Genomic DNA, 57671 nt, shown 5'->3' on the forward strand with positions numbered 1-57671 from the left:
TTAGTTATTACGTACTAACCGGAATTGCGCTTTTAGCTATTCCCGTATATGGATTGATCTTATTATCGGGAATAATTACGTATGGTCTTTTGATCTTTATAGCCGCCTTAATTAGCACGAGAAGTATCAAAATCGCTATACTTTCCATCTTTGCCGCGAATATTCAACTATTTGCCTACGGCAAAGGATTCGCCGAAGAAGGCTTGAAAAAAATACTTAATAATAGAGCTACTTAGCTAAGTAGTTTTGGACATAATCCTTCACCCCTTCTTCTAGGCTCGTGAATTCTTTCGTAAAACCTATAGCACGCAATTTAGCCATATTGGCTTCTGTGAAATACTGGTATTTGTCTCGTATATCAGCAGGAGTATCGATGTAATGGATGCTTGGTACTAATCCCAAAGCTGCGAAAGTAGCTTTCCCCAAATCATTAAATGATCTAGCTTTCCCTGTACCTAAATTATAGATTCCTGAATTCTTACGATGTTCCATTAAGAAAACACACACGTCGATTAAATCTTTCACATAAATGAAATCCCGCATCTGTTCCCCATCTTTAAAATCATCCCGGTGAGATTTGAATAATTTAAGTGCCCCGTTTGCTTGAATTTGACGATAGGCATGCCAAATAACCGACGCCATCCGCCCTTTGTGGTATTCATTAGGTCCATAGACGTTAAAAAACTTCAAACCAGCAAAGAAGAATGGCTTCTTCTCTTGCTGTAAAGCCCAGATATCGAAGTCATTCTTTGAATCTCCATAGGGATTCAAGGGTTTCAAGGCAGGAATTACCGATTCGTTATCGTCATAGCCTAATTCGCCTAAACCATAGGTGGCCGCTGAACTAGCATAGACTAAGGGAATTTGGTAAGCCACGCAGGCATTCCAAACCTTCTTAGAATAATCTAAATTGAGTTCATCAAAAATTTTGGTATCAAACTCTGTGGTATCAGTCCTGGCCCCAATGTGAAATAAGAATTCCACTTCTCGGTTATTTTTCTCTAACCAAGAAAATAGATCCTTGCGATCAACCCGCTCCATGATAGACTTTCCCTCTAAATTTCGATTCTTATCCGCATTCGAAAAATCATCCACCGCAATAATGTAACGAAACTTTAATTCATTTAACTTCTGAATTAAACAACTTCCAATAAAGCCTGCGGCGCCAGTAACAATGATCATATGGGTAGTATTTAAATACAAATTTACACAGATTCCCGGAAGGTTTATTAACTTTGTACAATAATTGGAACTCTGCTATTGTTTTCCCAGGGTCCCTCCATCAAAACTGAAAACAATGGTACACGTCATCCGTAAGGAACATTTTAACGCAGCGCATCGCTTATTCAATCCAGCCTGGACAGAAGAAAAGAATTTCGAAGTATTTGGCCCTTGTGCTAATAACAACTGGCATGGTCACAATTTTGAATTGATCGTAACAGTCAAAGGCATACCTGATCCTGACACCGGATTTGTATATGATCTCAAGCAATTAGGAGATTTAATTAAAGCTGAAATTATCGATAAGGTCGACCATAAAAATCTAAATTTAGATGTGGATTTCATGCTAGGTAAATTAGCGAGTTGTGAGATTCTTGTGATGGAATTTTGGAAGATTCTAGCGCCTAAAATAAAGGAGACATCTACTTCAGCCACTCTACATAAAATTCACTTAATCGAAACGAATAAAAATTCGGTCGAATACTTCGGAGAATAAGTATGAAATACTTCATCCTAGCAGGAGAAAAATCAGGGGATCTACACGGATCAAATCTAATTCAGGAAATCAAAAAACTGGATAATGAAGCCCTGATCCAAGCCTGGGGTGGGGATTCAATGGAAAACCAAGGTGCGCAAATACTGATACACCATAATCAACTTGCGATTATGGGCATTTTAGGTGTTATACAGAATATTCAACGATTAAAAGGACTTTTCAAGACCTTTGGTGAACAAATAGAAGCCTTTCAACCAGATGCCATTATCTTTATTGATTACGGTGGATTCAATTTAAAGGCGGCTAAAATAGCTAAGAAAAAAGGGTTTCAAACCCACTTCTACATTGCGCCTAAAGTTTGGGCTTGGAATAAAGGTCGCGTAGAAGAACTTAAAAAATGGATAGATCACCTCTATGTCATCTTCCCTTTCGAGCTCAAGCTATTTAGTGACGCTGGAATCCCTACTACTTATGTAGGTAACCCGCTTCAAGATGCGATCCAGGCATTTGTTCCTAACGAGCTGTTCAGCCTAAAAGGTCAAAAATACATTGCCTTATTAGCAGGAAGCAGAAAACAAGAAATCAAGACAGCCTTACCCCTATTCGAACAATTAGCGAAAGCTAACCCTGATTTGTCGTTTGTTATCGCAGGAATTTCAGATTGGAAAGAGTTATACCAAACAAAAATCCCAGTTCTATTTGATCAAACCTATGATGTGGTACAACAAGCCGAACTGGCAATTGTCACTTCGGGGACCGCTACATTAGAAACAGCACTATTAAATACACCACAGATTGTGGTGTATAAGACGGATTGGGTATTTTATTCTTTGGCAAAAATCGTGATTCAGATCAAGTACATCTCTCTAGTCAACATCATATTAGATAAACTAGCGGTTCCTGAATTAATTCAAGCCAAATTCTCTGTAGACCACATGACAGCCTGGATGAGAGACTTGTTAACTAAAGGGGCCACTTACTCACAACAAAAGGAAGATTATAAAAAACTCCAATTCTTAGTAGGAAACGCAGGTGCCTCTAAAAAAACAGCGGAATTAATCTATTCAGCAGCTTCAGCTAAATAATTCTTAATCCACGATTTTTGAACACCCGGAATCGATTGATAATAACGCGCGATATCCAATTTGTCTTTTTGGAAATCACCCGTCGTATAATACGGCTCTCTTATTTTAATTTCCTTATTCACAAAGTCAAAACCAATCATGATTAAAGGAACTTTAGCGCCATCTGCGATATAATAAAACCCCGTTTTTAATTCTTGAACATCTTTACGCGTTCCTTCCGGCGCTAATACGGCATAAAAGGAATCCTTGGAATTATAAATATCTACTATCGCATCGACTAAGTTAGATTTCGTTCCCCGATTTACTGGATAACCGCCTAACCACGAAAATATCCCTCCAAAAGGTCCTTCAAAAAGCTCCTTCTTCCCCCAGAATAAAATAGGAATTTTAAGAAGAGAGCGAGCACCTAACCCTATGGGAAAATCCTTCCATGTAGCATGAGGGCAAACAATGACCAAAGCTTTCTTTAGATCACGCGGTACCTCCCCCACTAATTTCCAACCAGCTAACTTGAATAATAAATCAAAAATGGGACTACTAACTAACATAGGTATCTAAAATTTCTTGAATTTGACTGTAGGTACGGCTAGGATCAATTAAAAAGGAATCTATCCCCATTGATTTGGCAGCTTTAATATTAGCGACATTATCATCAAAAAACAATACCTCTTCAGGAGAAAATCCTTGTTCGTCCAAAACCTGTTGATAAATGGTGACATCTGGTTTCACTACACCCATTTCAAAAGAATAATAAACATGGTGAAATAGACTGAACAAGTTTTGGCCTTCGGGTCCTAAGGAAATTTTAGTAAATCGTGCTGCATGAATAGCACTCGTATTACTCAGTAAAATCAGGTGGAATTGTGAACGCAAAGACGCAATCCATTCATATACACCGGCATGGAAATCTAATAACAATGCAGAAAAAGCTTCATCAAACTCCTCATCAGAAATACGTAACTGAAGGCTTTCTCTTAAAAAATTCCTGAATTCCTGATCAGATTGCTTCCCAGACTCATAGGGAACCCATAACTGATGATCGGCTATGGCAGACGCTATTTCTGATGAACTAAAAGAAGAATACGCCGAAAATGCCTCGTAAGTCAAGGACAAATCGATGGGTAATAAGACATTACCTAAATCAAAAATGATCGCTTTAGGAGCAGCCATCTTATTCAATCACTTCTCCCATCGCTCCAAACTTATCAATACGCTGTGAAATACGCGTAGCAGGGTCAATGGCAGATAAAATAGCTAATTCCTTCTTAAGCACTTCTTTCAAAGTAGCAGCAGCTTCTTCCGGATGAAGATGTGCCCCACCTAAAGGCTCAGGAATGATACCATCAATTAATTTGTTTGCTAACATATCGTTAGCCGTTAATTTCAAGGCTTCAGCCGCTTGTTCTTTGTAATTCCAGCTTCTCCACAAAATAGAAGAACAAGACTCAGGGGAAATAACAGAATACCAAGTATTTTCCATCATTAAGACGCGATCACCCACAGCAATTCCTAAAGCACCACCAGAAGCTCCTTCGCCAATAATGACACAAATAACAGGTACTTTCAACATAAACATATCCCGAATATTGCGTGCAATCGCTTCGCCTTGACCTCTCTCTTCAGCCTCTAAACCAGGAAAAGCACCCGGCGTATCAATTAAGCAAACAATAGGCTTGTTAAATTTCTCAGCCATCTTCATCAAACGAAGCGCTTTTCTGTATCCTTCTGGATTAGGCATTCCAAAATTACGGTATTGACGTTCCTTCGTATTACGCCCTTTTTGCTGACCGATAAACATGACAGACATCTCCCCATCAATCGTTCCAAATCCACCTACCATCGCTTTATCATCTCCCACATTTCTATCTCCATGAATTTCGATAAATTCCTCACATAAATGCTCAATATAGTCAAATGTATAAGGACGATCCGGATGACGGGATAATTGTACTCGCTGCCAGCGGGTTAAATTAGAGAAGGTATCCTTTTTCAATTCTAAAATCTTTTCAGTCAATGATGCCACAGCAGCTGTCACATCGACATTATTTTCTAAAGCAAGCTTGCGCATCTCAATCAGTTTATCTTCAAGCTCTGCAATCGGCTTTTCAAATTCCAATAATGTTTTCATAAGGCGTAAATTTTAATACAAAAATAAAATTAAAGCTCGAAAGTGTCTTCCTTTTGAGGCAAAATAACGTCATTAAATCCTAATCCATTTAAGATAGACGCGAATTCAAGCATACTTTCTTCCTCGCCATGTGAGAGAAAAACCTTTTTAAGTTTAGACGGCTTCTGTTGCTTCACAAAATCTAAAAGACCCGTCTGATCCGCATGACCTGAAAACACATCAATTTTACGAATCTGAGCATTGACTTTATATTCGCGATCCTTCACTACGATCACGTCTGTACCTGCCAAAAGCTGTCTACCTAAGGTACCTTCCGCCGTGTAACCAATCAATAAAATGGTAGCGTAGGTATTAGAAATATTATCTGCAATATGTTGTTCCACGCGTCCACCAGAAATCATTCCTGATGAGGAGATAATAATGCAAGGCTCGCGGTAATTACGTACTGCTCTACTTTCTTTTTCTGTTTGAAGGAAAATCAAATTTTCTACATCAAATAACTCATCATTCTCCTTGTGGAACTCACGCGCCTCAGGATTTAAATAAGAAAGATATTTACTATAAATCTTCGTAGAACTACGGCCCATTGGGCTATCTGTAAAAACTCGAACAGCTGGGAAATTGCGTTCTTCAATTAGCTTATTAAGCGTATACAATACAGCTTGTGTTCTACCTACCGAGAAAGCAGGAATAACCAAACGACCTGGACGATCGATACAGGTTTCTTTAATAACTTTTCCCAAAGCATCCATCGGACTATCCTTATCCTCGTGAATTCGATTACCATAGGTCGTTTCACATACTAAATAATCCACTTCAGGGAAAGGCTGTGGATCGATGTGCAACGGATAATTAGCTCGACCGATATCACCGCTAAATCCAATCGTTTTAGTTTCACCTTTTTCTGTTACAGAAATCAATACGTGCGCTGCTCCTAGTAAGTGACCTGCAGGAACAAACGTAATTTCTAGACCAGGAAAAACGACGAACTTGCGATTGAATTGTAAGGTGACAAAATTGTCCATCGCATTCTCTACATCTTTTTGAAGATAGAGATCTCCTTTTCGAAGTAAGCGATCCATTTGTTTGTGTTTCTTACGACTATCCCCTTGCGCGGCGCGTAAACGCCTTAAATGAAGACTCGCGGAATCCATTAATAATAATTCTGCTAAATCTGCAGTGGGAGGTGTACAAAGAATTTGCCCCTCATATCCTTCCCGATAAAGCATCGGAATATTTCCAGAGTGATCAATGTGGGCGTGAGTAAGAATCACTAAATTAATGAGTGAAGCATCGAAAGGGAAAAAAGACTTTTGCTCCACCGGCTCATCGAAGTCGATTTTACGCTCCATGTCCGTTCCACAATCGATTAATATTTGATAGCCATCTTCCAGTTGTAGCAGGAACATACTTCCTGTTACCTGTCTAGCGGCTCCTAAAAAGGATAATTGCATAGAATAAAGAAAATAGGGGCTACAAGAGCCCCCTTTACCTTACAAAAATAAGAGTATTTTCTTAAAAATTACTTGCTATTAGCGAAATCCGATTGAATTTTATCTAATTCCTCCTTCGTATTTAAGCGATCAGAAATTAACGTGCGGTATCTAAACGTAACTGATTCACCTTTTTTCAAGGTTAAATTACGCTCATCCTTCCCATTACTGAATACCTTTGCACCCAATGGATTAACGGCAAATAAGCCATAACCACGAGAATGCCAATAACTTGGGTAAGAAACATTTGAGGGATGATCAAAAATGGTAACTGAAATGGAATGATTATCCATTTCACCATGCAAATTCATCCATTTAGCACGCGTACTCCAAACGGCCTCCCCTTTTACACCCTCAGAGCTCCAATAGTCACCATTCACACCCGTATTATCCATCACAGGTACTTTGGTCTCTATACCGTGCGCATCGGTAAATACATCCGGTTTATTGGAAGGAATTTCTAACTGACGTGCCACGCGAATGGCAAACATGCCATCTTTCACATCTTTAAATAAAACTTGGTCTGCAACAGCGGTTAATGTGGTAATACGATCTACTGTTCTTGAATCAGCCGTACCCGAAAAAACATAGGTTGTCTTTTCCTGCAAAACCTTTTGGCCTTTACCATCATTGTCTATCCAATCTGCTGATACTACTAAGGTTCCTGACTTAGTATCTTGCTTTACAATAGAAGAATGAACAATGGTTCCCATCTTATGATTCTGTAAAGAAGCAATGATATTAGTCGAATTGTTCCAATAGTCAAAACCATTCACATCTTCATAATTCAACCACATTCCGACATGATGCGGATGATCTACCCGTTCTCCAGCTCGTGGAGCCATCGGATATCCACGCGTAATTGTTGTTCCTTGAGCAGAGATCAAAGGGAACAAAACAGCCTTCTTTAAAATATCCTGACCAGGAAAAAAATAGGAAGTAAAGGGTTTTCCTCCAATCAAAACATCGACAGATGATTGACCATTTTTAAAAGTAACTGGAAGATTTTGGGCTATAGATGTGAAGCCTAAAAGACCTAAAAACAAAGTGAATAACTTTTTCATAGTGCTTATTAAATAAAATTCCGAAGGCCAAACGACCTTCGGAATCTAAATTAAGAAATCAAATTAATCTTAGTATCCTGAATTTTGAGGGAAACCTCCGTTTTCAGATAAATCAACTTGCTTTTGTGGAATTGGACGAACGTAGTGTCTGTCAGAAACCCCTACGGCTCCATCTGTGTTATAAAGTTTAACACGCTCCACTAAGTTGTTCCAACGCTTTAAGTCCATCCAGCGAGTTTGCTCTCCAGCTAGCTCACGAGCACGCTCTTCCATGATTAAGTTCATGTCTACTGAAGTAACTTTCATCGCATCTGCCTTACCAGCAGCTGCAGCACGAACACGTACCATATTGATGGCAGCTACTGCTTCCGCCTGCTTACCTAATTTGAATTGAGCTTCCGCTAACATCAAATACGTATCTGCTAAACGATGTACAAAATAGTCACGAGAACCATTTTCATACGTCATATCAGGACGAAGTGGATCGAAGAATTTCTTCAGGGTTGGGAACAAAGCAAAGTTGTATAAACTTGGAACTAATACTTGGTATTTCTTTGCAGCACGTTCTGCTAAAGACATCTCATACCCAGGAATGAAGATTGTCGTATCACCCGCTTTGTATGTTACTGTAGCCTTAGATCCGTCAAACGTGGTATTATAGGTACCAGGTTTATTCGATAACCACGTATCCTTGAACGTTTTATTGTAACGCGTATCATTTACTCGTTCAGCAAAAACTGTATTCAATAGATAAGGCGTAGGCTTCAAACGCTTGAATGGACGACCATTCACTACGTCACGCTGCATTCCAGGTTGAACATCATATTGCATACCAAAGTATAAGTGAAGCTTATTTCCTTGATTGTCAACAAAACCATTCGTTAATGGATCAGACGTATACTGTACAGAGAAAATGACTTCATCATTCACTTGGTTAGCTTGATCGAATACAGAAGCAAAATCAGGTAATAATTTAAACCCATAATTAGCAATTACTCCATTACACAAAGTAGCTGCATTTGCATAATCAGTCGCCTCTGCAAATTTAGAAGAAGCACGTGTTAAATACACTTTAGCTAACAAATTCTCAGCCGCTGGCTTAGTCGCGCGACCAAAATCTCCAGCCGCCTTTACTGCCGGTAAAGCTGGAATAGCCGCTAATAAATCAGCCTCTATTTGCTTGTAAACTGCTTGCTCTGTTGCTCTTGTAGCTGCCTTTGTAGGACCCGTCGTCTCCTTTAAACGAAGATCCAAAGGGCCGAACTGCTGCACTAGGATAAAATAATAGTGAGCGCGCAAATACTTCATTTCTGCTACACGAGTTGCTTTTACTGCATCAGTAACACCTGTAACAGCGGGAGCTCGATCAATAACCGCATTGATGGTATTAATTCCTTTGTACGTCTCATCCCACAATTGAGCTAAGATATCAACAGAAGAAGTTAATTGCGAATCATAAAAGTGAAATCCCTTATATGATCCATCGGCACCAGCACTATAAATATCCGTACCATACTCTGACATGGTTAATCCTCGCTCTGTTGCATAAAATGAACGGAGTGGAGTATAGGCAGCATTCGTAGCAGCTACGAATCCTGGAGTCGTAGCGATGTAATCGTTACTGATAGAAGAAACTACTGTTTCTTTCAGCAAGTCACTACATGAGGCTGTACCCAACATAATCGCTGAAGCAAAACCTACTATTTTTAATGAATTTTTGATATATAAACTTTTCATTATTTCAGGGATTAAAATTTAATATTTAAACCAAACGTAGAAACAGAAGTAGCCGGAGTTACATTGTTATCGACGTTACCATTTGATGTTTCTGGATCCACCCCATTCTCCTTCGAACGGTAGTTCGAGAAAATAAACGGTTGTTGAATACTTGCGAACAAACGTAGAGAAGAAAGACCTAATTTCTGAGCTGTTTTAGCTGGGAAACTATAACCTACGTTGATATTACGAACTTTGATGAAAGAACCATCATAGTACATAATCGCTGTATTGTACGCTGGGAACTCTTGGTTAAAGTTCGGACGAGGGTATCTTGCACCAGGGTTATTAGGTGTCCAGTAATCCACTTTAATTTGGTTGTAACGACCTTGTAGGTAGTTAGAGTTTTGGTGGAATCTGGAAACAATCATTTGTCCTTGACGTGTAAAGATGAAGAATGACAAGTCGAATCCTTTATAAGAGAAACGGTTTGTAATACCACCTGTCCAATTAGGAACATCAGAACCTAATAGAACACGATCATCTGCTGCAATCTTACCATCGTTATTTGTGTCTTTAACTTTAATTTGACCTACTGTAAAGCCCATTGCTTTCGCTTTATCAGCTTCAGCCGTTTGCCAGATACCAGCATATTCGTAATCAAAATAAGAGTTCAAAGGCTTACCAATAAACCAACGGTTACCTACGTCATCTTTTGCTCCATTGTATAGGGAAACAATTTCCTCCGTATTTTTATAAAATACGAAATCGGTGCTCCATTTAAATCCATTAGCCGCATCGATGTTATTCGTCGTTAATGAAAGTTCAATACCCCGGTTCATTGTCTCTCCTACGTTACGCGTAACGGCTGCGAAACCTGTTGAAGTAGGCAATTGATCAGATAATAATAAATCAGTTGTATTCGTCTGGTAGTATTCAGCAGAACCAGATACACGACCTCTCCATACAGAAAAATCAACACCAATGTTTTGAGAAGTTGAAGTTTCCCACTTCAAATCCGCATTACCAATGGTATTAGGACGGTATCCATAGGCAGCCGTGTTGTTCCAAGCATAAGAAGTACGACCTTCTAAACCTACCGTTTGGTACGGAGAAAGACCTTGGTTACCTACTTGCGCATAAGAAGCACGAACCTTTAATTCATCTAACCAAGTCAAATCCTTCATAAAGTTCTCTTGATGAACATTCCAACCTAGAGCCACCCCTGGGAAGTTACCCCACTTAGAGTTTTCACCAAAACGAGATGAACCATCACGACGAGCAGTCACTGTCAATAAATACTTGCCTTTGTAATCGTAGTTAATACGAGCCATATAAGAAGCAATCGTCCATTGAATTAGGTTAGAACCTACTCCTTGAATAGAAGAAGCATTACCTACGTTGTAGAATTGCTGCGTTTCTACTGGAACACCTAACACACTTTGCGTATACTGCTCAAAATTATCACGTTGCATAGATTGTAATAAAGTTACTCCTAAGTTGTGATCCTTGAATTGCTTGTTATACGTTAAGATATTTTCAATCGTATAGTTAAATCCAAAACGATTATCTGTCGTAGCCGTAGGGTTACCACCTTTAATATTATTTGTTAAAGCACCATAGAAACGACCATTACGAGAAATAGTAAAGTCTGGGCCAAAATTTACACGGTATTTCAAGCCTTTCGCTAATTCTAATTCAGCGTAAATACTATTGAACATTCGGTATTTCTTCGTCTCATCAACAACAGCACCTGGAACAATTTCATTCAAAGGGTTAGTTAATAAGGCATCATCTGTTTGTTGGAAGATCAAGTTACCGCTATCATCATACGCTTTCGCTAATGGATTTTGAGACATTAAGAAACCATATGGATTAATATTTGCACCATTCGTTTCAGCATACATTAAATATGATGACGCTCCTACTTTCAAACGCTTGTTCACTTGGTGATCCACGCTAGCACGGAAAGAATAACGCGTAAAATCTAATCCCTGAATGATACCCTTATCTTGGAAATAACCCGCATTAATAGAGAATTGCGTTTTATCATTACCACCTTGAACACCAATAGCATGGTTTTGCTGAACACCTTTTCTAACCATCATATCTTGGTAATCAAGTGAACGGCCTTTAGCAATACCATCTAATTCTACAGCTGTAAATAACTTAGAATCAGCAAAAGCATCCACAACACCAGTAGGAACAAGGTTCCCATTTGCATCTTTGTATGTACCAATCGTACGACGAGACTCACGCTTCATTTCAGCATATTCAGCACCCGTAAATAATTTGATTTTATCTAAGGATTGAGTAACCCCCACATAGGAGTCATAAGAAATAACCGTTTTACCATCCTTAGAACCACGTTTTGTCGTAATCAAGACAACTCCATTGGCACCACGCGCACCATAGATAGCTGTAGCTGTTGCATCTTTCAAGATTTCCATTGATGCTACATCATTCGGGTTCATATCTTCATAACCACCTGAAAGAGGAATACCATCCACTACATATAAAGGATCGTTACCCGCATTGAATGAACGACGACCACGAATTAAAACACGTGGAACCGTACCAGGCTTTGAACCCGATTGCGCTACGTCTACCCCCGCCACGCGACCTTGCATCGCTTGACCTAAGTTCGTGATAGGCATCTCGGTAATTTGTTTAGCAGTAACGGATGAAATAGCTCCCGTTAATTGGCTTTTCTTTTGCGTACCATAACCTACTACCACTACTTCTTGTAATGATTTCGTATCAGCACTTAATGCCACATTGATTTGTGTTTTAGAGCCTACTGAAACTTCTTGTGTGTTTGTTCCCACAGCTGAAAAAACTAAAACAGCGGAGTTACCTACTGTTATCTTGTAATTTCCATCCATGTCTGTAGAGGTCCCTTTAGAAGTACCCTTAACCGCAACACTTGCTCCTGGAATACCAGAACCATCATCAGATGATGTTACTTTACCTGAGACCGTCCGATCTTGGGCAAAAATTTGAATACTCAATAACAGCATTATACCGCTAAGGAGCACCTTGGAAAGTAATTTTTTTCTCATAGGTTAATTAAATTAAGTTGTTTGCAAAGTCATTTGTATCCTTTCCCACAAGGCTTTGCATTCTTGGTGAGATAGTTTTAAGGGTTTAATTGGGTACTTATTTACTATTTTTAATCTCTTGATCCAGCTCATTCTTTTCGATAACATTTCAATCTTATTAAGATTACATACCCCGAAAAGCAAAGAAACTATACGATTTACTCAAATTAATCTTACAATTATTCAATATTAACAAGCATAAGCCCGTACGCTCATTTGATCTTTCATTACACGTAGAGCACCAAAGATTAAATTGTAAACAGATTGAGGGTTAATATTCATTCTTTCCGAAATTTGATCTGTGTCCATATTCTCAAAATACTTCAAGGTAATGGCCTCTCTTTGGCGCTTACTTAATCTATTTAGACTCTGATACATAGAGGTATGTGACATTCGTTCCTCTTCAATCATGACTAATTGTCTTTCCGCAGAGGGCATATCTTCCATAAATTGGTATTTATAGGCCTCATGATGCGTTTGATTTTTCAATTGCGTCTCTAATTGGCGAACAATTTTACGCTTTATAGATGCCATTAAATAAAATTTGACGCTTGTGGTAGGACCTAAACTGGCATGATTTTTCCAAATCTCTACGAATAAATCGTGTAGGCAATCCTTTATAAGGTCCTTATCACTCGTAATCCCCATACAATAGGTATATAAAGGTTGAACAAAGTGCGAATACAATACGGCAAAGGCATTTTGATCTCCGGCCCTAAACTGATCCCAAACCTCTACTTCATTAATGGACTTCTTCATAAAAATGATCTAAAATTGTACAATAGCGATAAACATTATCATTTGTTATATACTACTCAGGGAATATAGACGATAATTGTATAAAAAATCAAAGAAAATATTTAATTTTTTTCCGTAAACGTTTACGGAAACGTTTACAATTAAAAAAAGTTCAAAAGACATCTGTCAAATCAGAGATTTTAATCGTTTCTTTGAATTTCTGATTAAAATCAGGAATTGCATTAAATCAATAAACACCTCTATGAATAAAAAATTAAATACCTTAGATGCCTCCATGTTAGTGATGGGATCGATGATAGGGTCAGGTATCTTCTTAGTTAGTTCAGAAGTAGCGAGATCAGTAGGCTCCCCTATTTATTGGATTGGAACGTGGCTTTTGACTGCTTTTTTAACCATTACTGGAGCTTATGCCTATGGAAAATTAAGCTCCGTTTTCCCTAAAACCGGAGGGCAGTACATCTATTTAAAGGAATCCTATAATTCATTAATTGGCTTTCTTTTCGGCTGGACCACCTTCTTAGTGATACAAACGGGTACTATTGCTGCAGTGGCTGTTGCTTTTGCTCGCTATGCCGGATTTATTTTTCCTGGTCTTTTGAACGATACGCCATTAGTAGGAGATTATATTACAACACAACAAATTTTAGCGGCAACGCTCATTGCACTACTTACTTATATCAATAGTAGAGGAGTTCAATTTGCCTCTTTAGTTCAAAACATCTTTACGATTACCAAAATTGGTGCCATCATCATCCTCATCATTATTGGTTTATATGTGGGCGTACAAAATGATTGGGTTCACTTTGAAGGATTCTTTGCTGAGCCATTCACTGTTGACACAACGAATAACACAATACATTCCATTGGGGGTTGGGAATTAGCCTCTCTATTCGGAGTGGCCATGATTGGGCCCTTGTTCTCTTCGTCCGCATGGAATAACGTAACATTTGCAAGTGCTGATTTTGAAGATCCTAAAAAAACGATTGCTAAAGGATTAGTGTATGGTTCGGCACTGGTGTGCCTATTGTATTTATTAACAAACATGGCTTACCTAAGCATTTTACCATTACAAGGAGAACTAGATGGCATCAATAGTTATGCGCGTGGAATTATGTTTGCGACGCAGGATCGCTTAGGAGCGGCCGCATTAGAGACCGTATTAGGCGGGATCGGCGCCTTAGTGATGGCGGTATTTATTATGATCTCTACTTTTGGATGTAACAACGGGATCATTTTAGCTGGGGGACGTTTATTCCAAGCGATGGCGAATGACCGTTTATTTTTTAAGAAAGCAGCTGAAACGAATGACAAGGATGTGCCAGTCTACTCATTAGGCATCCAAGGAATTTGGGCCATCCTATTGTGTTTCTCTGGATCTTATGGGGCGCTTTTAGACTTTACGGTATTTGCGATCTTAATCTTCTACTTCTTAACGGTAGCGTCCGTTTTCAAAACAAGAATCATGCAAAATGAATTACCCCTTTTACAAAAGGTGCTATTTAGTGGCTATTTAGTGTTATTGGTAGGAATCGCAGGAAACCTATTATGGGTAAAAACACTCTCCTCTTCCATTGGTTTAGGAATCGTACTTTTAGGCATTCCCTTCTATTTTGTGATGAAGAAAACTCAGAGCAATTGATTTGCTTTCATCCAGGTATTTAAACGATCGAACCACAAGTCCCCACTTGTGGTTTTATTGTTTAGTCCAAAACCGTGACCACCTTTTGCGTAAACGTGCAAATCAACAGGTACTTTATTCGCCGTTAATTTCTCTGCATAAAGTAGTGAGTTTTTCAAAGGGACTGCATTATCATCCGCCGCATGCACTATAAAAGCTTTAGGCGTTTGTACAGTTACTTGTTCTTCGTTTGAGAAAAGAGCTAAATCCGCTTCGCTAGGATTCTTTCCTAAGAGATTTTGGGAAGATCCACCATGTCCAAAAGAACGGACAGAGATTACAGGATATAATAAGATCGAAAAATCCGGTCTAAGGTTAGCACCAGCAAGTAAACCCGTATAATCTTTACTAAAGTGGGTAGATGCAGTCGCGGCTAAGTGCCCTCCGGCTGAGAAACCCATGATACCTACTTTGGCAGGATCCACATTCCATTTTGCAGCATTTGCACGAACTAATGCGATCGCAGATTGTGCATCTTGCAACGGTGCATACTTTTTCTCTACTTGTGCGGAATCAGAAGGTAAACGATAATACAACACTAGCGCAGAAACACCGATTTCATTGAATTTAGCGGCAATGTCATATCCTTCATGAGAGGAAGCTAAAATGCGGTATCCTCCGCCAGGACAAATCACCACGCAACTCGTCGGTTTAGTGAAACCTGGCGCTGGAAAGAATCGATAGGTAGGTATAGTCACCTCTGAAATGCGCTCAATACCATCTGCGCCTTTAGAGGCTTTTTGCTTATTCACTACGGGTTTTGAATTGGGAATACCAGCAGGATACAGAGGGAGGAAATCTTGTGCCATAATCGGTGAGGCAAAAAGAAGAAAGAGGACTAATTTTTTCATTTGGTTGAGGTCTTTTCCGTCGTAATTAACAAGACAGCGGATAATATCAAACTACTTGCGAACAACAATATACTACTTAAAGACTCACCTAGAATAATATTACCCAAAAACAACGCAATAATCGGATTCACATACGTGTAAGTGGAAACCAATGTGGCATCTAGGGCTTTGGACAAATAACCAAATAATCCAAAACCAACCATCGAACCAATAAGCGCTAAATAGATAAATACATATATAGCTTTCAATGGCAATTCAGAAATAACAACGGATTGTGCGTCACCCCGAAATAAAGCTATACCAAGCAGTATAAGTCCACCGGTTGTCATCTGAATCCCGCAAACCTGCGTAAAGTGATACGTATTCGCCTTCATAAACTGGATATAAAATACACCTAAATTCCAGGCAACTACTGCAATTAACAGAAAACCCATACCCCGGTAAAAGTCTATTTCCTTTCCCGGAATCGCTAAGTTTTTTTGAGAGGCTAATAAGATAATTCCCACAAAGCCAATCAAGGTTCCTAACAGCTTACGATTAGTGGGTTTTCGACCTGAAATCCAAAAGAAAATAATCAATAAAAGTGGTCCAACTGCCATAAAAACAGAGGATAATCCTGAGGGGATCGTTTGCCCAGCTAGGGCCATAAAACCATTACCTAACGTAATTAATAATACACCGGCTAAAAGATGTACTCCCCAGTGCTTAATAGGCAATTTCTTCCAATGTCCGCCTAGGAAAGACCACACTAAAAAGAGCAAACCAGCAACTAAATTTCGGGAAAAAGAGATAACTAAAGGGGGTAAAAATTCCAATAGGATTCGAACACTCAGAAAGGTGCTCCCCCAAATAAGGTATAGGCCTCCAAGCGCTAACATCGTCACCAGCGATATGGATTCCTTTTTATTCATCTTAATCTAATAAATCAGGTCTTCTAGTCTGCGTACGCAAAACGGCCTGCTCATGACGCCACTCTTCAATTTTCTTTTCGTGACCTGATAATAATACCTCAGGTACGTCCATCCCATCAAAACTAGCGGGACGAGTATACACAGGAGGCGCTAATAAACCATCTTGGAACGAATCCGTCAATGCTGAACTCTCATCCCCTATCGCGCCTGGAATCAAACGAATGATCGCATCAGCCGTCACAGCGGCTGCTAATTCCCCACCAGACAACACATAATCTCCTATCGAAATCTCCTTCGTTACATACTTCTCCCGTATGCGTTCGTCGATTCCTTTATAGTGACCACAAATAAATAATAGGTTTTCACCTAAGCTTAATTGATTCACTAAGCCTTGTTTTAAAACGATACCATCCGGACTAAAATAGATGATCTCATTATATTCGCGTTCAGACTTTAAGAATTCTATGCATTTTGACAAAGGCTCCACGGCCATCACCATGCCTGCCCCACCTCCAAACGGATAATCATCCACTTGTTTGTGCTTCTTCTCAGAAAAATCATGCAAATCATGAAATACCACTTCAACAAGCCCCGCCTTTGCAGCGCGCGCGCAGATAGAATGCTCAAAAAAGCTATTCATTAAAGCAGGAACTACAGAAATGATATCAATCCGCATCTTCTTGAGTATAAACTTCTAATAAACCATCCGGCAATATACTGTGAACGATTTGGTTCTTTTTATCCACTTTCGGGATAATGGCATCGATTAAGGGAATGAGTACTTCGTGGCTTTGGTAAATCATCACCACTACATCCTGTGCACCGGTACTATAAATCTCCTTCACGGTACCTAAGTCTCCTAAGTTTTTATCTACTACCTGATAACCAATTACCTCATGGTAATAAAACTGATCATCTTTTAATTTAGGCAAAGCAGAAAGAGGTAAAAATACCTTTAAGCCTACTAAATCCTTCGTAGCGTCTAACGAGTTAATCCCCTCCAAGGTGATCAAATTCAAATTATCTCGAATCTGAATATCCTCCACAAAATAGGGGACCATCTCGTTTCCTTGTTGTAAGAAAATAGCATCTAGATCCTCGTACTCATACGGATCATCTACATCTAAATAAAGGTGAAAGGCGCCTTTTAAACCATGCGGTTTAGAAAGGGTTCCTAATTCGAAATATTCAGTCTTTGCCATAGGTACAAAAAAAAATCATACAAACTTGAGAACAAATTTGTATGATTCTACATGAAATCAAAAATTATTCAGCTGCTGGAGCCTCTTCTGCTGCTTCTTCAGCTGCTGGAGCTTCTTCTACTGCAGGAGCTTCTTCAGCTACTACTTCTTCCACTACTGGTGCTTCTTCAACTGCTGCAGGAGCCTCAGCTACTACTTCGTCCACTTCTACACCTGTAGCTTCTTCTTCCGCTTCGTTGATAGCTTCTACTACGCTAGCTACTAAAGCTTCTTCAGCTACTTTGTTTTTTGCAGCAATATTTTCAGCACGAGCGCTAGATACTTTAGCCTCAGCTTCTAAACGAGCCGCCTTAGACTTCGCTTTAGACTGTTGTAAAGTAGTCGCTTTCGTTTGAATAGATACTTCTTTCTCTGCTTTCCAAGCCTCGAACTTCGCGTCTGCTTGTTCTTGCGTGATCGCACCTTTGTTCACACCTACTTGTAAGTGTTTTGCATACATAATTCCTTTGTTAGAAAGGATTGCACGAACTGTGTCAGTAGGTTGAGCACCGTTCAATACCCATTGTATTGCTTGTTTCTCGTTTAAAACGACAGTTGCTGGGTTGGTGTTAGGATTGTATGTTCCGATTTTTTCTACAAAACGTCCGTCACGTGGTGCACGAGCATCCGCAACTACAACATCGAACATTGCTAACTTTTTGCGTCCGCGACGCGCTAATCTGATTTTAACAGCCATTAGATATGGGTTTGTGAGGGATCTCGTCCCCCTGGTTTATAAATAGTCTGCAAAATTAAGTCTTTTTGCATTCATTTCAAACAAAGAAATAGAGAAAATAAACCGATAAGCCGAATTCTGTCAATGGTTGCCCACCGTCCTATCATTTATCTTCGATAAACATCACTGTTTACCTGTAGCAATCTACCCACTAGCATCGGACGAGCCACCCTTTTGCCTTGCGGCAGCTAGCCTATTTGATCTTGCAACGCGTGAGGTTTACCTAAGCCTGTTTTGTCACCAAAACAGCGGTGGGCTCTTACCCCACCTTTTCACCCTTACCCGAAGGCGGTAATTTTCTGTGGCACTTGCTGTTGAATCCGAAGATCCCCCTTCCAGTTAGGAAGCACGCTGCTCTTTGTTGTTCGGACTTTCCTCTTTAAAAAGCGATAGGATAGTCTATTTTCTCTAATGCAAAGGTAGGATTTTATTTGGCCAAAGACCAATTCCCCTCAAAAGCCCCCTCAAATAACACCGAGCTGCTATCGAAATAGATCTTTTGAAAACGAACGCGTCCATTTTTTGCCAGGGTAATCGAACTAGGAAGACGATTAAGAATTTGCTTCGACTGAAAACGGAAAGCTGCCGCCTGTGACTGCAATTTCTTTTGAATGCGTCCCTTAAATAAGGAAGCAAGAAAAGAAAGACCTTGAAGTCGTGTTTCCTTTAGCTGGATTCCCACGGAATTATCGGGATAAATCACAAAATCAAAATCGATAGCTAATTGAGATGATTTGCCTTTAAATTGAGCTAATTGAAAGCCTAAACCCTCTTTTTGGAACACAAATGCCCCATTTCCCTTCCAAGAAGGATTGCTCTCCTTAATGGCAGCGATTAATTCAGGGCCAGATAGTTGAAATTGAAAAGGAAGCATCGGCTTTCCAGCGCCCGGTAAATCCTTCACAGGAATGAACAAGGTCGAAGAATTGTTTTGACCCGAAACCACCTTAAAACCACCCATATACCTCAATTGACCTTTGATGCTAGTTTGCTCAAAACTCAAATCACGCAAATCCAAAGCAGAACTAGTCGCAGGTTCTATCCGGTATCCGGATGGCGAATCCGTAAAAAAGGATTCGAAGGCAAAAGGTTTCGTCGCTATTTTCTTGATCGAAGCATTTAATTGCTCTTGCATTTGAACTAAAATCAATGCTTTCTTTTGATTCAAGAGTTGATCCACAACTCCGGAAACATTGACCGGAAAGCCCATCACTTTCACCGAAGGTTTTTGGATCCATTGGTAGTCATAGGCCACTTCTTTGACTTGTAAGGAGTTAATGCTCGCCAGATTCCATTTCAATTGCACTTTCATCGCTAAATCACCCGAAACAGTACCAGCAGATATTCCGGCAAGTTCCGGTTTCGCCACCATCCTAACTGGCAAAGATAGACTTATGTAATCCTTTTGAATGGCTTGCAATTGAATAGGTGCTAATAATCGCACATCTAAAGGGAAATCAATCGTGGAAGAACCTGCTATATTTTGATAAAGTACAGAACCTGGCTTCAATTGACTTAAAGAAAATAAACTATCATAGGAAAGGGAAAAATCAATCGTAGTTAATCCAGACTTGATAGCAGGAAAGCGATCCACGTAAACAGACTTTTCGGCAATCTGCACGGGAACAATGGTCTTAGCACAAGAGGAGATAAAAACTAGAAGAAATAAAAGATAAATTCTCATAAAAAAAGAAGCCTCAATCTTAAACGAAAAGACTGAGGCCTAATTATGTTTACATACTAAACTAGGTTAATAAACCACCGTTTACTGAAATTACTTGACCCGTTACGTAAGACGACATATCTGAACCTAAGAACAAACAAACATCCGCTACTTCCGTAGCTTGTCCTCCCCTTTTCATTGGGATGGATTTTGTCCATTCTTCAATAGCGGCCTCGTTTAATTCCTCCGTCATCTCGGTTTCAATAAATCCAGGAGCAATGGCATTGCAACGAATATTACGAGAACCAAGTTCAAGTGCTACTGATTTTGTAAATCCAATAATACCAGCTTTAGAGGCTGCATAATTAGATTGACCTGCATTTCCTTTAATACCAACAATCGAAGTCATATTAATGATAGAGCCCGATTTAGCCTTCATCATTGGCTTCGTAACCGCCTTCGTTAAATTGAAAATTGATTTCAAATTAACACGAATTACTTCATCCCATTGCTCTTCAGACATACGCATTAACAAACCATCACGCGTAATCCCTGCATTATTGATTAATATATCAATCGTTCCAAAATCAGCTAACACATCTTCTACTAACTTCTCCGATTCCGTGTACGAAGAGGCATCTGAACGATAACCTTTGGCCGTAATACCAAAAGCAGCTAATTCCTGTTCTAATGCTTGACCCTTCTCTACGGAAGATAAATAAGTGAAAGCTACACTGGCGCCAGCTTTGGCAAAAGTTGTCGCAATAGCCCGACCGATACCGCGAGAGGCACCTGTCACTAAAACGACCTTGTTTTGTACTAATGACATATTATTTTTTTTGTTTGGTTAATTCTTTTTTCTTTTTCCTGGCCAAAGTTAATGCATCAGCACCCTCTTCAAAATCTGCCACAATGTATTCGCCTTCCGCTAAAGCCCCTTTCAAAATCTCTTCAGCTAACGCATCCTCTAAGTACTTTTGAATGGCACGATTTAACGGCCTTGCTCCATACTGTGGATCATAGCCCTTATCCGCCATAAAGTCTTTCGCTTTCTCCGTTAATTCCACTTCAAAACCAAGGTTCGCTAAACGCGTTTTTAACTTCGTTAACATCAAATCAATGATTTGGTGGATGGCAGGACGCTCTAGCGAGTTAAATAGGATGATATCATCTAGACGGTTAATGAACTCAGGGGCAAAAGCTTTCTTCAAGGCATTTTGAATGGTTGTCTTCGCGTATTCATCTAAGTTGTCCACCTTAGACTTCGTAGAGAAACCAATTCCTGATCCAAAATCCTTCAAATCACGTGCCCCAATATTCGAAGTCATAATGATAATCGTATTTCTAAAATCAACACGACGACCTAGGCCATCCGTCAAAATACCATCATCTAATACTTGCAATAGCAGGTTAAACACATCTGGGTGTGCCTTTTCTATCTCGTCTAACAAAACGACCGCATAAGGCTTACGGCGAATCTTTTCAGTCAACTGACCACCTTCTTCATAACCCACGTATCCCGGAGGCGCTCCCACTAAGCGAGATACACTGAATTTCTCCATGTACTCACTCATATCGATACGAACTAAAGCATCTTCTTTATCAAACAAATAGGTCGCTAGAACTTTGGCCATCTCCGTCTTTCCTACCCCCGTAGGGCCTAAGAAAATAAATGAACCAATCGGTTTCTTCGGATCTTTTAAGCCTACACGCGTACGCTGAATGGCTTTCACTAATTTCTTAATCGCATCTGGCTGACCAATCACTTGCTTTGAAAGTTGTTCGTCCATCTGCAACAACTTCTCCCCCTCTTTCGCCGCAACGCGGTTAACTGGTATACCCGTCATCTGCGCAATCACCTCCGCAACATTCTCTTCTGTAACCGTGAATTTCTGCTTCTTCGAATCTTCCTCCCAAGCCGCTTTCGACTGCTCTAATTGATCAATTAATTTTTTCTCTCGATCACGTAATTGAGCCGCTTCCTCGTATTTCTGAGACTTCACCACTTGGTTCTTCTCTTTCTTCACGATTTCGATTTGGCCTTCTAACGCAACGATATCTTCTGGAACGTTAATATTCGAAATGTGCACTCGCGCACCTACTTCGTCTAATACATCAATCGCCTTATCTGGCAAGAAACGATCTGAAATATAGCGGTCTGATAATTTAACCGCAGAAATGATGGATTCGTCTGTATAAATTACGTGGTGATGATCCTCGTATTTATCCTTGATATTATGTAAAATTTCGATGGTTTCTTCGACTGTGGTCGCATCTACCATCACGGTTTGGAAACGACGAGCTAAAGCTCCATCCTTTTCAATATACTGACGGTATTCATCAAGCGTAGTTGCTCCGATAACTTGTATATCTCCACGCGCTAAAGCTGGCTTAAACATATTCGAAGCATCTAATGAACCCGAAGCTCCACCAGCACCTACGATGGTATGTAATTCATCTATAAAAAGAATAACATCTGTAGACTTCTCTAATTCATTCATTACCGCTTTCATCCGCTCCTCGAATTGACCACGGTATTTCGTACCAGCTACTAAGGACGCAATATCAAGCGTAACGACACGTTTGCCAAACAGCACACGGGATACTTTCTTCTGCACAATTCGCAAGGCTAAACCTTCCGCAATGGCCGTTTTACCCACACCCGGTTCACCGATTAAAATAGGGTTATTCTTCTTGCGACGTGATAGAATCTGAGCCACGCGTTCAATTTCTTTCTCACGACCTACAATCGGATCAAGCTTACCGTTTTCTGCTACTTTAGTCAAATCACGACCAAAATTATCTAACACAGGAGTTTTACTTTTTTCTCCTGGTTTCGAACCTGTTGTATTACCTGCACTTGCTCCCCCAGTAGAACCAGACCCTGCGCTATATAAACGCGAATCGTCGTCATTGTCATCTGTATCAGAACTTGCTTTCGGATTTGCACCCTGACCATTTCCGGATTGGAACTCTACCATTTCCTTGATTAAATCGTAGTAAACTTGGTATTTCTCCAAAATCTGAGTCGCCACATTATCTTCATCACGTAAAACCGCCATCAAAAGATGATCTGTTTCAACGACATTCGTTTTAAAATATTTTGCTTCTAAATACGTCAAGCGCAACACCTTTTCCGCTTGCTTGGTTAACGGAATATTTAACATATTCTCGCGATCGAAAGAAGAACGTGTGGTAGAGGCGGTGGAGTGTTCAATGCTTTGGCGTAAAGAATCCAAAGAAACCCCAGAACGCAATAATAAATCAATCCCTGGACCTTGTCCATCTCGAATCATCCCTAACATTAAGTGTTCTGTCCCGATGTAATCGTGACCTAAACGTAATGCCTCTTCCCGCGCAAGCGAGATAACTTCCTTCACTTTATTCGAAAATTTAGCCTCCATATCGTTCTATTAATTTCGTACAACTTACCTGCATCAACCATGTATGCCCCTAAATTGTTCCCTTTTATTTTAAAAAAGTCAAAGACTCCTTCCCGTGATTCATTAGTAAATCTAAAATCGACAAATTCGGAACAAATTCTGCTCCAAAACATTGACGATAGGATTTATTTTGATAGAATGAACGCGTTGTCCAGTCTTTTTTCGCACTTATTTGATCATATTCACTATCACCATCATAAACTCCGAATTCTTGCGTCTTCTCACATACGAGAGGCACATCTAAAATACGGTAAACAAAGCTCAAGAGATCAATATTTAAATCTACTAAAAAAAACCTTTTTTTTGCAAAGATTTGGCGTAAATATGGCTCAAAATATTCATAGTAAGGTGCATTTCCATAGGCCGCTTGAATAGCTCCTTGATGTTGCTTCATCCAATTTTGAGTATAATCAATCCTCGTATCTTTCGTTTTAGTTTTCTCTCCAGATGTATGAATCACCGGAACAGTTAATCGCTCCACCCCATTGGCCCCTAAAATCAAACAACGATTCCGATAAGTTTGCTTCGGAAAATTTTCTTCCACCTCGAATAGCAAAGACGGTTGCTGTAGCAAAACAGTCATGTATTCTAAACTAGGCAAATAATGAGTCTCAATGTGCATTCCCAAAAATAAATCGGATATTTGTAAAACGAAAGAACAAAGATAATAAGAATGAAAGCGTCTCCCCTGTTTCTGTACAAACTTATTGGAAGATTACCTTTGCCCATATTGTATGGATTCGCAACCTTCTGTACCATCCTGTTCTACTACTTTATTCCCTATCGAAAAAAAGTGATCCAGGGGAATATGAAAAAGTCTTTCCCTACGCTTTCAGACAAAGAATTAGGCAAACTTACGTACCGCTTTTATGGTTATTTAACTGATCAATTAGTTGAGTTCTTTAAAGGGGTTTCTATCTCAAAAGAAGAAATGCTTGATCGTTTCGAGATTAAAAATGAGGACATCGTAACTGATTTTATTAAAAAAGGAATACCCGTCATTTTAGTAGCTGGTCATCAAGGTAACTGGGAATGGGCCATTCACCGTTTAGCGCTGAGTAAGAATCCGCACGATGTGATTTACCAAAAACTAAACAATCCCACCTTCAATGAATTTACCAAGCAGGTGCGTGCGCGATTTGGGCATGTCGTTTTATTAGAAAAAAGAGAGTCTGTTTTGTTAACGAGGGAAAGAAAGGATATTCCGCGCGTCATTTGTTTAGCTGCTGACCAAGCTCCTCAGAAACCTGAAAGCGCTTATTGGACCACCTTTCTACACCAAGATACCGCCTTCTTCACCGGTATGGAGCGCTTTGCGAGAGACTACCAATACCCAGTGGTATTTGCAGAATTAATTCGCACAAAGAGAGGGAAATACACGATGACCTACGAATTATTAGCGAATGTCCCTTTTGATGAATTAGCTCCAGGGGAAATCATTGAGCGCTTTGCACGACGTTTGGAGAAGTCCATCAACGCTTACCCAGAACAATATTTGTGGTCGCATAGACGCTGGAAGCACACAAAACCTGACAAATTAAGCCTGAAGTGGTCTTAACTAAATTCAGAACAATCTCCCGCTCCTTCCCGAATAATTTCAAAAGCATCCTTTGAAATTTCCACCACACTGGAAGGAACAAAACCTCCGAATCCCCCATCAAGTACCAAGTCAACAGCATGACCCCATCGTTCCATAATCAAACTTGGATCCGTATACTCTTCTACTTCTAAATCATCATGAGGTAAAGACGTGGTTAAAAGAGGTGAACCTAAATGGGAAACAATAGATAAAACAGGTTCATAATCTGGTATTCTAATACCTACTGTTTTCTTTCCCTGAACTAGTACAGAAGGAACCTTTGAACTAGCTGGTAAAACGAATGTAAAAGCGCCAGGCAAGAACCGTTTCAGGGTTTTGAAGGCAAAATCAGATACTTTGGCATAATTCGCAATCGAACTTAAATCCGAACAAATAAAGGAAAAGCGATTCTTCGAGGCTTGAATACCTTTAATTTCACAAATACGGTTAACCGCTTTTGTCGATCCGATGTGACAGCCTAAGGCATACATCGTATCCGTTTTATAGATTATAACAGCATCCTTTTCCAATGCTTTCACAATCAGGTCTAAAGTAGCTTGACTATTGTTCTTGTCATAAAGACGAATGAGCTCTGCCATATTATTCGAAAAAATAATCCGTTTCAGACTCCTCTTGCTCTTCTTTAACTTGATCAATACTTGCATTGATTTCGAATCCTACCAGTAAAATCAACGCAATAAAATACAACCAAACCATCAAGGCTATCAAAGAACCAATAGAGCCATATACCTTGTTATAACTCGCAAAGTTGACTAAATAATAGGAGAATAAATTAGTGACTAAAATAGTTAGCACCGAAGCAGTAATAGAACCCGCATTAAAGAATTTCCAGCGTTTAGTGATCGCTGGAGCATAATAATAGATAATCGAAATAGTTAAAAAGAAGATAGCGAAAATCAGGAAATAAGTCAAAATATTCAACATGTAGAAATTGAAATCATAATCTATTAGCCCCTTCCCTTTAAGATACCCAATCACCAGCTTGCCTACAATGAAGACCGAAAATGCCGTTATCAAAACAAACGTCAAAAGGAAATTCAAGGAGACAGCGATCACTCTTTCTTTTATTAATCCCCTATTTTCTTTCGTTCTATACGTTAAATTAAAGGAACGAATTAAGGCTTGAATACCACTAGTAGAGGCATATAAGGCAAATAAAAATCCGAAAGACAAAACTCCACCCGATTTTTTTCGAATCAAATCTAAGAGTAATTCAGTGAAATCTTTTTGGAGGTTTTTCGGGATAGAGGACTTCAAAAAATTCACCATCTTGATATCGAAATTATCCACCGGAATATAAGCTAATAAGGAGAATAAAAAGATAATCGTAGGGAAAACAGCCAAGGTAAAATTATACGCAACGGCCGCCGCACGCACATCAATATCAAAATGAAAAATCTTTTGGTATAAAATCGTCAGAATTCGGGCCAGGATATAATGTTCCTCGCAATCTTTCCAAAACACCTGAATTTCTCTCCAAACCCGTCTAAGCATCACTTCTTTTATCTAAAATCGCCGAAATCAACCATTCCGGCGCTTTCACCACCTTCTTAGTGGCTAATTCCATAAAGACCAAAGTCGTCTTCCCTTCGTGTAATAAGGCCTCACTTTGGTTAAAAATCTTGTACTCAAATTCGATTCGAACTGAAGGCATTTTGATTAACGTACATTCTATTCGCAATAAATCATCATACAAAGCTGGAGCGTGGTACTTAGAGTAATTTTCATACACGGGCAAACCGATTCCAGCATCCTCTAACACCTTGTAACTAACTCCAATGCTTCGTAAAGTTTCCACCCGCGCTATCTCATAAAAACGAGCATAATTACCATAATACACATAGCCCATTTGGTCTGTATCAGCGTAGCAAACACGGTAAGAAACCTGGTGAGAGAGCATATTAATGTATTTTGTTTTGGTCTAGTGCTTTCTGATAATCAGCCGCATTCTTCCTATGTTCCTCATAAGTAACTGCAAAAGCATGGTTCTCTGAAAAATCAGCTTTGGCACAGAAATAAATATACTGATGGTGCTCTAAATTCAAAACCTTATCTATCACATCACTCGGCACAATCGAAATCGGACCCGGTGGCAATCCGGCATTCCTGTACGTATTATATGGAGAATTAAGTGCTGTATATTTACTCGTCACTCGTTTAATCGTAAAATCTTTCCAAGCAAAAACGACAGTAGGATCAGCCTGTAGAGGCATATTAGCTTGCAAACGATTCCAATAAACTCCCGCCACACGTGCTTGCTCTTTTGGGTTTTTAGATTCCCCGTACACTATGCTGGCTAGAATCGAGACCTGAACTGGCGTCAACCCTAGTTTCTGTGCTTCTGCCTTACGTTTTGATGTCCAAAACTTCACATAAGCTTTGTTCATTTTGTCCAAAAACTCAGGAAATGTAGTTGTCCAATTCACCTCATAGGTATTAGGGACAAAGATGGCAGGACTAGTTTCAGAAGTAAAACCCCACTTTCCCATCAACTGAGTTGAATCAAGAAAAGCATATATAGCAGCCGAATCATAGTCCGTTTGTTGCGCAATTCGACCGGCTATATCTTCTTTTAAGCGAAAATTATTAATCACCACTTTATAGGCATCCTGACGGCCATTTCTTAGCTTACGTAACAACTCCCAGTTACCCATTTCACTATGAATAACATAACGTCCCGGACGCACTTTCTCTGGATAATTTAACACCTTAGCTAAGAAACGGAAACTTAATTGATCTCGCACTACATCGTGCTTTTTTAACGTATCTAGTACCGATTCGTAGGTCGAATTCTTAGGAATGAATAATTCAAAAGGTTGATTTGCCTCTACTCGGAAATTAGGTGTTTTGAATACCTGCCAAACGTAGTAGGAAAACATGGCCGAAACCAAACTAAAAACCAGAATGAAAATCTTGATACGCTTATTCGAAACCATATTAATCTAATTTAAAATCTAACTGAAAACGAGAGGCTAGAGATTGTAAATCTTCTACGACCGGTTTTAATAACGGAATGCCTTCTACACGACGAATAGCTTCTAATTCCCGCTCTGGATCACCTGGAATAAGCACTTGCTTTCCTTCCACGGCTTTGGCAGATCTAAAACGACGAATCCATTTATCCATATCCTTCGTAAAATCCTCCGCTGGCCTGAACGCATCGACACGCATCGCGCCTAAAAAATGACCCGTTCCATTTCCGACCGTTTCTCCCGCTTGCATAAATCCAGCAGTCGCAAACGGAGGTACCCAAGGACCAAAATTCGCCCCCGACAAAACACCAGATAAGATATCTACAATAGCACCTAAACCATATCCTTTGTGTGAACCGTGTTCGCGATCACCACCTAGCGGCAATAATGCCCCACCATTTTTAATCGCAAAAGAATCATTGGAAGGATCCCCATTAGCATCCTGAACCCAGCCGTCTGGTGTATCTAGTCCTTTTCGTTGAAGTATTTCTAATTTACCATAAGCCACAGCTGTGGAAGCAAAATCCGCCACAAAAGCAGGCTCTTCATTTGCTGGAATAGCCACCGCAATCGGATTCGTTCCTAATAATTTTTCTTTCGAAAAAGTAGGCGTCACTAAAGGAGCAGCGTGGGTCATCGCCCATCCGATCATTTGGGATGGCAAAGCTTTCATGGCATGATAACCTGCTATACCGAAGTGATTAGAATTCTGGACTGCCACCCAACCAGTACCAGCCATTGCTGCTTTTTCACACGCAATTTCCATTGCCTTAGGAGCTACAATTAGGCCTAAACCCCGATCACCATCTAATGTAGCTGTAGAGGGTGTTTCGTGTAAAACTTTTACCTGAGGTTTTGTGTTTAATCTTCCGTTATCGTAAAGGCGAACATAACCCGCCAAACGCGCGACTCCGTGCGAATCAATTCCACGAGCGTCTGCAGAAACTAAAACATCCGAGGCTAAAGCCGCCTCTTCATCACTACAGCCAATGGCTGTAAAAACAGAGGCAACGTATTTTTTTAATAAATGATAGTCTGCTTGCATAGTATAAACTAAACCACAAAGATAATTAGAACTATTGGTAATAATATTGCCAAAATGCACCTAAATTTGAACCATTAATCATCAACCCATATGAACTTATTATCATCCGCCTGGTTTTGGATCACACTCATTGCTATCCTTGTCATCATTCGTGACATTTTTATCCAAAAAAGCCATACCATCACACATAATTTCCCTATTGTAGGTCATTTCAGATACTGGCTTGAGCGCATTGGACCTGAATTAAGGCAATACATTGTTGCCAATAACCGTGAAGAATTACCATTCAATCGCCAAGAGCGCTCCTGGATCTATGCTTCTTCGAAGAATGAAAATAATTTACAAGGTTTTGGAACGGATCAAGATTTCAGTTCACCTGGCTACATTTTCATTAAGAATGCGATGATGGGATTTAATCCTTCAAAGAATCATTTATATCATCAAAATCCAGGAGTACTGCCAGCGGCTAAAGTAATTGGTTTATATCACAAGAGAGCGAAGCCATTCCGCCCCTATTCGATCATTAATATCTCCGGGATGTCTTACGGTTCACTTTCTGCAAAAGCAGTAGAATCACTAAACAAAGGAGCACTTTTAGCTGGATGCTATCACAACACGGGCGAAGGCTCCTTGTCTCCCTACCACCAAAACGGTGCTGATGTGATGTTAAACATTGGAACCGCGTATTTTGGCGTTAGAGAATTAGATGGACACTTTTCGATGGAAAAATTAAAGCAAAAGGTTAAGGAAAATCCATGCATCAAAGCCATCGAATTAAAGCTTTCGCAAGGAGCTAAACCAGGAAAAGGAGGAATGCTTCCTAAATCTAAAATCAATAAAGAAATTGCGGAAATACGCCATATTCCGATGGATAAAGATGCTATGTCACCCGCTTTTCACTCTGAATTCTCCTCGGTCCCAGAGATGGTCGATTTCATTGAGTCGATGGCTGCTGAAACGGGATTACCTGTAGGAGTAAAATCTGCTATTGGTAAATTAGAACAATGGGAAGAATTAGCTGCCTATATGGAAAAACACGGCAAAGGACCTGATTTTATCACTATCGACGGTGGCGAGGGTGGAACGGGTGCTGCTCCACACGCGTTTGCTGACCACGTTTCGATGCCTTTTACTTTTGCTTTTGCGAAAGTTTACCAGATATTCCAACGTCATAATTTAACCGATAAGATCTTCTTCATTGCTTCAGGAAAACTGGGATTCCCGGAAAAAGCCTTAATGGCCTTTGCGATGGGAGCAGATAGCATTCACATTGCTCGCGAAGCCATGATGTCGATTGGCTGTATTCAAGCCCAAAAATGCCACACAAACCACTGCCCTACCGGTATCGCCACTTCGAATAAATGGTTACAGGCCGGTATTGATGTGACTCTAAAAAGTGAGCGCTATTACCGTTACCATTATACCTTAGTGAAAGAAATCGCGGAAATTACGCACGCCTGTGGATATGAGCACCCTGCTCAAATGACGATGGATGATATCGAATGGTCGATGGGTGACAATAACCGAACCATGGCACTATCTAAGGCTTTGGGCTATACAAAAACGGAAACAGCCTACGTTGGATTAGAAGAATTAGTCAAATGTCCGCATTTAGGTGGTCTAAATGCAAGAAAACGGCTATCTTTGTAATATGTTATCAATATCGAATTTAAACTTCTATTTCGGAAGTCGCGCCTTGTACGAAGGAGCTAGTTTACACATCAAGCCTAAGACTAAAATCGGTTTAATCGGTGCGAACGGTACCGGCAAATCTACTTTATTACGCCTTATTTCTGGTGAATATACACCAGATGGTGGCACGATTTCTAAGTCTGGAGATTGTACCATTGGTTTCTTAAACCAAGATCTTTTGTCCTATCAAACGGATGACAGTATTTTGAATGTGGCGATGCAGGCTTTTGAAAAGCAGTTAGAGCTTCAAAAAGATATTGATAAAGTACTTCATAAGATGGAAACAAATTATGAAGATAAAGACATTGATGTATTAGCAAAACTGCAGGAAGATTTCGAGCGTTTGGACGGTTATACGATCCAATCTCGAACTGAGGAAATATTAGAAGGTTTAGGATTTAGCACGAGCGATTTAGATCGCCCCCTGAAATTATTTTCTGGAGGGTGGCGTATGCGGGTCATGTTAGCCAAGTTATTATTACAAAAGCCTGCCTTACTCCTGCTTGATGAGCCTACTAACCACTTGGACTTACCGTCCATTGAATGGGTTGAAAAATACATACACGATTATGAAGGTTCCATTGTGGTCGTATCTCACGATCGCTATTTCTTAGATCGCACCATTGATAATATTGCCGAAGTTTCTGGCGCTAAAATCACCTTATATCCGGGTAATTATTCTTTCTATATGGAAGAAAAAGCACTCCGGAATGAGATTCAAAAAGGGGCATTTGAGAACCAACAATCTCAGATTCGCCAGACAGAACGATTCATCGAGCGTTTTAAGGCCAAAGCTTCTAAAGCTAGACAAGTACAATCGCGCGTAAAAGCATTGGATAAAATCGATATCATTGATGATGTGATAGATGAAAAAGCGAAGGTGAATTTCAAATTTAACTTTGGAACTGAACCGGGTCGTTTCATCTTATTCTTAGAACACATTTCAAAGGCATTTGGAGAAAAGGTTATTTTAAAGAATACTTCTGCAACCATTAATAGAGGTGATAAAATTGCCTTGATCGGTGCAAACGGAAAAGGTAAGTCGACTTTATTGCGTATCATTTCAGGCACTGAACAAATCGAAGGTGAAAGAAGAACTGGTCACAACGTGATCGAATCCTTCTTCGCACAGCACCAATTAGAGAGTTTAACGGTAGAAAACACCTTAATAGATGAATTAAAAGGCACAGGGACGACAAAAACCGATATGGAATTACGATCGGTATTAGGTTGTTTCTTGTTTTCTGGAGAAGAAGTATTCAAAAAGATCAAGGTACTTTCAGGGGGAGAGAAATCCCGTGTGGCTTTGGCCAAAGTATTAATCTCAGAAGCGAACTTCCTTTTACTCGATGAGCCTACCAATCACTTGGATATGCAATCGGTGAATATCTTGATTCAAGCCTTACAACAATACGAAGGAACCTATGTAGTCGTTTCCCACGACCGCTATTTCGTAAGTAATATCGCTAACAAGATTTGGTACATTGAGGATCACGAAATAAAAGAATATCCGGGCTCATTCGATGAATATGAAACATGGATGGCTACTCGCGAAACATCAAAACCTGTTTCCATAAAGGCAGCTCTTAAAGCAAAGCCCGAGTTAGCTCCAGTAGAAGCTAAAACGCCTAATCAAGCTAAGCAAATAGAAAAGCTAGAGGCTGAAATTATGGAAATTGAAAATCGAATTTCAGCCATCGAAGCTCAAATGGTGGATTTAGCTAACCAAGCGGATTATGCAGGTTTGAAACAACTCGAAGTATCATTAGCAACAGAAAAATCTAATTTATCCGCTACTACAACGGCTTGGGAAGCATTAATCTAATAAAATGAAGACCTATATCTCGCTTTTGCTTTTTCTAGGTCTTCCTTTTTCTATTTTCTCCCAAATTGATACTAGAACACATCATTCAAATATTCAAACGGCCTTTATTCAAACAGCCGACAGATTCCTTCATCCGAATGTTGTACTGAATTTAGGTTCTTCACCCAATGCAACATTACAATTCGATGATTTAGCACTTTCCTATTCATCCTATTATTTCCGAGTAATCCATTGCCAAGCAGATTGGAAACCTTCCACTCTTTCAGACATTGAATATTTGGATGATTTCAACGATTTTCCGATACGGAATCCTGAATCTTCGGTAGGCACCAAGGTCCCCTATTTACACTATGCCGTTCCTATTCCAAGCCTAAAAGTCAGTGGGAATTACATAGCGATGGTGTATAATAAACGGAATAAACGCGATACGGTTCTATGTGTTCGATTCTCCGTGGCAGAACAAATCGTGAAAGTGCAGACGTCTTTTTCGTATGCCAAAACCAATACCTTACGTACCAGCCATCAAACCATCGATTTCAAACTTCACATTCCTCCTAGCTTAAATTTCGCAGGTGATGAACAGCTAAGTATCCAGGTTCGCCAAAACCACCAATCAGAGAACTTGCTAAAAAGATTACCTGAAGGCCAATTTAATCTTCAAGAAAACAGCTTAACATTCCCCTTCTTTGGCCAAGAAAATGCATTTCCTGGATCCAATGAATTTAGACTCATCGACCTACGAAGCTCCCAGCAAAAACTTTCCTTTGTGGATCATATCGTAACAGGTGAAACAATAAACTCCGTCAGCACCCAAATAGAACAAGCCCAAGGACTATATCCATACGTACAAAGAAATGACATAAATGGCGCTTATGTAGTCGAATCATATGAAAACCAAGAGAATCCATTGCAAGCGGACTATGTAGAATGTACTTTTCGATTAAAGCCTACAGATTCGCTCAACGATGTCTTTGTGGCGGGAGGATTCAATAATTTCACGTTTAATGCTCCATTGCGTTTAAACCCCGCAACCGGTTTCTTAGAAAATACCCAAATGCTAAAACAAGGCATTTATAACTACCAGTTTAAAAGCAAAAATCCCCCTAATGTGACATTAGAGGGAAATCATGCTCAAACCGAAAACCTATATGAGGTACTCGTTTATTATCAAAAACCAGGAACAAGATATGATTCACTGGTGGGGTATACGACAGTGGTCACTAGTCGATAGTCGATAGTCGCTAGTCGCTAGTCACTAGTCGATAGTCGCTAGTCACTAGTCGATAGTCCTTAGACGTTAAAACGGAAGTGCATAATGTCACCATCTTGCACTACATACTCCTTGCCTTCCACACTTAATTTACCGGCGTCTTTACATCCTGCTTCGGTTTTGTAAGCGACATAATCAGCTAATTTAATTACCTCAGCACGAATAAAACCTCGTTCAAAGTCTGTGTGAATTACACCAGCTGCAGCGGGTGCTTTCCACCCCTTTTGTATCGTCCAAGCGCGCACTTCTTGAACACCCGCTGTGAAGTAGGTAATCAAATTCAATAAATGATACGAACTACGGATTAACTTATCTAAGCCAGATTCTGTCAAACCATATTCTTCCAAAAACATCGCACGATCGTCCAAATCCTCCATTTCTGCAATCTGAGCTTCTAAAGCAGCACAAACGACTACAACCTCTGCATTTTCAGGCGCTACATTCGCTTTCAGCTCGTCCACATACTGATTGCCACCTGCGGCAATGGAAGCTTCATCCACATTCGCCACATAAATCACAGGCTTATCAGTCAATAAATATAAATCACCTATTGCCGCTTGTCGAAGTTCATCATCCATTACAACCGTACGCGCTGATTTACCTTCCTCTAAAGTTGACTTAAACTGTTGCAAGGCAGCTAGTTCTGCTTTTGCTTTGGCATCCCCTGCTTTCGCAGCACGTTCTGTTTTAGAAATCTTCTTATCTACAGAGTCTAAATCCTTTATCTGTAATTCTAAATCAATAATTTCTTTATCACTTACTGGGTTCACACGTCCTTCCACGTGAACAATATTTTCATCTTCAAAACAACGAACTACGTGAATAATAGCATCTACCTCTCGGATATAAGCTAAGAATTTATTCCCTAAACCTGCTCCAGTCGAAGCACCTTTTACTAAACCAGCAATGTCTGTAAACTCAATAACAGTAGGTAAAATGCGATTCGGATTCACTAATTCAGCTAACACGTTCAACCGATTATCTGGTACAGTGACGATACCCACATTAGGCTCGATAGTACAAAACGGGTAATTCGCCGCTTCTGCTTTATTAGAAGAAATAGCACTAAACAAAGTTGATTTACCCACATTAGGCAATCCGACAATTCCACAAGTTAATCCCATAGTAATTTTAGAAATGAAAGCACAAAAGTACGGTTAAAAATCAAAAAGCCCCTGATTTCTCAGAGGCTTTTTTGAATATTTTAAAGATAATTACTCCCATTTCAATTCACTGTTCCCAAACTCGTCCTCATCACGATTAAACGAGGAGAAATCAACGTCTGGCATCAATTCAGTCTTAACGTGATTAACGGCCTCATTCAAACCTTCGATAAATTTATCAAAATCTTCTTTGTACAAAAACATTTTATGTTTCTCGTATACGAAGCCATCTTCTTTCTGGTGACGACGACTTTCTGTGATCGTAATGTAATAATCTTGAGAACGGGTTGACTTCACATCAAAAAAATAGGTTCTCTTTCCTGCCCGAATACGTTTAGAAAATAATTCTTCTCTATCTCTTTCTTCCACTGGTATTAAAATTATAGTTTCACAATGTGTAAATCTACTATTTATTCTCATTCACTCAAAAAAAATATCCAGAATTAAGCAGAGACCTAAAAACTTGTCATTTTTAATTCCCAACTAAATCCTCCATCTTTACAATCATCATCCATCCTATTTAATGATAAAAATACCTTCAATAGTACTATTTTTAGCACTATTTTTATCCTTTTCTTCTATAGCACAAGAATTAGGATACGAAAAAGTAGGTATCGCTTCTTTTTACGCTAATTCATTCTATGGCAAAAAAACGGCCAGCGGAGAAAAATTAAAGAAGACCTTATTAACGGCTGCCCACAAGCGTTTTCCCTTTAATACATTAGTTGAAGTAACAAACCTAGCCAATCGCAAAAGTGTCATTGTTCGGATTAATGATCGTGGTCCTTACAAAAAAGGAAGAGTCATTGATTTATCAGAAGCGGCAGCAAAGAGACTAAACCTCAAGAAAATAGGTCTCGTAAGAGTGAAAATAAAAATAGTAGGATTTGAAAATGAATTGATGCTCATCCCTTATCAAAAACTTTCATTAGAGAGTAACCCCAAATTTAGTCGCAATTTCTACCAAAAATCACGTCTAAAATACAAGACGCAGTACAAAATGAAGAAGAACGTCCAAAACAAAAAATATATCAAACGTTAGTCTTTTTTACGTCTTGTTTCCCAATATTGAATAAAATCCTTCAAATTTTCTACTGGTATCCGCTTACCCACAATCCTTTTTTGCTCGTCTAACACATAAACTACGGGTGTAGAGTAGACATCAAACGTCTTTCTAAAATCAGTATAAAATTCTTCTTTTCCTGTTTTAGAATTTACGTGAATATCGATTCCGTTTACCCAAGAGCCTACATTAAACTCCGTTATAAATTTCTTCCAAGCGACTTTATCTCGAACGATAGAACTAGCCACAACTCCCACATTTTTGGCTTTAAAATAATCTTCCAATGCCAGTAGTTTAGGCGTTTCAATCCTGCAATGACTGCATTCTGGATCATAGATAAACACAACTGTATATTTAAAGGGCAAAGAGCTCATATTAATTTCTTTACCACCCACATCAGTCAAATACATCTTAGGAAAGGGCTTGCCTACAAGTAAAGGTTTAATGATTGCTATACGTTCTTTCATTCGCCTTACCGTACTTGTATCCCATAAGGCCGGCTCTCCAATGTAATACTTCTCCGCTAAGTGAACAAATGCCCCTTCTGTACCTAAAATAGGATTGTTCTCATAGGTACTCGCAATTTTATAGATGATGTAACGACGCACTTCGGGGTTTTTAACTTTTGATAGAATCATATCGGATTCGTGCGAAATCGAATCCGGATCTTGAACGACTAAATCTTTAAAAAATCGTTCTAATTTACGCTGTAAAAAAGGCGTACGCACCATGCGCTCATCCCCCAGATCCATCCCATCAAAATAATGTTTCTTGTAGTATTGGTACTGATAGACTTGCATTTTAGTCGTATCCGCCTTCGACTTTAAACTACCTGAATAGACTGGAATTTCTGGATCAAAGGAAGATTCAATGAGTTTAGAAACGAATAAAGAAGCATTAGCTTTTTTCCATTGCTGTTGAAATTGCTGCACTTCTAATTGTAAATTCTTTCGGCTAGTGAGAGAAAGAGTAGGTTGATTTATCTGGGCATACAAGTTATTCATTCTCCTTTGGAAGACATAAAAAGCTGTATTTTCCGCGGAATTTACAAAGTTGATCGATTTTAAAATATCAGTCGTGTCTAAGGAAAAAGAAAAATGAGGATCCTCAATTACCACATCAATGTATTTAGATTTAAGAAAGGATATCAAGTATAGTCCTTTAGGTAAAACCTCAGAACCTTTAAATTCAAACTCCCCCACCTCATTCGCTACCACTGTATCTTTTATAACTTGTTGGTTATAGCCAAAATAATGCGCTAAATACACCTCGGATTTAGAGAGACCTTTTATTTTACCCTTAATTTCATATTGGGCATCAGAATTAAAAGCAAAGAGGAAAATAAAAAGAAGAGTACTGACTACTTTCATAAGATTAGAATAAATTTGTGTCACTAACCTCCAAATTTACAATGTTTTTCATCCTATCTAAAATAATCGACTTTTTCCTTCAACCACTTTGTTGGATATTTATCCTGCTGGGAGTCGCCTATTTTAGTAAATACACAAAACGCCTCATTTTAGTCACTTTAGGTGCTCTTATTCTCTGTAGTAACGGTTGGTTTGTCAACCAGTGTTATTTGGCCTATGAAAGTCCTCAAGTAAAATTGACCCAAAACTACCAGTGGTGCATCATCTTAGGTGGTGGAATGATGCGCGCAGGAGAAGGCTATCGAACAGGTGAAACAGCAGATCGATTTATTCAACCATTACTACTTTACAAAAAAGGCATCGTAAAAAAACTCCTTATAACAGGTGGAAACGTCAATATTAAAGGTCTAAAGATCGACGAAACGCAAGAAAGCAAGAAAGTGAAGGAAGTACTCATTGCTATGGGTGTAAAACCGGAAGATATTGTTTTAGAAGAAAGTGCTCGAAATACACATGAAAATGCGGTCTATACCAAAAAAATGCTCAAACCGTATTTAAAAGAACGAATGGTATTAGTTACTTCTGCCATGCATATGCCAAGAGCTAAAGCATGTTATACAAAGGAAGGATTTATCGTGGATGACTTCCCAGCAGACATAAAGAAAAAGGATACCCCTTCAGGTATCCTCGATCTAGTTATTCCACAAGAACGTAACCTCAGTAAATTCGCTGAATTAATCAGGGAAATGGCGGGGTACGTCATTTATAAAATTGTTGGTTTTGCCTAGGTAGACAAAATCTCAACCATGCGGATTAAATCTTCCGAAACAGGCTTCTTCTTAGTAATCGTATCGTGGAATGGCGTATAAATCAATTGGTTATTCACCACACCCGCCATTACATTTTTCTCTCCACGTAATAAGCCTTCTAAAGCACCTAAACCTAAACGACTAGCTAGAATACGGTCATAGGCAGTAGGAATTCCACCTCGCTGAATGTGACCTAAAGTAGTAACGCGAATATCTAAATTCTCGCCCATTTTGTCTTTAATTTTCTTAGCCACAATCTGTGCGTTCCCTTCTTCATCACCCTCAGCAACAATCACAATAGAGGATGACTTCTTCTTATCAAAACCTTTCTGAAGTATAGAAGAAATCTCATCTACTGAAGTTAAATTCTCAGGAATCATCACAGACTCTGCTCCACCTGCTATCGCACATTGAATGGCGATATAACCAGAATCACGACCCATTACTTCAATAAAGAATACGCGATCATGTGAATCGGCCGTATCCCGAATTTTATCTACTGCATCTAGCGCAGTGTTTACGGCTGTATCAAAACCAATCGTATAATCTGTACCAAATAAATCATTATCGATAGTACCCGGGGCACCTACCGTGGGTATCTTAAATTCATTATAAAAAATCTCAGCTCCAGTGAAGGTTCCATTACCTCCAATCGCCACTAAACCTTCAATCCCTAGTTCTTGCAACTTATCATAGGCTTTCTTACGACCTTCTGCTGTCATAAATTCCTTAGAACGAGCTGATTTTAAAATCGTCCCTCCACGCTGAATAATATTACTAACAGATTGTGAATTCAAAGGAATAATATCCCCTTTAATCATTCCATTATATCCTCTTACAATCCCAAATACTTCCACACCGTGGTACGCAGCACCTCGAACAATTGCTCTAATACAAGCATTCATTCCTGGGGCATCACCACCCGACGTAAATACAGCTATTTTCTTCATCTCTTCTGTCGTATAATTTCTTAGACTCTTTATTCTTTCAAAAATACAATCTTTCTCTCTTTTTACCTCGAATTTTGGTATTAAAAATGCAATAAAAACGTAAATTTGAGACCTAGTCACATTAAATAAAAGCACATATGAACGCAAACGAATTTTTGTACTCCTATTTAAATAACGCCTCTCCTACCGGATTTGAGGCGAGTGGACAAAAAATTTGGTTAGATTATATTCAACCTTTCATCGACGAAAAAATCATCGATACCTACGGAACTGCTGTGGGCGTCATTAATCCAGGGCAACCTTACAAGGTGGTCATTGAAGCGCATGCAGATGAGATCTCTTGGTTTGTGAACTATATCGATGATAATGGATATCTGTTTTTACGTCGCAACGGCGGATCAGATGCCTTGATTGCGCCCTCCATGCGGGCGAATATTCACACGAAAGATAAAGTGGTGAAAGGGATTTTTGGGTGGCCAGCTATTCACGTGAGAGATATTGCCAAAGACAAAGCACCAGCCATCGCTGACATCTTCATCGACTGTGGTGCTGCGAATAAAAAGGAGGTAGAAGAAATGGGGATTCACGTGGGAACAGTCGTTACTTTCGAAGATGGTTTAATGGAATTAAACGGAAAATACCTAGTAGGACGTGCCTTAGACAACCGTATAGGTGGTTATATGATTGCAGAGGTCGCTAGAAGACTGAAAGAAAATAACATCACCCTACCCTATACGCTTTACGTCGTTAATTCAGTACAGGAAGAAATTGGATTACGTGGAGCAGAAATGATTGTTCGCCGATTGAAGCCAGATTTAGCATTCATTACTGATGTGACACACGACACTCAGTCACCTATGTATAACAAAAAAACGCAAGGCGACATGGCCTGCGGAAAAGGACCAGTCATTTGTTATGGACCAGCCGTACAGAATAATGTGCGCGATTTTATTATCGATGTGGCAGATGAAAACAAGATAGCCTTCCAAAGACAGGCCGTATCTCGCTCTACAGGAACAGACACGGATTCATTTGCTTATGCCACAGAAGGCGTCGCATCCGCTCTTATCAGTTTGCCATTGAAATATATGCATACCACCGTAGAGACCATTGCGAAAGATGATATGAATGCAGTGATCGAATTGATCTATCAGTGTTTGTTGAAGGTGAAGGGTGGAGAGGATTGGAGGTATTTTAATTAGTCGATAGTCACTAGTCGATAGTCGAGAGTCGATAGTCGATAGTCACTAGTCGAGAGTCGATAGTCGATAGTCGATAGTCACTAGTCGGGAGTCACAAGTCGGGAGTCGATAGTCGAGAGTCGATAGTCGATAGTCATTGGTCGGTAGCATATTATTAGCAATCACTTATTAAATGTACTTGATAGTATATGGTGTTATTCACTAAGATCACAAACAACTCTCGATTATCGACTATAGACTAGTGACTCCCGACTTGTGACTCCCGACTAGTGACTATCGACTCTCGACTTGTGACTACTTACTGTATTTTCAAATACCTCGAAAAGAACTCATACGTCCTCAACATTTGATCAATACGCTGGCGGTTATTACCTGAACGGGTTAATTCATGTGTACCGCCCGGATGACGGACATATTCCACCTCACGACCTAATACTTTTAGGCTTTTGTACAGCATTTCGCTTTGGATAACACCAGTCCGCAAATCATTTTCACCGTGGAAAATTAACAGAGGGGTTTTGATGTTTTGCACGTAGGTATAAGGCGATTCTCTATCTAAAATAGACTTCGTTGCTTTTTCCCAAGGATATCCACCGAAGTAATTTGGCACTAAACGCCACGCATTTCCTTCGCCCATAAAGGTTGAAAGCTCATAGACACCACGTTGTGCACACGCTACCTTGAAGCGATTCGTGTGACCCACGATCCAAGACACAAGGTAACCTGCGTAGGAGCCACCTGTAACAGCGAGTTGAGTAGTATCTGCCCAACCTTCGGCAATAGTTAAATCCAAGGCTTTCATCACGTCAGCTGTAGGTCCTGCACCCCAATCCTTCACGTTAGCCGCTAAGAAATCAGAACCGTAGCCACCTGAACCGCGCGGATTCGCATACACTACACCCATTCCTTTAGCTGCATAATACTGAAATTCGTGCCACATACTTGCTTCTCCTGTTCCCCACATAGCAGAGGGACCACCGTGAATTTCTAAAACGACTGGGTATTTCTTACCCACTTCAAAACATGTCGGCTTCATCACCCAATAATCCACTTTTTGGCCTTTCGCATTTGTAAAGGTATGCTTCGTAGGACGAACAATGTTTTTAGAAGCTAACCAACCCGTATTCAATGAAGTAAATGTGCGAACAGAATCTGCAGATTGCTGGTAGATTTCAGACGGGTTTTCAATTCCTGTTTTAGCATACACAAAACCAGCCTTAGTCAGATCAAATCCTAAAATACCTGTATTATTGTCAGTCATTTGTTTTACCAATTTCGTCGCTACATCATACACATAAAGTGGGGCGCCACCCTGATTTTGTGCGGTAAAATAAAGCTTAGTTTCATCTGAAGACCATTTAACTTGCGTAATCACGCGATCGATGGGAACCTTATAGATTTGAGAAGGATTAGCCACGGAGATAATTTGAAGCACCGCATTTTGAACTCCAGTAGATTTAGCTTCTTGAAAGGCTAACCATTTTTCTGAAGGAGATAAGGTCAAATTGGACATCCGGTATCCTACTTTTTGGTAGATAACCTTTGACCCAAAACCAATATAAGAATCCAATACTTTATCGGGATGAGCTAATGAATCGGCTGGAATGACCGCATAGATACCATTGGAAGCTATTTCTACATCTGACCAACGTGAGAATGGATTATTCAATAAAACAGCTTTTCCTGTCAAATTTGTCTTAAAGTAAGCTGGAATGCTTATATCAGAGGTGGTTGTACTTTCCTCTTGGAAATTCAGGCGATTGATCACTTTAGCCTTTTTATCAGCTTCGTTCTGAGCTAGGTAGGCTCTCACCTCGTCTAGGTTTCCATTTGGATTTGCTTTTAATTTCTTAGCTACGCCTGAAAGCATGGGTTTTTCCAAAGTCCAAGACGGAACTAAACCTTTCTTATTATAGACCGAATCCACAAGGAATTCCTTCAAAGTAAATGAAGATTGGAAATAAATTTCCTGACCAGAAGCAGACCAAACTGGATTGGAAACCGCGAATGGTAGGTTGGTCATCGCCTGAGGCTCCCCTCCTGCTAAATCCAAGACATACACCTGAGATTTAGCACCCATATCGCGAGTGAAAGCTATTTTGCTACCATCGGGACTCCAGGCTGGCGATGAGATAGAATTCTTGCCAGAGGTTAAGGCTCTCGATTCACCTGTCTGCAGACTACCAAGATATAAATGCGTCTGGTATACAAATTCATTCTTCTTATCGGGATCATCCACAATGGAAGTAACCGTGTAGAGGAATTGATCACCTTTCGGGGAGACAATAGGTTTGCCTGCTGTCTTGATTTTCAGTAAATCAGTAACTTGAATTTTCTCTTTAGGGCTTTGGGCTAAAACACTAAAAGTGAAAAGTAAAAAAAATAAATGTTTCATAGATGAAATGGCTAAATATAAAAAATGCTCAGCATCGCAGGACACTGAGCATAAAAATACGAGTTAATTAGATTAAATCAATTTCAAGATTTCTTCACCTATCGCATCGGTTCCTAAAATCATCGATTTATCTGTTGTCGCATCAGCGATATCACCAGTGCGGAATCCTTTCTTCAATACCTGGTCCACTGCGTTAATAACCACCTCTGACTCCGCTTTCATTCCGAAAGAAATGTCTAATAAAAGAGCGGCAGATAAAACGGACGCCATTGGATTTGCTAAGCCTTTACCCGTGATATCGTGTGCGGAACCGTGAATAGGCTCGTAAACACCCGTACCATCACCGATAGAAGCAGAAGCTAGCATACCCATCGAACCAGCAATTTGAGATGCTTCATCTGTTAAGATATCTCCAAATAAATTCGCAGTAACCACTACATCAAAACGTTTAGGATCTTTGATCAACAACATCGCTGTCGCATCTACGAATTGGTATTCCACCGTTACATCAGGGTATTCCAACGCTAATTTTTGGATCTCTTCACGCCATAAACGAGATGACTCTAATACGTTCGCTTTGTCGACAGAAACTAAATGCTTCTTACGCGTACGAGCTGCTTCAAAAGCCTTGCGACCAATGCGCTCTACTTCGTAACGGCTGTATTCCGCAACGTCATACGCTGTATCGCCATTATTTTTACGACCTTTTTCACCAAAATAAATATCTCCTGTTAATTCACGGAAGAACAAAATGTCTGCTCCTTTTAAAATCTCCGGCTTAATGCTAGACGCACTCAATAATTCATCAAATAACTTAATCGGACGAAGATTCGCGTATAGACCTAATTCCTTACGCATTTTTAACAATCCTTGCTCTGGACGAACCTTGGCTGATGGATCATTATCGTATTTCGGGTGACCTACCGCACCAAAAAGAACCGCATCAGATGCTTTCATCTTCTCCAACGTTTCTGCTGGCAATGGATCCCCTGTCGCCTCAATCGCCACGTGACCAATTAATGCTTCGTCATAAGTAAAATCATGACCAAACTTAGCCGCAATTTTCTCTAATACTTTCTTTCCTACTTCAGTCACTTCTTGACCAATTCCATCACCTGGAACAATTAAAATATGCTTCTTCGCCATTATTATTTTTATTAAATCAAATTCAACATTTTTTGAGTGGCCTTGATGGCTGAAACCGTTTGGTCAGAATCTAAACCTCTCGTAATTAACTCTTTACCTCCATCAGACCACGTAATAATTGTCTCACAAAGTGCATCTGAATCCCCTCCAGGTGGAATGCGTACCGCATAATCCTTCAGCACTGGAAGAATCTTACCATGCTTTTCAAAGATGATTCCTAGCGCCTTCATAAAGGCATCGTATTGACCATCTCCTTGTGCATGCTCTTCAAATACGTCACCATCGATCGAAATCTTTAAGGTAACCGACGGTCGCAAATCTTTCGAATGTGTCAAGACATAGTTCAACACCTGAACTCGCTCTTCTATCGTATTACTATCTAACACATCAGATATGATGTAAGGAAGATCATTTTGAGTGACAACCTCTTTACGATCGCCTAATTCAATGATACGCTGCGTAACAATCTTTAAATCTTGATCAGACAACTGGATGCCAAGGGCAGCTAAATTATTCTCAATATTCGCTTTACCAGACGTCTTTCCTAAAGCGTATTTACGCTCACGGCCAAAACGCTCAGGCATCAAATCATTATGGTATAAATTATTCTTTTTATCACCATCCGCGTGAATACCCGCCGTTTGCGTGAAGACATTCTCTCCCACCACCGGCTTATTCACAGGAATACGGAAACCTGAAAAAGTTTCCACTAATTTACTAACACGGTATAATGACTTTTCGCAAACAGAGGTTTTTACATCCGTTTGGTAATCATTCAAAACCGCAATAACACTCGCTAATGGTGCATTTCCAGCACGTTCACCCATTCCATTCACCGTTAAATGCAAACCGTGAACGCCGCAACGAACCGCTTCTAAGGCGTTTGCCGTTCCAAGGTCATAATCGTTGTGTGCGTGAAAATCAAAATGCGTGTTCGGATACTTTGCGATTAACTGCTTAATAAAATCCGATACTTCATAAGGAGTTAGAATGCCCAAGGTATCTGGGAGTAAAACGCGATCGACTGGTTGTGTAGCCAGAAAATCTAAGTATTGAAACACATAGTTTGCACTATTGCGCATCCCATTACTCCAATCTTCTAAATAGACGTTCACCGATAAACCATTCGACTTGGCTAAAGAAATGGTCTCTGCAATTTCCTTAAAATGTTGTTCCGGCGTCTTTTTTAATTGATGTTTTAAATGATTAAGAGATCCTTTAGTCAATAAATTCATCACTTTAGCACCTGCATCTAGCATCCATTGAACAGAGGTTCCTCCATCAACAAAGGTTAACACCTCCACTTTATCCAAAAAACCATTCGCAGCGGCCCAAGACGTAATCTTCTTCACCGCCTGAAATTCGCCTTCAGATACACGCGCAGAGGCAATCTCAATACGATCAACCTTCAATTCGGTCAATAGCAATTGAGCAATGGTTAACTTCTCTGAGGCTGAAAACGATACTCCGCTGGTTTGTTCTCCGTCGCGAAGCGTCGTATCCATTATTTCTATGTGGCGTTTCAAATGACTAGCGGTTTTCAGCAAACGTACTAATTTCCGACTTCATCGCTTGTAAATAATCGATGTCATCGAATCCATTCAATAAATTATTTTTCTTGTATCCATTAATAGCGAACTTTTCAGACGCACCAGTCGCTACAATCGTGATAGTTTGCTCCGGTAAACTAACCTCTAATTCTGCTTTCGGATCAGCCTCAATCGCCGTGAAAATCTGATGTAAAAACTCAGGACTCACTTGTACGGGTAAAACACCTACGTTAATTGCATTTCCACGGAAGATGTCCGCAAAGAAAGAAGAAACCACACAACGGAAGCCATAATCGTAAATCGCCCAAGCAGCGTGTTCACGCGAAGAACCCGAACCAAAGTTCTTTCCTCCTACTAAAATCTTACCTGAGTATGTGGGATTATTTAAAACGAAATCTGCCTTAGGAGCATCGTTTTTATCATAACGCCAATCTCTAAATAAATTATCTCCAAAACCCTTACGCTCTGTTGCCTTTAAGAAACGAGCTGGGATGATTTGGTCTGTATCCACGTTCTCAATCGGAAGAGGTACTGCAGAACTTTTTAATACATTAAAACTATCGTAAGCCATCTTGCTTTTATTTATTCGATCTTATAAAAATTCTCTAGGGTCAGTTACAACACCTGTGATTGCAGCCGCCGCAGCGACTAAAGGACTCGCTAATAAAGTGCGAGAACCTGGTCCTTGACGACCTTCAAAGTTACGATTAGACGTACTCACCGCATATTTACCTGCCGGAATCTTGTCATCGTTCATCGCTAAACAAGCAGAGCATCCTGGCTGACGAAGGGCAAATCCTGCTTCCGTCAAAATATCGTAAATACCTTCTTCTCTAATTTGTGCTTCCACAATATGAGAACCTGGTACTACCCAAGCCGTCACGTGATCCGCTTTCTTACGACCTTTTACAATCGATGCAAAAGCACGAAAATCTTCAATACGACCATTGGTACAAGAACCAATGAATACGTAATCTACTTTCTTACCGATCATGGAATCATTTTGAGCAAAGCCCATATATTCCAAAGACTTCTCATAAGTCGCTACTCCTCCTTCTACCTCATCCGCATTCGGAATTTGCTTAGAAATACCCATACCCATTCCTGGATTGGTACCATAAGTGATCATCGGTTCAATATCTGAAGCCAAGAAAGTGATTTCTTCATCAAACGTAGCGCCTGCATCCGTTTTCAACGTTTTCCAATAAGCCAATTGTTTATCCCAATCTGCTCCCTTAGGGGCTAATTCGCGTCCTTCGATATAGTCAAATGTTGTTTGGTCGGGAGCAATCATGCCACCACGAGCACCCATCTCAATAGACAAATTACAAACCGTCATACGGCCTTCCATTGACATTTTCTCAAACACATCCCCCGCATACTCTACGAAATAACCCGTAGCTCCTGAAGTCGTTAATTTAGAAATAATGTATAAAGCAACGTCCTTTGGCGTAACTCCTTTACCTAATTCCCCATTTACGTTAATTCGCATTTTCTTAGGCTTAGGCTGCATAATGCACTGAGATGATAGCACCATCTCCACCTCTGAAGTTCCGATACCAAATGCAATGGCTCCAAAAGCACCGTGCGTAGACGTATGAGAATCACCACAAACGATAGTCATACCTGGTAAGGTGATACCATTTTCTGGCCCCACTACGTGTACAATACCATTCTTTGGATTACCTAAACCCCAATGAGAAATACCGTATTTCGCTGTATTCTTCTCTAATTGCAATAATTGATTCGCAGATAGAGGATCCTCAACGGGTAAGTGTTGGTTAATCGTAGGCGTATTGTGATCCGCAGTCGCAAAGGTACGCTCTGGGAATAATACACCAATACCACGTGTTTCAAGACCTAAAAAGGCTACAGGAGATGTCACTTCGTGAATAAAATGACGGTCAATGAAAAACACATCTGGACCATCAGCAATCTTACGAACGACATGTGAGTCCCATACTTTATCAAATAAGGTTGTTGGGGAATTGCTCATTATATCAATTAATTTAAAAGGCGCTTTAATTATAATTAAGCTACAAAAATGGCGTTTTTTTTGCAAAAATGCAAAGCAAATCGGCTGTTAAATTGGAATTTTGCCAAATAAAATGAAAGTCAAAGTGAGGCGCGGGAGATAAATACAAACGGATTTGGCCATTTATTCCGCTCATTCGAAAGCACTAATTCAGCTGCTTTACGACCTAACATTTCAAAATCCGTCGAAATCGTAGCAATACCTTCAAATAACAACCGCTTAATGGGGGTCTCGTTATAAGAAATTATCCCGATCTCTTTTCCTAATTGTAATGACTCGTTTCGAATTCGTTCTAATAAAAGCAGTAAATCATCCTCCATCACTGTGATATACACTTGACCTGCACACAAAATAACCTCATTTATAGATTCCACTACGTCATACTCAAACGCATAATCTCGGCAAAAATTAATAAATCCTTGAACGATTTCTTTTGGATAATAACTCTGCGCCGGAAAAACGAGCCGAATCTGCTGGTAGGTGGCTACTGATTCTTTGGCTTGTTGTAGGCTTTGGTAAATATCATGTTCAAAATCTTCATACACCGCCCCAAACTTCCCTTGAATCCCGGGCAATAACTTATCCAATAAAACCAACTTCTCTTTAGGCAATGAATTAATCAAATCAACCGCCATCTCCTCTCCTTCCATAAAGTGAGGAATCAAAACCATATGCGTATAATCTCGATCGCGACTATCTACAATCTTTTTGAAGAGATTAAAATCGTTATTGTAAATGTAAAAATCAATAGACCCTTGGTCTCCAATCGCCTTAACAAAGGCATCATAGATGATTTTTTTGTGAACACTTAATTTATTAAAAAGAAGAAATATGCGGAGGTTTCGAGGAACTTCCTCCACTTTAATATAGAATCCCTTTCCGCGAATTGAATCGATGATACCTTGTTGCTTGAGGTAATTATAACCCTTCTCCACCGTTATTCGAGCCATATAATGCTCAAAACTCACTTCGTTAATCGAAGGCAATAATTCTCCCTTCTTTATTTTCCCTTGCTGTATACCTTCAATAATAGCATTCGCTAATTGTCGGTATTTAGGCGTGGAGGAAAATTCATCGATTTGTATCAGCTGCAACATTAGTGAATAGAATTACCGATTCCCACAATAATAACTGAAATAAGAATCACCACAATTCCACCAATAACTGTGCGCATTGTCGTAGACGAAACGCCTTTCCATTCTTTAAAATACAATCCCCAGAAATTAGAAGTCATGATGATGGTAGCCATATGCAAAATCCAGGAACTTGCACCATTTCCTAATTTACTCTCCCCCATTCCGTAAAAGAAGAATTGCAAAAACCAGGTGGTACCAGCCACTGCGGCAAAAAGGTAGTTCATGCGAAGAGGCGCTGAGGTATTTACATAATCACCAAAAGTCTTATTTGAGAAGTTTAAATACATACAGTAAATAAAATTAGTCAAGAATCCACCCCACAACACCACGATAAAAATGACATTGTTTTGGAACAAGGGATCACAGCCTTTCGCCACCGCAGCATCTGCCATATCCTTACCTGCTTCAATACCAAAATTAAAGCAAGCGGAACAAAGTCCTGAAATCGTGGCAACGATCAAACCTTTGGTCAAACTAAACTCTTTAATTGTTTCTTGCTTCTGTTCTTGAGATAGCTCATTCTCTTTCATCATTCCTGCTTTACCGCAAAGAAAAATACCAAAAACACAAACCAAAATCCCCAATAAAACCACTTGGCCACCCGTACTTCCCACAATGTGAGAAATCGTATCACCTTCCACTCCTGCTAATTCTCGGTAAATGGGTGGAACTAAAGCACCGAAGATACTACACAAACTTAGGGCGATAGACATCCCTAAAGACATCCCTAAATAACGCATAGCTAAACCAAAAGTTAATCCACCAATTCCCCATAATAACCCAAAAACAAAAGTCCAGAAAAAGGTATCAGAATCAATCGATTGAATAATTCCCATAAAATCTGGAATGGTTAGCCAAGCCGCTACAATCGGGACGATCAACCACGAGAATACTCCGCCTACTAACCAAGCACTTTCCCAAGACCAGACTTGAATTTTACGGTAAGGAATGTAAAAAGAACCCGACGCGAAACCACCAAGGGAATGAAAGAAAAGACCTAGTATAGAACCCATATTTAGTTAGTTTATAAATTTCAAAGTCAAAAGGTTTCTAATATTACCTAAAATAATGATAGATTTGGAATATCAGCTTCCGAATTTAGTTTAATTATCATCCTGAACTATGCTTAGTCACCCTAGGAAAGTACTTTATTTCATTGAATTAATCATTCTAATCATCATACTAGCCCTTAAACCTGCTGATTTAACTGATTGGGCGGCGTATTTAGGTGGTTCTGATCGCAACCACTATTCTACATTGACGCAAATAAAAGCCGATAACGTCGATCAGCTGAAAGTAGCTTGGGAATATAATCTTCCGGATTCAGGCCAAATGCAGGTAAATCCACTGATTATCCAAGGAGTCCTCTATGGAGTAAGCTCCACTGTTCAAGCTTTTGCCTTGGACGCCTCGACAGGTAAAGAAATTTGGCGATTTGGCGATCCTTTAAAAAACTGGGCCAGTACTTCGCGCGGAGTTAGCTTTTGGACAAATGGGATTGAGAAACGCATTTTATATACAGCAGGTCCTAATCTTTGGGCACTAGATGCTCAGACAGGAAAACCTATTCTTAGTTTTGGTGAACAAGGAAAAATCGACTTACACCTAGGCTTACCAGCCATTGCCTCTTCTAAATTTATTATTTCTAATACACCAGGCACCATTTACCATAACCTCATCATTATGCCAGTTCGCCTATCTGAAGGAGCTGATGCAGCCCCTGGAGATATTCGTGCCTTTGATATATTAACTGGAAAATTAGTTTGGACCTTCCATACGATTCCCTACCCAGGAGAAAAAGGGTATACTACCTGGCCAAAAGATGCCTATTTAAACACCCATACTGGGGCTGCCAATAACTGGGCAGGGATGGCAGTCGATAACGAAAGAGGTATCCTATTTGTACCTACCGGTTCAGCAGGATACGATTTTTATGGCGGAAACAGAAAGGGGGCTAACTTATTTGCCAATTGCCTCATTGCCCTCGATGCTAAAACAGGTAAACGGCTCTGGCATTTCCAAACAACCCACCACGATCTTTGGGATCGCGATTTACCAGCCCCACCTAATTTGATCACAGTAACACACCGGGGTAAAAAAATTCCTGCAGTCGCCCAAATAACCAAACAAGGATTCGTCTTTCTTTTTGATCGGGTTAGTGGAAAACCCCTCTTCCCTATCGTTGAAAAAAAAGTAATGGGATCTACATTAAAAGGGGAAAAAGCCTGGCTAACACAGCCCTACCCCACTTTACCAAAGCCTTACGCTAGATTATCTTCAGAAATACAGCATAACGACATTAACCCCTATTCAGAGAATAAAGAGGAATTAATCAACACCTTAGCTTCTTTAAACAAAAGCTGGCACGCAGCCCCAAGTGAAAAAGGAAATCTTATTTTACCTGGATTTGATGGAGGTGGAGAATGGGGAGGTGCAGCGGCTGACCCTAACGGTATTCTTTATGTGAATAGTAATGAAATGGCTTGGATTCAAAAGATGGTACCCACAAAAAAAAGCAGTTTAAATCCAGGTGAAAAAATTTATCAAACGAATTGTCAATCATGCCATGGCGCGGATAAAAAAGGAAACCCCTTCAGTGGTTATCCTACCTTAGTAGGCATTTCCTCAAAAAAATCAAAAACGTATATCCAGCAGATAATCAACAATGGGAAAGGGATGATGCCTGGATTCAACCATCTATCTAAAGAGGAAAAGGATCATATTCTATCATTTATCAACGACGAATTGCCTAAAGAAGTAGCTTCTAAAGCTTCTAATAGCTATGTATCACCTTACCAAATGACAGGATATATCAAATTCTTAGACGCAAAAGGACTACCTGCACTCAGTCCGCCGTGGGGAACCCTAAATGCTATCGATTTAAATACAGGTAAGTACGTTTGGAAAATACCTTTTGGCGATGAACCAGCGTTAGCTAAACAAGGGATCACTGGTACGGGTGCTGAAAATTATGGTGGCCCAATCGTGACGGCAAGCGGATTACTCATTATTGGTGCTGCCAAAGATGGAAAATTGCGCATCTATGCTAGTAAAACAGGAAAACTGCTACGAATAATTACCTTGCCTGCAGCAGCGTTCGCGACACCATCCACCTATGCAGTGAATGGGAAACAATTTATTGTCATCGCCTGTGGAGGAACGAAATTAGGAACTCCTAAAGGGAATAAATACATTGCCTTTAGCCTCTAATTATTCTTTTACAATCGTAGTCGCGAAAGGTTTTCCAGCTGAAATCACGTGCAAAACATATTTGCCCACCCGAATACCAGAAAAGTCTGTAAATACAATCTCCTTAATGGGAGCCTCGTAGGTGTGTTGGTAAATAACTGAACCTAATTGATCATAAATGGCTACAAAGGTTGGTTTGGTGCTAGGTGAAGAGAAACCAATCGTTAATTTATCGATAAAAGGATTGGGAAATGTGGTATAAGTAATGGGATTCTCTTCTTGCACATTTAACTTTATACCTGAAGCGGCTATGCTCCTCTCTAAAAGAGAAGGTTGCTTAAATCCTTGGCGTACGACTACTCCACCATTCGTAGATGTGCCTGTTACGGCACTTTGCTGACCAATAATTTGAGAATAATATTTACCATCTACCACAGTGGTAGCGCCTCCAGCTCCAATGACAGAACTAATTACTTTTTGGGAATAAATCACTTGAGCAGATAAAATAAAGATAAAGGTAATTAGTGCACTTCTCATAAGATTATTATTTTAATGTTAGAATAAACTCTTTCACTGTTAAGCCTTCAAATTCAGAAAAATAATGCTCCAAATCCTCCGCACGAGCAAAACCTGAATCCTTATACAAATTATTCAAACAAGCTTTCTGCTGGCATCCTTGTTTAATCAGGTTCTTCGCAAACTGAACGCGTAAGCGGTTCATTTCATCTGTAAAACTAGTGAAAAGATAAAGTTCGAAAAAATCTCGTATTTCTCTTGTATCCTTTTGGACTAATTCCCCGAATTGATCCAAAGATAAAAACGGATCGAGAAAGGGCTTATCAAAAATATAGGTCGCATTCAAAGCTTGATCCATTTTCCACCAATACGCTTCCTGAGGATTCAAAATCCGCTTAAATCGATCAGCATTTAAATATATTACTTGAGGGAAAAAATACAGCGTACAGACCATAATCATATACGATACTAATGACAAATATTTAATTTCACTAGGATGATTCAACAGTGAAATACCAAACGTATTATCTAACCAAACCCCAAAAAACACGGAACTCATTCCCACAAATACCATCCACTGAAAAAACAAAAACAACATAATCCATCTTCCTAAATTCGTTGCTTTGTAAAAATAAACTTGATTTCGCTTCAAATAATACATTCCCCAAAAAGTATAAAAACTAAGCAAAAGAGGTCTCAACACATATAAATGTGCCGCATTAAACACAAAGCCCAATTGAATACGAAACATAGAAGTCCAGTCACTAAATACCTGCCTTACCACTTCTATTTTATAGGCATAAGGAGAAACATAGTAGGGAATAGTATCAATAAAAACGAGAATAAACGGAATGAAATGCCAAAAGTCTTTACCATGTAAATGCGTAGACCCCGTTCGCAAACTTCGGAGGTAAAAATATAAAAATGGCCCAATGAGGAAATAGATGGAAGAAAAATTGCCGTATAATAGCACCGTAAATAATAAACTATGCCCTAAGGACATCGAATAAATGGTCAGGCAATATATACCAGCGATAAAAAATAATACGGCTAAATATATATTTGGATTCGCAAATAGAGAACCTCGCGATTTCAGAAAGATGATCGAGGGCGTCATAAAACTCGTAAAAAGCGTCATGACAAAAATCGATTGAAATAGAAAAAGCATTATTAAGTGGTTAGTTTTATATGTAATGTACTAAAATAAACTGAATCAAAATCAAAAAACGTAAATTACCAGTGTCTTAAAAAAATATGAAATTAAATACAAGATTTGCGCGGTTTTGGAAATTACTAGGCCCAGGATTAGTGACAGGTGCAAGTGATGACGACCCTTCTGGAATAGCTACCTACTCTCAAGCAGGTGCAGGATTTGGCTTATCAACACTTTGGACAGCCTTAATAGCTTTCCCTTTAATGGCGGCTATTCAACAAATGTGTGCCAGAATAGGCTTAGTGACTAAACAGGGGTTAACTGGTACACTGAAAAAACATTATCCACGACCCGTCTTATACCTGATGTTAGTATTTAGCTTCCCAGCTATCGTCATGAATATAGGCGCAGACATTGCCGGTATGGGAGCTGTCGGAAATTTATTATTTCCTACCATTGACCAGAGCTATTTCAGTGTACTATTCACTTTGGTACTTTTAGGTCTAATTATCTATTTGCCCTATGCGAAAATAGCAGCGATCTTAAAATATTTATGTATCGTTATGCTCGTCTATTTTATAGTACCATTCCTATATAAACAAGATGTAGGAGAAATAATAACAGCGACATTCATCCCAAAAATTGAATTCACAAAAGAATACATCGCCATTTTAGTGGGTATTTTAGGCACAACCATTTCGCCCTATTTATTCTTTTGGCAAGCATCTGTGGAAGTGGAAGAAATGAATGTTCATAAAAAATTAATGGTCAATAAACGGATCATTCAGGAGATGGAACAAGACGTTGATTTCGGAATGGGATTCTCTGGATTTGTGATGTATTTCATCATTTTGACGACAGGTACGGTATTGTATAAAAGTGGAATTCATCAAATAGATACGGTAGAGCAAGCCGCGTTAGCTTTAAAACCTTTAGCAGGCGATATGGCTTATTTACTATTTGCCGTAGGAATTATTGGAACTGGTCTCATAGCTATTCCTGTTTTAAGTGGCTCTCTATCGTATATTTTCACTGAAACTTTCGGATGGGAACAAGGATTAAATAAGAAGTTTCACGAGGCCAAAGGTTTTTACTCCATCATCGCTTTCTCTTTATTACTAGGTCTTTCTTTGAACTATATAGGAATAACGCCCATTGATGCCTTAATCTATACTGCCATATTATATGGAATGACAGCACCCGTATTAATTGCAATCATACTCCATATATCCAATAATAAAGAAATAATGGGTGATAACACCAATTCAAAATTGTCAAATGTACTAGGCTTCACTGCTTTAATCATTATGACATTAGCAGCAGCTGCCCTACTCTATTTCGAATTTATGGCATAAAAAAAACCATACTCCCTTATCAAGAGTATGGTAAAAAAAAGAGTGGACCAGCATGGGCTCGAACCATGGACCCCCTGATTATGAGTCAGATGCTCTAACCAACTGAGCTACAAGTCCGCATTGTACATCCATTTCTGGAATTCAATGTGTGACAAAATTAAGGAATACTAACCTTTTTAGCTAAATTTCGGAAAAGAATCTCCCATGTACCCGACTAAAATTATTAATGATCCGATTTATGGTTTTATAAAAATCAATAATCCATTAATTCTTGAACTAATTGACCACCCTTATTTTCAGCGACTTAAACGCATTAAGCAATTAGGTTTAGCAGAATTTGTTTATCCAGGAGCACATCATACCCGTTTTCATCATGCTTTAGGTGCCATGCACTTAATGGATCAGGTCCTAGATAACTTAAAAGCTAAGGGGTATTCCATATCCACGCAAGAGCGAGAAGCTGCAGAAATCGCCATTTTATTACATGATATTGGACATGGTCCATTTTCACATGTGTTAGAATACACGTTGCTAAATGAGGTTAAACATGAAGATGTCTCCACTTTATTGATGGCTAAATTAAACCAGCATTTTAGTGACAAACTAAGTCTTGCTATTGAGATTTTCGAAAATAAATATCCACGTAAATTCTTTCATCAATTAGTCTCCTCTCAATTAGATGTGGATCGCCTTGATTATTTAAGCAGAGATTCCTTTTATACGGGTGTTCGTGAAGGATTTATTGGATCCGAGCGTCTATTAAGCATGATGGACTTGAATAATGAACAATTAGTCATTGAAGAAAAAGGAATCTATTCGACAGAAAATTTCTTGATGGCTCGGCGATTAATGTACTGGCAGGTGTATTTGCACAAAACAGCCATCGCCGCAGAAACCATGTTAATTCAAATTTTACGCCGAGCTAAATTCTTAATTTCTGAGGGTCAGAAATTACCCTGTTCTAGCCCATTGAAAACATTTCTAAAAAGCACTTACACCTGGGAAGAGTTTTCCACTAAAGATAGTTTATTAATTGCCTTCACTGAATTAGATGACCACGATGTTTGGGCAGCTATTAAAGAATGGAAAAACGCGAGTGATAAAATTCTAAAGCATTTATGCACCCACTTTTTGGCCAGAAAATTATTTACCTGCAAATTAGGCTCCCAACCTCTTCCTAAAGCTAAAAGAGTGGAAATTGAAGAGAATATCAAACGCGAATATGGGATTACAGATGATGAATTATCCTACTTTGTGGTAGAGGGTTCCACTTCAAATGCAGCTTATGTTCAGGGAGATAATACGATTAAGATGGTCGACAAACAAGGTCAAGTAGTCGAGTTACTTGAGGCATCAGATTTACCGACCATACAAGCTTTAAGTAAGATTGTAAAAAAATACTACTTTTGTTGTCCAAAGAGCGTATATTTGCAAGGAGAATTGAGCTAAAGGAATTCTAATAGCCATAATTTAACATCGTTTGACCGAATGAAATTTACTGTTGATCAAATAGCCCAATTAATACAAGGAACAGTAGATGGCGATGGTTCAGCAAGTATAACGACGTTTCATAAAATAGAAGAAGGACAATCAGGTAGCATTTCTTTTTTAGCAAATCCTAAATACGAATCGTATTTATACCAATCAAAAGCTACTGCGATCATCATTGCAGCTGATTTAGTATTAAAAGAAAAGCCTTTAGCAACCTTAATTAGAGTAAAAGACCCTTACTCAGCTTTCACAATTCTTTTACAAAAATACCAAGAGTTTAGCAGTGTTAAGGAGACAGGTATTCAACAACCTAGCTATATAGCCGAAGATGTAAAAACAGGTTCAAATCTCTACTTTGGAACCTTTTCAAGCATTGGAAAGGGCTCTAGCATAGGTAAAGACACCTATATTGCAGCACATGTCACGATTGGGAATAAAGTGACCATCGGTGATAATTGTATGATTTATCCAGGTGTTGTGATCTATAATGATACGGTCATCGGAAACAATTGTACTATCCATGCGAATGCAGTGATTGGTTCGGATGGATTTGGTTTTGCACCACAAGCAGATGGGACTTTCTCTACCATTCCTCAATTAGGAAATGTCGTTTTAGAGGATGGGGTTAGTGTAGGAGCAAATTCGACAATCGATCGTGCCACCATGGGGTCAACATTGATTAAAAAAGGCGTTAAAATTGACAATTTGGTACAAATTGCACATAATGTGGAAATTGGCGCAAATACGGCTATTGCAGCTCAAACAGGTGTATCTGGTTCGACTAAAATTGGCCAAAACTGTTTGATCGGCGGTCAAGTAGGAGTAGCTGGCCATATCAATATTGCAAACAAAACCATCGTAACCGCCCAATCTGGAGTAACTAAAACAATTCGTAAAGAAGGTCAAGTATTAGGAGGAACGCCGGCCTCCCCTAACAGTGAATATTTGAAGCGTAATGCCTTATTACGTCAATTACCAGACTTATTAAAACGATTAGAATCTTAAAAACGCGTATGAACAATAAGCAACATACTATTACCAAAGCTGTAACCCTATCTGGTGTAGGTTTGCATACTGGCGTAGTTGCCAACCTGACTTTTTTACCTGCTCCTGCAAACCACGGGATCAAATTCCAACGTGTTGATTTACCAGGTCAAC

General features: G+C 39.5%; 52 protein-coding genes, 1 tRNA gene and 1 other RNA gene (2 of these 54 only partly in view). 16 read left to right on the forward strand and 38 right to left on the reverse strand.

The features are described 5' to 3' along the window. Nucleotides 1–236: the 3' portion of a glycosyltransferase gene (locus tag EWU21_RS09635; protein WP_130896750.1), read on the forward strand. 748 nt of this gene lie to the left of the window's left edge; only the last 236 of its 984 coding nucleotides appear in the window; its start codon lies beyond the left edge, outside the window; it ends in the stop codon at nt 234–236. Here EWU21_RS09635 and rfaD read toward each other — a convergent pair. Next, on the reverse strand, nt 229–1182 hold the full coding sequence (gene rfaD, locus EWU21_RS09640) for an ADP-glyceromanno-heptose 6-epimerase (RefSeq protein WP_130896751.1): 954 nt from the start codon (nt 1180–1182) through the stop codon (nt 229–231). The genes EWU21_RS09635 and rfaD overlap by 8 nt on opposite strands. A gap of 115 nt (nt 1183–1297) precedes the next feature. On the opposite strand from rfaD, the gene EWU21_RS09645 reads away from it, so the two are divergent. Continuing rightward, nucleotides 1298–1717: a 6-pyruvoyl trahydropterin synthase family protein gene (locus EWU21_RS09645; protein WP_130896752.1), complete on the forward strand. Its 420-nt coding sequence runs from the start codon at nt 1298–1300 to the stop codon at nt 1715–1717. Between the two features lie 2 nt (nt 1718–1719). Next, complete coding sequence (gene lpxB, locus EWU21_RS09650; RefSeq protein WP_130896753.1) at nt 1720–2802, forward strand: lipid-A-disaccharide synthase; 1083 nt, start codon at nt 1720–1722, stop codon at nt 2800–2802. Here the strand turns inward: lpxB and EWU21_RS09655 are convergent. The 8 genes from EWU21_RS09655 to EWU21_RS09690 all read right to left on the reverse strand — a co-directional run bounded on the left by EWU21_RS09655 (nt 2778) and on the right by EWU21_RS09690 (nt 13063). Beyond that, entirely contained in the window at nt 2778–3350 is a 573-nt protein-coding gene (locus EWU21_RS09655; protein ID WP_130896754.1) for a 1-acyl-sn-glycerol-3-phosphate acyltransferase, read from the reverse strand. The two genes, lpxB and EWU21_RS09655, sit on opposite strands and share 25 nt — an antisense overlap. Next, a complete protein-coding gene (locus EWU21_RS09660; RefSeq protein WP_130896755.1) occupies nt 3340–3972 on the reverse strand; it encodes an HAD family hydrolase in 633 nt (210 codons plus the stop codon). The genes EWU21_RS09655 and EWU21_RS09660 overlap by 11 nt, the downstream gene beginning before the upstream one ends. Before the next feature lies 1 nt (nt 3973). Beyond that, the gene (locus tag EWU21_RS09665; protein WP_130896756.1) at nt 3974–4930 is read right to left on the reverse strand and encodes an acetyl-CoA carboxylase carboxyltransferase subunit alpha; all 957 of its coding nucleotides are present in this window, start codon (nt 4928–4930) and stop codon (nt 3974–3976) included. Between the two features lie 29 nt (nt 4931–4959). After that, on the reverse strand, nt 4960–6384 hold the full coding sequence (locus EWU21_RS09670) for an MBL fold metallo-hydrolase RNA specificity domain-containing protein (protein WP_130896757.1): 1425 nt from the start codon (nt 6382–6384) through the stop codon (nt 4960–4962). Nucleotides 6385–6452: 68 nt separating this feature from the next. Then, nucleotides 6453–7487, reverse strand: coding sequence for a DUF6807 domain-containing protein (locus EWU21_RS09675; protein WP_130896758.1), 1035 nt, complete (start codon nt 7485–7487; stop codon nt 6453–6455). A 69-nt stretch (nt 7488–7556) separates the two neighbouring features. Next, nucleotides 7557–9224 carry a RagB/SusD family nutrient uptake outer membrane protein gene (locus tag EWU21_RS09680; protein ID WP_130896759.1) on the reverse strand — a complete coding sequence of 556 codons (1668 nt, stop codon included), beginning with the start codon at nt 9222–9224 and terminating at the stop codon, nt 7557–7559. 11 nt (nt 9225–9235) lie between these two features. Continuing rightward, nucleotides 9236–12223: a SusC/RagA family TonB-linked outer membrane protein gene (locus tag EWU21_RS09685; RefSeq protein ID WP_236633216.1), complete on the reverse strand. Its 2988-nt coding sequence runs from the start codon at nt 12221–12223 to the stop codon at nt 9236–9238. Between the two features lie 270 nt (nt 12224–12493). Then, entirely contained in the window at nt 12494–13063 is a 570-nt protein-coding gene (locus tag EWU21_RS09690) for an RNA polymerase sigma factor (RefSeq protein WP_130896761.1), read from the reverse strand. A gap of 241 nt (nt 13064–13304) precedes the next feature. On the opposite strand from EWU21_RS09690, the gene EWU21_RS09695 reads away from it, so the two are divergent. Continuing rightward, on the forward strand, nt 13305–14702 hold the full coding sequence (locus EWU21_RS09695) for an APC family permease (RefSeq protein ID WP_130896762.1): 1398 nt from the start codon (nt 13305–13307) through the stop codon (nt 14700–14702). Here EWU21_RS09695 and EWU21_RS09700 read toward each other — a convergent pair. From EWU21_RS09700 to EWU21_RS09745, 10 genes are all read right to left on the reverse strand, one after another. Then, entirely contained in the window at nt 14690–15592 is a 903-nt protein-coding gene (locus EWU21_RS09700) for an alpha/beta hydrolase (RefSeq protein ID WP_130896763.1), read from the reverse strand. The two genes, EWU21_RS09695 and EWU21_RS09700, sit on opposite strands and share 13 nt — an antisense overlap. Beyond that, nucleotides 15589–16503: an EamA family transporter gene (locus tag EWU21_RS09705; RefSeq protein WP_130896764.1), complete on the reverse strand. Its 915-nt coding sequence runs from the start codon at nt 16501–16503 to the stop codon at nt 15589–15591. The genes EWU21_RS09700 and EWU21_RS09705 overlap by 4 nt, the downstream gene beginning before the upstream one ends. Before the next feature lies 1 nt (nt 16504). Further along, a complete protein-coding gene (trmD, locus tag EWU21_RS09710) occupies nt 16505–17179 on the reverse strand; it encodes a tRNA (guanosine(37)-N1)-methyltransferase TrmD (RefSeq protein WP_130896765.1) in 675 nt (224 codons plus the stop codon). After that, entirely contained in the window at nt 17169–17705 is a 537-nt protein-coding gene (rimM, locus tag EWU21_RS09715) for a ribosome maturation factor RimM (protein ID WP_130896766.1), read from the reverse strand. Before rimM ends, trmD begins: the two co-directional genes overlap by 11 nt. 64 nt (nt 17706–17769) lie before the next feature. Continuing rightward, entirely contained in the window at nt 17770–18441 is a 672-nt protein-coding gene (locus EWU21_RS09720) for a 30S ribosomal protein S16 (protein WP_130896767.1), read from the reverse strand. A 90-nt stretch (nt 18442–18531) separates the two neighbouring features. After that, an RNA gene (rnpB, locus tag EWU21_RS09725) (RNase P RNA component class A) lies at nt 18532–18886 on the reverse strand. Between the two features lie 21 nt (nt 18887–18907). Continuing rightward, nucleotides 18908–20164, reverse strand: a complete 1257-nt coding sequence (locus EWU21_RS09730; RefSeq protein WP_130896768.1) for a DUF4403 family protein — start codon at nt 20162–20164, stop codon at nt 18908–18910. A 61-nt stretch (nt 20165–20225) separates the two neighbouring features. Continuing rightward, nucleotides 20226–20972 (reverse strand): 3-oxoacyl-[acyl-carrier-protein] reductase, encoded by a 747-nt coding sequence (gene fabG, locus EWU21_RS09735; RefSeq protein WP_130896769.1) that lies wholly within the window; start codon nt 20970–20972, stop codon nt 20226–20228. 1 nt (nt 20973) lies between these two features. Continuing rightward, a complete protein-coding gene (locus tag EWU21_RS09740) occupies nt 20974–23547 on the reverse strand; it encodes an ATP-dependent Clp protease ATP-binding subunit (RefSeq protein ID WP_130896770.1) in 2574 nt (857 codons plus the stop codon). A gap of 64 nt (nt 23548–23611) precedes the next feature. Continuing rightward, nucleotides 23612–24208 (reverse strand): WbqC family protein, encoded by a 597-nt coding sequence (locus EWU21_RS09745; RefSeq protein WP_262707898.1) that lies wholly within the window; start codon nt 24206–24208, stop codon nt 23612–23614. A gap of 51 nt (nt 24209–24259) precedes the next feature. Here EWU21_RS09745 and EWU21_RS09750 point away from each other — a divergent pair, with 51 nt between their 5' ends. Beyond that, complete coding sequence (locus EWU21_RS09750) at nt 24260–25144, forward strand: lysophospholipid acyltransferase family protein (RefSeq protein WP_130896772.1); 885 nt, start codon at nt 24260–24262, stop codon at nt 25142–25144. Here EWU21_RS09750 and EWU21_RS09755 read toward each other — a convergent pair. The 5 genes from EWU21_RS09755 to EWU21_RS09775 are packed head-to-tail and all read right to left on the reverse strand — an operon-like array spanning nt 25141 to nt 29203. Next, nucleotides 25141–25764: an L-threonylcarbamoyladenylate synthase gene (locus EWU21_RS09755; protein WP_130896773.1), complete on the reverse strand. Its 624-nt coding sequence runs from the start codon at nt 25762–25764 to the stop codon at nt 25141–25143. The genes EWU21_RS09750 and EWU21_RS09755 overlap by 4 nt on opposite strands. Before the next feature lies 1 nt (nt 25765). Further along, the gene (locus tag EWU21_RS09760; RefSeq protein WP_130896774.1) at nt 25766–26680 is read right to left on the reverse strand and encodes a YihY/virulence factor BrkB family protein; all 915 of its coding nucleotides are present in this window, start codon (nt 26678–26680) and stop codon (nt 25766–25768) included. Beyond that, nucleotides 26673–27086 carry an acyl-CoA thioesterase gene (locus EWU21_RS09765; RefSeq protein WP_130896775.1) on the reverse strand — a complete coding sequence of 138 codons (414 nt, stop codon included), beginning with the start codon at nt 27084–27086 and terminating at the stop codon, nt 26673–26675. Before EWU21_RS09765 ends, EWU21_RS09760 begins: the two co-directional genes overlap by 8 nt. 1 nt (nt 27087) lies before the next feature. Continuing rightward, nucleotides 27088–28122, reverse strand: coding sequence for an endolytic transglycosylase MltG (mltG, locus tag EWU21_RS09770; RefSeq protein ID WP_130896776.1), 1035 nt, complete (start codon nt 28120–28122; stop codon nt 27088–27090). A gap of 1 nt (nt 28123) precedes the next feature. Next, on the reverse strand, nt 28124–29203 hold the full coding sequence (locus tag EWU21_RS09775) for an Ldh family oxidoreductase (RefSeq protein WP_130896777.1): 1080 nt from the start codon (nt 29201–29203) through the stop codon (nt 28124–28126). A 90-nt stretch (nt 29204–29293) separates the two neighbouring features. On the opposite strand from EWU21_RS09775, the gene EWU21_RS09780 reads away from it, so the two are divergent. Genes EWU21_RS09780 through EWU21_RS09790 form a run of 3 tightly spaced genes read left to right on the forward strand, consistent with a single transcriptional unit; the run spans nt 29294 to nt 33951 of the window. Then, nucleotides 29294–30853: an FMN-binding glutamate synthase family protein gene (locus tag EWU21_RS09780; RefSeq protein WP_130896778.1), complete on the forward strand. Its 1560-nt coding sequence runs from the start codon at nt 29294–29296 to the stop codon at nt 30851–30853. Nucleotide 30854: 1 nt separating this feature from the next. Beyond that, entirely contained in the window at nt 30855–32720 is a 1866-nt protein-coding gene (locus tag EWU21_RS09785; RefSeq protein WP_130896779.1) for an ABC-F family ATP-binding cassette domain-containing protein, read from the forward strand. 4 nt (nt 32721–32724) lie between these two features. Further along, nucleotides 32725–33951, forward strand: coding sequence for a type IX secretion system plug protein (locus tag EWU21_RS09790; RefSeq protein ID WP_130896780.1), 1227 nt, complete (start codon nt 32725–32727; stop codon nt 33949–33951). 59 nt (nt 33952–34010) lie between these two features. On the opposite strand, the gene ychF is transcribed toward EWU21_RS09790, so the two are convergent. Then, complete coding sequence (gene ychF / locus EWU21_RS09795; RefSeq protein WP_130896781.1) at nt 34011–35114, reverse strand: redox-regulated ATPase YchF; 1104 nt, start codon at nt 35112–35114, stop codon at nt 34011–34013. Between the two features lie 90 nt (nt 35115–35204). Further along, nucleotides 35205–35522 carry a DUF3276 family protein gene (locus tag EWU21_RS09800; RefSeq protein ID WP_130896782.1) on the reverse strand — a complete coding sequence of 106 codons (318 nt, stop codon included), beginning with the start codon at nt 35520–35522 and terminating at the stop codon, nt 35205–35207. A gap of 154 nt (nt 35523–35676) precedes the next feature. Here EWU21_RS09800 and EWU21_RS09805 point away from each other — a divergent pair, with 154 nt between their 5' ends. Continuing rightward, entirely contained in the window at nt 35677–36195 is a 519-nt protein-coding gene (locus tag EWU21_RS09805; protein WP_130896783.1) for a septal ring lytic transglycosylase RlpA family protein, read from the forward strand. Here the strand turns inward: EWU21_RS09805 and EWU21_RS09810 are convergent. Then, nucleotides 36192–37586 carry a redoxin family protein gene (locus EWU21_RS09810; RefSeq protein WP_130896784.1) on the reverse strand — a complete coding sequence of 465 codons (1395 nt, stop codon included), beginning with the start codon at nt 37584–37586 and terminating at the stop codon, nt 36192–36194. The genes EWU21_RS09805 and EWU21_RS09810 overlap by 4 nt on opposite strands. 41 nt (nt 37587–37627) lie before the next feature. Between EWU21_RS09810 and EWU21_RS09815 the strand changes: the two genes are divergently transcribed. Further along, nucleotides 37628–38374 (forward strand): YdcF family protein, encoded by a 747-nt coding sequence (locus EWU21_RS09815; protein WP_130896785.1) that lies wholly within the window; start codon nt 37628–37630, stop codon nt 38372–38374. Here EWU21_RS09815 and pfkA read toward each other — a convergent pair. Further along, a complete protein-coding gene (gene pfkA / locus EWU21_RS09820) occupies nt 38371–39345 on the reverse strand; it encodes a 6-phosphofructokinase (RefSeq protein ID WP_130896786.1) in 975 nt (324 codons plus the stop codon). The two genes, EWU21_RS09815 and pfkA, sit on opposite strands and share 4 nt — an antisense overlap. Nucleotides 39346–39482: 137 nt before the next feature. On the opposite strand from pfkA, the gene EWU21_RS09825 reads away from it, so the two are divergent. After that, nucleotides 39483–40547, forward strand: a complete 1065-nt coding sequence (locus tag EWU21_RS09825; RefSeq protein ID WP_130896787.1) for a M42 family metallopeptidase — start codon at nt 39483–39485, stop codon at nt 40545–40547. A 298-nt stretch (nt 40548–40845) separates the two neighbouring features. On the opposite strand, the gene EWU21_RS09830 is transcribed toward EWU21_RS09825, so the two are convergent. The 7 genes from EWU21_RS09830 to rhaT all read right to left on the reverse strand — a co-directional run bounded on the left by EWU21_RS09830 (nt 40846) and on the right by rhaT (nt 49822). Further along, nucleotides 40846–42942, reverse strand: a complete 2097-nt coding sequence (locus EWU21_RS09830; RefSeq protein WP_130896788.1) for an alpha/beta hydrolase family protein — start codon at nt 42940–42942, stop codon at nt 40846–40848. A gap of 72 nt (nt 42943–43014) precedes the next feature. Then, nucleotides 43015–44088: a 3-isopropylmalate dehydrogenase gene (leuB, locus tag EWU21_RS09835; protein ID WP_130896789.1), complete on the reverse strand. Its 1074-nt coding sequence runs from the start codon at nt 44086–44088 to the stop codon at nt 43015–43017. Between the two features lie 11 nt (nt 44089–44099). Continuing rightward, complete coding sequence (locus tag EWU21_RS09840) at nt 44100–45593, reverse strand: alpha-isopropylmalate synthase regulatory domain-containing protein (protein ID WP_130896956.1); 1494 nt, start codon at nt 45591–45593, stop codon at nt 44100–44102. Between the two features lie 25 nt (nt 45594–45618). After that, complete coding sequence (leuD, locus tag EWU21_RS09845) at nt 45619–46209, reverse strand: 3-isopropylmalate dehydratase small subunit (RefSeq protein ID WP_130896790.1); 591 nt, start codon at nt 46207–46209, stop codon at nt 45619–45621. Nucleotides 46210–46230: 21 nt separating this feature from the next. After that, nucleotides 46231–47634, reverse strand: coding sequence for a 3-isopropylmalate dehydratase large subunit (gene leuC / locus EWU21_RS09850; RefSeq protein WP_130896791.1), 1404 nt, complete (start codon nt 47632–47634; stop codon nt 46231–46233). A gap of 119 nt (nt 47635–47753) precedes the next feature. Beyond that, nucleotides 47754–48770 carry a GntR family transcriptional regulator gene (locus EWU21_RS09855; protein ID WP_130896792.1) on the reverse strand — a complete coding sequence of 339 codons (1017 nt, stop codon included), beginning with the start codon at nt 48768–48770 and terminating at the stop codon, nt 47754–47756. Continuing rightward, nucleotides 48770–49822 carry an L-rhamnose/proton symporter RhaT gene (rhaT, locus tag EWU21_RS09860; RefSeq protein ID WP_130896793.1) on the reverse strand — a complete coding sequence of 351 codons (1053 nt, stop codon included), beginning with the start codon at nt 49820–49822 and terminating at the stop codon, nt 48770–48772. Before rhaT ends, EWU21_RS09855 begins: the two co-directional genes overlap by 1 nt. A gap of 109 nt (nt 49823–49931) precedes the next feature. Between rhaT and EWU21_RS09865 the strand changes: the two genes are divergently transcribed. Beyond that, nucleotides 49932–52019 carry a c-type cytochrome gene (locus tag EWU21_RS09865; RefSeq protein ID WP_130896794.1) on the forward strand — a complete coding sequence of 696 codons (2088 nt, stop codon included), beginning with the start codon at nt 49932–49934 and terminating at the stop codon, nt 52017–52019. On the opposite strand, the gene EWU21_RS09870 is transcribed toward EWU21_RS09865, so the two are convergent. Then, complete coding sequence (locus EWU21_RS09870; RefSeq protein ID WP_130896795.1) at nt 52020–52535, reverse strand: T9SS type A sorting domain-containing protein; 516 nt, start codon at nt 52533–52535, stop codon at nt 52020–52022. 7 nt (nt 52536–52542) lie between these two features. Further along, on the reverse strand, nt 52543–53682 hold the full coding sequence (locus EWU21_RS09875; protein WP_130896796.1) for a hypothetical protein: 1140 nt from the start codon (nt 53680–53682) through the stop codon (nt 52543–52545). A gap of 86 nt (nt 53683–53768) precedes the next feature. On the opposite strand from EWU21_RS09875, the gene EWU21_RS09880 reads away from it, so the two are divergent. Beyond that, nucleotides 53769–55022: an NRAMP family divalent metal transporter gene (locus tag EWU21_RS09880; RefSeq protein WP_130896797.1), complete on the forward strand. Its 1254-nt coding sequence runs from the start codon at nt 53769–53771 to the stop codon at nt 55020–55022. A gap of 43 nt (nt 55023–55065) precedes the next feature. On the opposite strand, the gene EWU21_RS09885 is transcribed toward EWU21_RS09880, so the two are convergent. Then, nucleotides 55066–55139: transfer RNA gene (locus tag EWU21_RS09885), tRNA-Ile, on the reverse strand. Nucleotides 55140–55226: 87 nt separating this feature from the next. On the opposite strand from EWU21_RS09885, the gene EWU21_RS09890 reads away from it, so the two are divergent. The 3 genes in view from EWU21_RS09890 to EWU21_RS09900 are tightly spaced (at most 39 nt apart) and all read left to right on the forward strand, a layout consistent with a single transcriptional unit that may run on beyond the window. After that, complete coding sequence (locus EWU21_RS09890; protein ID WP_130896798.1) at nt 55227–56471, forward strand: HD domain-containing protein; 1245 nt, start codon at nt 55227–55229, stop codon at nt 56469–56471. A 39-nt stretch (nt 56472–56510) separates the two neighbouring features. Then, entirely contained in the window at nt 56511–57518 is a 1008-nt protein-coding gene (lpxD, locus tag EWU21_RS09895; protein ID WP_130896799.1) for a UDP-3-O-(3-hydroxymyristoyl)glucosamine N-acyltransferase, read from the forward strand. Nucleotides 57519–57526: 8 nt separating this feature from the next. After that, a protein-coding gene (locus tag EWU21_RS09900; RefSeq protein WP_130896800.1) for a bifunctional UDP-3-O-[3-hydroxymyristoyl] N-acetylglucosamine deacetylase/3-hydroxyacyl-ACP dehydratase crosses the window boundary here: on the forward strand, nt 57527–57671 show its beginning. It continues 1250 nt past the right edge of the window; the window shows 145 of its 1395 coding nt (coding positions 1–145); its start codon is at nt 57527–57529; its stop codon lies off the right edge, out of view.

Source organism: Aquirufa antheringensis (assembly GCF_004307425.1).
GTDB classification, from domain to species: Bacteria; Bacteroidota; Bacteroidia; order Cytophagales; family Spirosomataceae; genus Aquirufa; species Aquirufa antheringensis.

Excerpts from the sequence above, each read along its gene's own strand:
- rfaD (WP_130896751.1), bottom strand. The coding sequence starts at position 1,182 with ATGATCATTGTTACTGGCGCCGCAGGCTTTATTGGAAGTTGTTTAATT.
- EWU21_RS09730 (WP_130896768.1), bottom strand. The coding sequence starts at position 20,164 with ATGAGAATTTATCTTTTATTTCTTCTAGTTTTTATCTCCTCTTGTGCT.
- EWU21_RS09700 (WP_130896763.1), bottom strand. The coding sequence starts at position 15,592 with ATGAAAAAATTAGTCCTCTTTCTTCTTTTTGCCTCACCGATTATGGCA.
- EWU21_RS09805 (WP_130896783.1), top strand. The coding sequence starts at position 35,677 with ATGATAAAAATACCTTCAATAGTACTATTTTTAGCACTATTTTTATCC.
- EWU21_RS09660 (WP_130896755.1), bottom strand. The coding sequence starts at position 3,972 with ATGGCTGCTCCTAAAGCGATCATTTTTGATTTAGGTAATGTCTTATTA.
- EWU21_RS09760 (WP_130896774.1), bottom strand. The coding sequence starts at position 26,680 with ATGCTTAGACGGGTTTGGAGAGAAATTCAGGTGTTTTGGAAAGATTGC.
- EWU21_RS09855 (WP_130896792.1), bottom strand. The coding sequence starts at position 48,770 with ATGTTGCAGCTGATACAAATCGATGAATTTTCCTCCACGCCTAAATAC.
- EWU21_RS09655 (WP_130896754.1), bottom strand. The coding sequence starts at position 3,350 with ATGTTAGTTAGTAGTCCCATTTTTGATTTATTATTCAAGTTAGCTGGT.
- lpxD (WP_130896799.1), top strand. The coding sequence starts at position 56,511 with ATGAAATTTACTGTTGATCAAATAGCCCAATTAATACAAGGAACAGTA.
- EWU21_RS09670 (WP_130896757.1), bottom strand. The coding sequence starts at position 6,384 with ATGCAATTATCCTTTTTAGGAGCCGCTAGACAGGTAACAGGAAGTATG.
- EWU21_RS09815 (WP_130896785.1), top strand. The coding sequence starts at position 37,628 with ATGTTTTTCATCCTATCTAAAATAATCGACTTTTTCCTTCAACCACTT.
- leuB (WP_130896789.1), bottom strand. The coding sequence starts at position 44,088 with ATGGCGAAGAAGCATATTTTAATTGTTCCAGGTGATGGAATTGGTCAA.
- EWU21_RS09775 (WP_130896777.1), bottom strand. The coding sequence starts at position 29,203 with ATGCAAGCAGACTATCATTTATTAAAAAAATACGTTGCCTCTGTTTTT.
- EWU21_RS09765 (WP_130896775.1), bottom strand. The coding sequence starts at position 27,086 with ATGCTCTCTCACCAGGTTTCTTACCGTGTTTGCTACGCTGATACAGAC.
- EWU21_RS09840 (WP_130896956.1), bottom strand. The coding sequence starts at position 45,593 with ATGGATACGACGCTTCGCGACGGAGAACAAACCAGCGGAGTATCGTTT.
- EWU21_RS09665 (WP_130896756.1), bottom strand. The coding sequence starts at position 4,930 with ATGAAAACATTATTGGAATTTGAAAAGCCGATTGCAGAGCTTGAAGAT.
- ychF (WP_130896781.1), bottom strand. The coding sequence starts at position 35,114 with ATGGGATTAACTTGTGGAATTGTCGGATTGCCTAATGTGGGTAAATCA.
- trmD (WP_130896765.1), bottom strand. The coding sequence starts at position 17,179 with ATGCGGATTGATATCATTTCTGTAGTTCCTGCTTTAATGAATAGCTTT.
- EWU21_RS09750 (WP_130896772.1), top strand. The coding sequence starts at position 24,260 with ATGAAAGCGTCTCCCCTGTTTCTGTACAAACTTATTGGAAGATTACCT.
- EWU21_RS09680 (WP_130896759.1), bottom strand. The coding sequence starts at position 9,224 with ATGAAAAGTTTATATATCAAAAATTCATTAAAAATAGTAGGTTTTGCT.
- EWU21_RS09720 (WP_130896767.1), bottom strand. The coding sequence starts at position 18,441 with ATGGCTGTTAAAATCAGATTAGCGCGTCGCGGACGCAAAAAGTTAGCA.
- rhaT (WP_130896793.1), bottom strand. The coding sequence starts at position 49,822 with ATGGGTTCTATACTAGGTCTTTTCTTTCATTCCCTTGGTGGTTTCGCG.
- fabG (WP_130896769.1), bottom strand. The coding sequence starts at position 20,972 with ATGTCATTAGTACAAAACAAGGTCGTTTTAGTGACAGGTGCCTCTCGC.
- EWU21_RS09740 (WP_130896770.1), bottom strand. The coding sequence starts at position 23,547 with ATGGAGGCTAAATTTTCGAATAAAGTGAAGGAAGTTATCTCGCTTGCG.
- mltG (WP_130896776.1), bottom strand. The coding sequence starts at position 28,122 with ATGGTTTCGAATAAGCGTATCAAGATTTTCATTCTGGTTTTTAGTTTG.
- EWU21_RS09830 (WP_130896788.1), bottom strand. The coding sequence starts at position 42,942 with ATGAAACATTTATTTTTTTTACTTTTCACTTTTAGTGTTTTAGCCCAA.
- EWU21_RS09785 (WP_130896779.1), top strand. The coding sequence starts at position 30,855 with ATGTTATCAATATCGAATTTAAACTTCTATTTCGGAAGTCGCGCCTTG.
- EWU21_RS09690 (WP_130896761.1), bottom strand. The coding sequence starts at position 13,063 with ATGAAGAAGTCCATTAATGAAGTAGAGGTTTGGGATCAGTTTAGGGCC.
- EWU21_RS09810 (WP_130896784.1), bottom strand. The coding sequence starts at position 37,586 with ATGAAAGTAGTCAGTACTCTTCTTTTTATTTTCCTCTTTGCTTTTAAT.
- EWU21_RS09865 (WP_130896794.1), top strand. The coding sequence starts at position 49,932 with ATGCTTAGTCACCCTAGGAAAGTACTTTATTTCATTGAATTAATCATT.
- EWU21_RS09675 (WP_130896758.1), bottom strand. The coding sequence starts at position 7,487 with ATGAAAAAGTTATTCACTTTGTTTTTAGGTCTTTTAGGCTTCACATCT.
- EWU21_RS09790 (WP_130896780.1), top strand. The coding sequence starts at position 32,725 with ATGAAGACCTATATCTCGCTTTTGCTTTTTCTAGGTCTTCCTTTTTCT.
- EWU21_RS09875 (WP_130896796.1), bottom strand. The coding sequence starts at position 53,682 with ATGCTTTTTCTATTTCAATCGATTTTTGTCATGACGCTTTTTACGAGT.
- rimM (WP_130896766.1), bottom strand. The coding sequence starts at position 17,705 with ATGGCAAAGACTGAATATTTCGAATTAGGAACCCTTTCTAAACCGCAT.
- EWU21_RS09780 (WP_130896778.1), top strand. The coding sequence starts at position 29,294 with ATGAACTTATTATCATCCGCCTGGTTTTGGATCACACTCATTGCTATC.
- leuD (WP_130896790.1), bottom strand. The coding sequence starts at position 46,209 with ATGGCTTACGATAGTTTTAATGTATTAAAAAGTTCTGCAGTACCTCTT.
- EWU21_RS09745 (WP_262707898.1), bottom strand. The coding sequence starts at position 24,208 with ATGCACATTGAGACTCATTATTTGCCTAGTTTAGAATACATGACTGTT.
- EWU21_RS09880 (WP_130896797.1), top strand. The coding sequence starts at position 53,769 with ATGAAATTAAATACAAGATTTGCGCGGTTTTGGAAATTACTAGGCCCA.
- EWU21_RS09870 (WP_130896795.1), bottom strand. The coding sequence starts at position 52,535 with ATGAGAAGTGCACTAATTACCTTTATCTTTATTTTATCTGCTCAAGTG.
- EWU21_RS09705 (WP_130896764.1), bottom strand. The coding sequence starts at position 16,503 with ATGAATAAAAAGGAATCCATATCGCTGGTGACGATGTTAGCGCTTGGA.
- EWU21_RS09755 (WP_130896773.1), bottom strand. The coding sequence starts at position 25,764 with ATGGCAGAGCTCATTCGTCTTTATGACAAGAACAATAGTCAAGCTACT.
- EWU21_RS09695 (WP_130896762.1), top strand. The coding sequence starts at position 13,305 with ATGAATAAAAAATTAAATACCTTAGATGCCTCCATGTTAGTGATGGGA.
- EWU21_RS09890 (WP_130896798.1), top strand. The coding sequence starts at position 55,227 with ATGTACCCGACTAAAATTATTAATGATCCGATTTATGGTTTTATAAAA.
- EWU21_RS09645 (WP_130896752.1), top strand. The coding sequence starts at position 1,298 with ATGGTACACGTCATCCGTAAGGAACATTTTAACGCAGCGCATCGCTTA.
- lpxB (WP_130896753.1), top strand. The coding sequence starts at position 1,720 with ATGAAATACTTCATCCTAGCAGGAGAAAAATCAGGGGATCTACACGGA.
- EWU21_RS09685 (WP_236633216.1), bottom strand. The coding sequence starts at position 12,223 with ATGCTGTTATTGAGTATTCAAATTTTTGCCCAAGATCGGACGGTCTCA.
- leuC (WP_130896791.1), bottom strand. The coding sequence starts at position 47,634 with ATGAGCAATTCCCCAACAACCTTATTTGATAAAGTATGGGACTCACAT.
- EWU21_RS09825 (WP_130896787.1), top strand. The coding sequence starts at position 39,483 with ATGAACGCAAACGAATTTTTGTACTCCTATTTAAATAACGCCTCTCCT.
- pfkA (WP_130896786.1), bottom strand. The coding sequence starts at position 39,345 with ATGAAGAAAATAGCTGTATTTACGTCGGGTGGTGATGCCCCAGGAATG.